This window comes from Actinomadura formosensis NBRC 14204 (genome assembly GCF_001552155.1).
GTDB classification, from domain to species: domain Bacteria; phylum Actinomycetota; class Actinomycetes; order Streptosporangiales; family Streptosporangiaceae; genus Spirillospora; species Spirillospora formosensis.
In genome coordinates this window covers 1-57,671 of record NZ_BCQQ01000018.1, presented here as the reverse complement: position 1 = coordinate 57,671, position 57,671 = coordinate 1, and the positions used below count along the sequence as shown (strand labels likewise).

Sequence of the window (57,671 nt, the reverse complement as noted above, 5' to 3'; positions counted from 1 at the left end):
ATACCGGGAGACATTCCTGCCCGATAAGGAAATGGAGCACTTCCTCCAGCGCCTTGCCGGATATGGAATGGTCGGCGGGAATCCGGATGGCCTGTGGGTAATTCTCCACGGTGGGCCGAACTCCGGAAAATCCACATTCTTGAACATGATTGGAGCGGCTCTCGGTGATTACGCCTCCGGGATGAATCTGTCCTCTCTGCGAGGGAAGTTCGATGCTGGCCCGCGCGAGGATGTCGCTGCAATCCTTCCCGCCCGATTCGCTCTCGCCTCCGAATTGTCGGAGGTCCGCGAACTCCACGCCGACCAGATCAAGATGTTCACCGGCTCCGACCCGATCAGCTTCGAGCGGAAGTTTGGTGCACAGGAAACTCTGCTGCCGCAATTCCTCCCGATGGTCGCGACAAATACGATGCCGCGCGTTCGTGGAGCGGACCAGGCCCTAGCGTCCCGGATCTGTGTCGTCCCTTTCTCGCATTCGGTTCCGCGAAAGACCCGGGTGGGCTCCGACATGGCGGAAGACCCGGACGCGCTAGCCGCTTTCCTGGCCTGGATGGTCGAAGGGTGGGATTGGTACTGCGCGTACGGGCTTGGCCGGGAGACTTGGCCTGAGAGCGTTCTAGCCGCTGGCGCGGAGTACGAGGCCACCATGACCGAAGTCGCAGCCTTTATCGCTGAGGCGTGCGAGGTCGGGCCGGACCTCTATGAGCTGGCGGCCGCCACAGGGCCGCTATTCCAGGCATACACAAAGTGGTGTGAGAACGGGAACTCCAGGGGGATGACGCACGGTGAGTTCAGCGGGGAGCTGACCAACCTCGGATACGAACGCGGGCAGAAGTGGGAGAACGGGAAGAACAACAAAATCCGGCGCGGCTTGGCGCTTCGGAAGGAGTGGCTGCGTCTCGCCTAACCGATTCCTATCCGGGATCTATCCGGCCGGAGGTTAGCAGTTTCCGCAGGTCAGACCTATTCCTAACCGCCTAACCACCTTCTTAGAGAGGTATAGATAGGAGGTTAGGAGTAGGTAGGCCGAAGTGCAATAGGGAGGACCGGCCTAGATACGTATATATAGCTTCGGGCGGGGGAGGCCGGTTAGGCGGTTAGGCCGCAGGTCAGGACGCCTATCCGGGCGGTTAGAAGCCCGGATAGGCGGAGGTTAGACCCGGCCTTTCCCCGCGCGGACCCGGTAGATAGCAGAGAGAAGGAGAAGCAAAGTGACCGACTACCCACGACAGAACCAGCCGACGCCAAAGGCCCGGCCAGTAACTCAGAGCGCGTACGACGACAACGAGGAGGACCGCAAGCCGACCGTTCGCGTACCAGTCCGCACGGGAAAGCCCGGTTCACTCGGCACCGAGCGAATGGAGGAGATCGAAGCCGAAGCGGAAGCGGCTCAGCATTGGGACGATCGGCTATGGAGCGGCGGTGACCGGTCCGCCTCCAGCCCATTCGGACCGCGTTAGGAACGCCACTCCAATACGCCGGAGAGTCGCAACGCTCCGACCAGGGCAGATGTGTCCGCCGGCACCGGTGTTTGACCACATCGGAGCGTTGCGGCTCTCAATGGGGTGTAGGGGCCTTCGCATCTGATCCGACACAGCAAAAGGACCGCTGGGATGAGCAGCATTGCGTCTCCCACAAGGCCGCACATCCAGAAACCCGCTACGGTCCGTTAGCAGGAAAGGAGGCTCATCCCTTATGAGCAACCGGAGCACTTCACAGCAATTGCGCCTCGCATCGGCGAACGGGGAGGCCATTGCCGATCAGCGCACGAACAACGAGCAGCGCCTAGGCGGGGTGGAACTCGACTGGGACTCGCTCTCGCTCGGTATCCCGGAGGACTCCCCTGCTGAGGTCGAATGGAATCGGCTAGCCGACATCTACGCCGAGCAGGCCGGACGCTTCTTCGAGAGTGACCGGGAGATATTGGAGGCGTGGTGCACCTGGGTCGGTATTCGCCAGGAGGCCACCGGCCTACTCCACGAAGAGGGCCTGATGGTCCGGGGCCGCTCGAAGCCCGACAAAGACAGGTCCGTCCGTAACCCATTGGTGATTACCGTCGCGCAGGCCACGAAGGAACTCCGCGCGCTCGCACATCACCTCGGATTCTCGCCGGAGGCCCGGAAGCGCGCGGGTGTTATCGAGAAGGCGACCGAAAGGACGGGCAATGAAGACCTCCTCAGCGGGTAAGACGCCGGATGAATTGCTGCCCTCCCCGGTAGCTGACCTGATCCGGGAAGCCGTCGCCCGACACGTTCCCGCGTGGGTTCTCGCCAACCCGAACGTGCGCATTATCGGGACCGGCCCGGACCGGTTCCGGGGTGCGTGGTATGGGATCACGCTGAGGCTTGACGAAGACGACGATTGCGTATTCGCGGACTACTGGCTTCCGGAGGAAGGCGAGACCGGTCAAGCCTCATTCTCCGTCTGGCGCAATGGCGTCGAATCGCAGCGGACTCTCGAATGGGTGGAGTGATGAACGTCTACCAGTACACCGATGCCGATATCAGCGAAGAGGCCGCAGCCGCCTTCGTCGCGAAGGTCGCCGGTCACCTCCCTCCCGATTACACCGCCCGTACGGCTATCAGGTGGCCTCTCACGGTGGGGAGCGCGGAAGGCCAGCCGGGTATCCCGGCTTACCTGCTCGATGGCTCTGCGGCGCTCTGGACGCTTCCGGCCGGAGACGATTCGGCGGAACGCACGGTCCAGTTGGACAACGGAGGGCTGGAGGTGACGAAGTACCGGAATGGCAATGAAGTAGACCGCGCCACTTTCGAGTAATCTCCGTAACAACCGTTCGTTGAAGTATTCCCGCCAGCGCACAGCGCGGCCCGTTTACACGTACGGATGTTTCTGCAAACGCATCCGAAGGGCTAGGGAGATGAACAAGTCTCTTCAGCGCCGCATCGCGGATTTCCAGCCGCGCGCGGAGAAGGCGCTGAAAATCATCGAGGCATGCGAGCTTCACCAGACGGAGCCGACTCCGGATCAGGCCCAATTCCTCAAGGGCGTTCGGGTGGAGGCGCTGCGCCTCAAGGACATCGCCGCGCAGGAGGAGAAGGACAACCAGCTTCGCGCCGGTCTGAAGGCGCTCGGCAATGAAATCGGCGGGATGTCGCCGGAAGGGAAGGAAGCGCCGATGAATTCGCCGCAGCAGAAGGAGCGGACCCTCCCCGGAAAGGTCCGGACCTCCGGCGGATCCGGCGAATGGGCGAAGGCCGTCAGCGAGTACAGCGACCGGCTGACGGGCGGGATGAAGTCGCTCATCGCGACCGGCAATATCCCCGTCACCGTCCCGCTGGCTCCGGAGCCCATTCGGGAAGGCGTCCCGGTCCTTTCCCTGCGCCAGCTCATCCCGATGGCTCCGGGGAACGCGCCGTACTGGAGCTACGTCCGGCAGACGACCCGGACCAACAATGCGTCCACGGTCGCGACGGGCAAGAGGAAGCCCACTTCGTTCTACACCGTCACGCGGGTGGAGAACCGGCTGCGGACCATCGCGCACCTTTCGGAGCCGATCCCGAATCAGCTCCTGGAGGATGCGGCCGCGCTCCAGAACTTCCTGGAGGCGGAAATGCGGCTGGGGATGGAACTGGAGCTGGAGGACCAGATCCTCAACGGGAACGGCTCCACGACCGGCGTGCTGGACGACTTCACCGGAATTCTCAACACCTCCGGGACGCAGACTCAGGCCTGGGACACCGCAGGCGACGAATTCACCACGACCCGAAAGGCCGTCACGAAGCTGGAGAACTCCTCCATCGCTCCGACCGGCTGGGTCATGAACCCCAATTCGTGGGAGCGCTTCGAGCTTCAGGTGGACGCCAATTCCCGGTACCTCCTCGGGAATGCGCCGGTCGACCGGGCCGCGCGTCGGCTCTGGGGCCTGCCGGTCGTTCTGTCGACCTCCATCGCCGACAACGCCGCCGTTCTAGCCGACTGGGGAACGGCGACCGCACTTCACGTCGGCTCCGAAGGAAAGCTGTCGTGGACGGAGGCGATGTACCGCGATGATCAGTTCGGCGCTGGCGTCCCGGGCTCCGACTTCGAAGGGAATATGACGACCTTCAGATTTGAGGGGCGATTCGGCCTGGACGTCCTCAACCCGTTCGCGGTTGTGGAGGTCGACCTCACGGAGCCTCCCGCGCCGTAACCAAAGACCTCCGCGTCAAAGTCACCAGCCCGAATGCTTTCCGCCCGGGAACTGGAATCTATGGCGGTAGCTCCCTTTAACAGCTGGGGGAGCGCACCAATCGATCTCACTCAGGGCCGCCAGCGCGGAAACAACAGAAGGCCCCGACCGGATCACACCGCCCGGTCGGGGCCTTCGTCGTCTCTCGTGTGTTCTAGGCTGTGCCGGGCGGTCGGGGGCATATACGCGATGTCCCCGGCCGTCTCCGGCCCGTACGAGCCAGCTCCGGGCCGCTTAGCGGAACCGCTGCCCCGTTCGGGAGGCGCTCGCCAGGGCTAGGGCTGATCGGTACTGGCCGGTTGAGAACGGGATCCCCGCGCGCCGCGTCCGCTCGATGAAGCAGCGGATGACGGCTTCCCGGTAGGTCGCCGCGTCGATCTCCGTTCCGTCATCGCGGCGAATGCAGCGGAAGTAGTCGCCGGTCCAGTAGGTCGCGTACTCCGGGATGGGTAGTTGGTGACTCACGTCACGTAGTCGTGTCATACAGCAAAACTTACGTTGCTGTGCTACCCCTGGCTACCCCTTGGGGTAGCTATGCGCCGTAGGGGGCAGCTTCCTACCGTGTCGATCATGCCCATTGACCGCGCCTCCCGGATCCCGCCCTCTCGCCAGATAGCGGACGCCATCCGGGCGCGCATCGAGTCCGGCGACATCCCGCCCGGACGCCGGATCCCGTCGCTTACGGAGCTGGAGGCGGAGTACGACGTGGCCCGGGATACGTTGCGGAAAGCCGTCCGCATTCTGAAGGACGCCGGATTGGTGGAGACCGTCCCCGGGATGGGCGTTTATGTCGTGGAGCCGGACTCCGGAGAGCCTGGAGCTGAGCCGGACGACACTCCGGGGCCCTAGCGTGGCCGGAGACCAGCGGAGGGCACACGGGGCAGACTCGGACACCCGTCCGACCCTCCGCGCTGGGGAGCGTCCACTACGGCCACGCCTAGACACAGCAGAGGCCCGACCGGTTGGCCGGGCCTCTGCTACGGGGTAGGGAACGGCTACGCCTGCCGCCGGAGCGGTACCACGTTGCCCTTTCGATTGGCGCTGCCGGCACGCAGATTCCCTAGCGCGTTGCGAACGGCGTCATTCGCCTTGTCGCGGTCGGGATGAACGTAAATCGCCATCGTCGTCTCCACGGACGCATGGCCCATCATTCGCGAGATCGTCTTAATGTCGACTCCGGCGTCATACAGCCACGAGCCGTACGAGTGGCGGAGGTCGTGGAACCGATAGCTGGAGTCCAGGCCCGCCGCTGCGAGGGCCTTCTTGAAGTACCGGCCGTACCACGCCTTGTGGCGGAGAAGCTTCGTGTAGTCGAAGCGGATGACGTCGAATTTGCCCGTGACGGGGTTCTTGCCCCTCCGACCCTTTGCGGTTCCGACGAATAGCGGGAGCTTCTTTCCCGGGTGCTGAACGTCGTCGCGCTCCCCGAACCATGCGGCTGCGGCCTTTTCGTGCTCCCGGATGTAGGCGCGAAGTTCTTCGAGGATGTACGGGTCTAGAGTGACCTCCCGCTTGGCCTTCCGCGACTTCGGTTCGTCGTAAGAGAGGATGCCATTGATGTCGGTGACCTCGCGTCGGACGCGGACGATGCCCGCCGCTAGGTCGATATCGCGGAGCTGGAGTCCGGCCACCTCACCGGCCCGGAGGCCCGTATACGCCGTGAACAGGGCGAGGAATCCGAAGGGGTGCGGAAGGGCTGCGGCGAGTCTCTCGACTTCTTCGGGCTCCAGTCGTCGCCCTTCGTCCTCATCGGTGAGGAGGGCCCACGGCTGGAATTTCGGGATCTCGACATCTGCGCACGGGTTGACCGCGACGCGCTTGAGTCGGAGCTGTTCCTTCATAACCTGCTTGAGCAGAATGAACGACTTTCGGATGGTGCCGCCGGACTTACCGGCCCTCTCCATATCGGAGACCCATTCCTGCACCGCTTCCTCGGTGATGGCGGAGACTGGCGCGCTACCGAATCGGTTGCGGAGGAGAAGGCGCTGCGGGTCGGGCTCCGGCCGCTTCGATTCGCCTAGGCCGAGCAGACCTTTGTAGTCGTTGTAGGTCCGCTCCTTGAGGTTCCGGCGACCGTTTAGCCATTGGCGCGCTGCGTCGTTGAAGACGACCGATCCGGCTTTGTCGTCCACGTACAACTGCTCGCGGCTGGAGTCCTCAAATTTGATCTGCCAGGCTTTTGCGTCCTTCTCCCGGATGAAGCCGCCCTTTGTGCGCTTCTTCCCGGTGAGAGGGTCGGTGTAAGAGACCTCCCACCGCCTCTTGCTTTTCGGGAGATTCTTCGTTTTGTAGCTGACCCGGATGTGACTCGCCATTTCCCTGCTCCTTTGCCCCTCCGCCGTATCGGGCGGAATCGGGACGTTACGCCATGTAGCAGGGCAGACACTAAGCGTTGCGGCCGGTTGGCGCTCCTCCGGCGCTCCCAACGGCGCGGTAGGCGGTGGAGAGCGACGGAGAGCCGTGGAGAGCTACGGGGACCGCAGAAGGTGCCGATGAGCAGGGCAAACAACAGTCCGGAGGTCGCCGGAGCTGGGCGGACGGCCGTCCGGCGCGCGGAGGGGTGAAATAACTCCTAAAGCGGGTGTCGCAGGTTCGAATCCTGCCGGGGGCGCCCCGTGGCCCGTGCGTGAGGGCGATCACGCACGGGTTTTTGATTGCTCAGGGGGTTCTCCCCACCTGCCGTGGGGCCGGGATGGCACCCGGCGTGGTGGTCAGCGGTGTTTGAGCGGGTGTTCCGCACGCAGGGCGCCGTCATCTGGGTGGCGTGGCCTTGCGGACTGCGATCTCGCCTCCCATCAGTCGGTTCTTCGGACTCCCCTCGGGACGGGTCCAGGTGGCTTGGTGGAGTTCGTTCTCCCTGACGGACTTGCTGGTTTCTGGCATTGAGTGTGTGTATGGGTTGTGTGAAGGGTGGGGGTGGCGGCGTAGGGAATCCGTCAAGATGGGATCGGTTGGGGGGCGGCGCATGTTGTCCTTCCAGGTGACGCCACCGGAGGGTGGGGTTTCGGCCTGGAAGGATGGGGAGCATGGCCAGAGGGCAGCTCCGCGTCTACCTCGGGGCCGCGCCCGGGGTGGGGAAGACCTTCGCGATGCTGGCGGAGGCGCGGCGGCGGCAGGAGCGCGGTACCGACGTGGTCGTCGGCTATGTGGAGACGCATGACCGGCCGCGCACTGCGGAGCTGCTGGAGGGGCTGGAGGTCGTCCCGCGCAGGAAGGTGACCTATCGCGGCGCGGAGTTCGGCGAGCTGGACGTGGCCGCGGTGATCGACCGTGCGCCCGCGGTCGTCCTGGTCGACGAGCTGGCGCACACCAATGTTCCCGGCACCGGGCACGCGAAGCGGTGGCAGGACGTCGAGGACATCCGGGACGCCGGGATCGACGTGATCTCGACCGTGAACATCCAGCATCTGGAGTCGGTCAACGACGTCGTCGAGCAGATCACCGGGGTGACGCAGCGGGAGACGCTGCCGGACGAGATGGTCCGCCGCGCCGACCAGGTGGAGCTGGTCGACATGGCGCCGGAGGCGCTGCGGCGGCGGATGGCGCACGGCAACATCTACCGGCCGGAGAAGGTGGACGCGGCGCTGTCCAACTACTTCCGGGTCGGCAACCTGACGGCGCTGCGGGAGCTGGCGCTGCTGTGGCTGGCCGGCAAGGTGGACGAGCAGCTCGACCGGTACCGGGCCGACCACGGCATCGGCGGGACGTGGGAGACGCGCGAGCGTGTCGTCGTCGCGCTGACCGGTGGCCCGGAGGGGGACACGCTGCTGCGCCGCGCCGCCCGCATCACCGCCCGCTCGAAGGGCGCGGACCTGCTCGCGGTGCATGTCGCGCGCGGTGACGGCCTGGCCGGGGCACGGCCCGGCGACCTGGCGCGGCAGCGGCACATCGTGGAGGGGCTGGGCGGCACCTACCACCAGGTCATCGGGGACGACGTGCCGCAGGCGCTGCTCGATTTCGCGCGGGGCGTGAACGCGACGCAGCTCGTCCTCGGGGTGTCGCGGCGGGGACGGTTCGCGCAGCTGCTGCGGCCGGGGATCGGGGTGACGACGACGGCGCGGTCCGGCTCGATCGACGTGCACATGGTCACGCACGAGCAGGCGCGGCACGGCGTCGGGCGGCCGGGCCGGGAGCAGGGGTTGTCGGTGAGCCGCCGGCTCGGCGGGCTGCTGCTGGCCGTGGCCGGGCTGCCGCTGTTGACGGCCGGGCTGCTGACGGCGCGCCCGGCGATCTCGCTGCCGTCCGACATCCTGTTCTTCCTGGCGGCGGTGGTCGCGATCGCGCTGGTCGGCGGGATGTGGCCGGCGCTGCTCTCGGCGGTCGCCGGGTTCCTGCTGCTCAACTGGTTCTTCACCCCGCCGGTGAACCGGCTGACCGTCTCCGATCAGGAGAACCTGCTGGCCCTGGCGGTGTTCGTGCTGGTCGCGATCGGGGTGAGCGTCGTGGTGGACCGCGCCGCGCGCCGGTCCCGGGAGGCGGCGCGGCTGGGGACCGAGGCGGAGGTCCTGTCCACGCTGGCGGGGGACGTCCTGCGCGGCGAGCACGCGCTCGGGGCCGTCCTCGGGCGGCTGCGGGAGACGTTCGCGCTCACGTCGGTCACGCTGCTGGAACGTCCCTCGGCGGACGGGGACTGGCGGATCGTCGCGACCGTCGGCGGCCGTCCGTGCGCCTCGCCCGGCGACGGCGACGCCGAGATCCCGGTCGGGGACGATCTGGCACTGGCGGTCCGCGGCCGTCCGATGCCGGCCGGGGACCGGCGCGTCCTGGAGGCGTTCGCCCTCCAGGCGGCGGGGGCGCTGCGGCAGCAGCGGCTGCGGGCGGAGGCGGAGAAGGCGCGTCCGCTGGAGGCCGCCGACCGGATGCGGACCGCCCTGCTGAACGCGGTCAGCCACGACCTGCGCACCCCGCTGGCCTCGGCGAAGGCCGCCGTCGACAGCCTCGGCGGCACCTCGGTCGCCTGGACCGACGAGGAGCGCGCCGAGCTGCTCGACACCGCCCGGCAGTCGCTGGACCGGCTTGACCGGCTGGTCGCGAACCTGCTGGACATGAGCCGGTTGCAGGCGGGCGTCCTCGGTATCGCCGCGCGCCCCCTGGCGCTGGACGAGGTGGTGCCGCGCGCCCTCGACGATCTGGGCGGCGGCGCGGTGACGGTGGAACTCGCCGCGGATCTGCCCGAGGTCTCCGCCGACCCGGCCCTGCTCGAACGCGTCCTGGTCAACCTCATCGCCAACGCGCTGCGGCACAGCCCGCCCGGCGAGCCCGTGCTGATCACCGCGGGCGCGATCCGCGACCGGGTGGAGCTGCGGATCGCCGACCGCGGGCCCGGCATACCGTCCGGCGAGCGCGAACAGGCGTTCCTGCCGTTCCAGCGGCTCGGCGACCGCGACAACCACACCGGCGTCGGGCTCGGGCTGGCGCTCGCACGCGGGCTCACGGAGGCGATGGGCGGTGAGCTGATCCCCGAGGACACCCCGGGCGGCGGCCTCACGATGATCGTCGCGCTGCCCGTCCACCGGAAGGAGACACCGTGACCCGGGTCCTCGTCGTCGACGACGAACCCCAGCTCCTGCGGGCGCTGCGGATCAACCTGCGGGCCCGTGAGTACGAGGTGGAGGTCGCCGCCGACGGCACCACCGCGCTGCGCCGGGCCGGCTCGTGGCATCCGGACCTGGTCGTCCTCGACCTCGGCCTGCCCGATCTGGAGGGCATCGAGGTGATCCACGGGCTGCGCGGCTGGACGCAGGTGCCGATCATCGTGCTGTCGGGACGGGCGGGCAGCGGCGACAAGGTCGAGGCGCTGGAGGCCGGCGCCGACGACTACGTCACCAAGCCGTTCGACATCGAGGAGCTGGTCGCGCGCATCCGCGCGGTGACCCGCCGGATCTCCTCCCCCGATTCCGTCACGCCCGTCCAGGTGGGCGGGCACACGATCGACCTGGCGGCGAAGACGGTGTCGGGCGGCGTGCATCTGACGCCCACCGAATGGCGGCTGCTGGACGTCCTGCTCCGCAATCCCGGCAAGCTCGTCGCCCAGCAGCAGCTCCTCACCACGGTGTGGGGCCCGGCGTACCGGAGCGAAACCCACTACCTGCGCCAGTACATGGCCCAACTGCGCCGCAAGCTGGAGCTCGACCCGTCCCATCCCCGGCACCTGCTGACGGAGCCGGGGATGGGCTACCGCTATCAGCCCTGACGGGCCGGGAACGCGCGGTCGAGGGCGAGGTTGAGCTTGAGGACGTTGACGGCCGGTTCGCCCATGAAGCCGAGGGCACGTCCGGTCGTGTTCTGCCGGACGAGGCGCGCGACCTGGGCGGGTGTGGTGCCGCGCGCCTGGGCGACGCGCTCGGTCTGGAGGCCGGCGTAGGCGGGTGAGATGTGCGGGTCCAGGCCGCTGCCGCTCGCGGTGACGGCGTCCGGCGGGACGGCGGGTTCCGCGGGTGCGTCGCCCCGGACGGGGACGATCAGCCCGGTCGCGTAGTTCTCGCCGAACCGGGCCAGTTCGACCTTGACCCCCTTGTAGGACGCGAGGAACGGCGCCTTCACCACGCCTTGCTCCTCGTTCAGGCTGACGACGCGGGTCGGGTGCGGGATCGTCCCGTCCGCCGCGCGGTGCCCGAAGACGGCCAGCACCGCGCCGGCACCGCCGGGGGTGCAGAACGGGCGCGCGCCGCTCACGCCGTTGAACTCGCCGATCGCCCTGCTGCGCGCACAGACCTGGGTGAGCAGGCTCTGGCTCGCGTTCGGGTCGGTCTTGCCGAGTTCGGGGTTGGGCAGGGTGTCGACGATGTCCTCGGGGCCGAGGTTGCTCGCGCCGGAGGCCGCCGGATCGTAGCCGCCGGTGGACGGGCGTCCCTGGAAGTACTGCTTGAGCGGTTCACCGTTCTTGCCGGTGAACGACTGGCCGATCAGCTCGCTGCCGACCGTCCGGCCATGGGAGGTGACGAGGGAGCCGTCGGCGTGGTGCTTGAGGCCGGGAAGCCGCCCGGCCCCGTAGACGGCCAGCGGGTAGGCGACGCCGAGCAGCACGGTCAGCACGAGCAGGGCGCGGAGCGCGGCCAGATGCCGCCGGAGCCAGGTTGGGTACCGCATGTCAGGACATCCCCGGAACGAAACGAATGAACAGGTCGATGAGCTTGATGCCGACGAACGGCGCGACGATGCCGCCCAGCCCGTAGACGTACAGGTTCCGCGAGAGCAGCTTGGACGCGCTGCTGGGGCGGTACTGGACACCGCGCAGGGCCAGCGGGATCAGCGCGATGATGATCAGCGCGTTGAACACGACGGCGGACAGGATCGCCGACTGCGGGCTGTGCAGCCGCATGATGTTGAGGGCGTCCAGGCCCGGATACAGGCCGGCGAACAGCGCCGGGATGATCGCGAAGTACTTGGCGATGTCGTTGGCGATCGAGAACGTGGTGAGGGCGCCGCGGGTGATGAGCAGCTGCTTGCCGATCTCCACGATCTCGATGAGCTTGGTGGGGTCGGAGTCCAGGTCGACCATGTTCCCGGCCTCCTTGGCGGCCGAGGTGCCGGTGTTCATGGCGACGCCGACGTCGGCCTGCGCGAGGGCGGGGGCGTCGTTGGTGCCGTCCCCGGTCATCGCGACGAGCCGGCCGCCCTCCTGCTCCCGCTTGATGAGCGCGAGCTTGTCCTCGGGCCTGGCCTCGGCGAGGAAGTCGTCCACCCCGGCCTCGTCCGCGATGGCCTTGGCGGTCAGCGGGTTGTCGCCGGTGATCATCACGGTGCGGATGCCCATCCGGCGCATCTCGTCGAACCGCTCCCGCATCCCGGCCTTCACCACGTCCTTGAGGTGGATGACGCCCAGCACCTTCGCCGTGTCGTCCGCGACCTCGCCGACGACCAGCGGTGTGCCGCCGCTCGCCGAGATGCCGTCCACGATCCGGCCCAGTTCGGCCGGCACGGTCCCGCCCCGCTCGCGCACCCAGTCGGCGACCGCGCCCGCGGCGCCCTTGCGCAGCACCCGGTCCGGCTTGCCGTCCCCGGAATCGTCCAGGTCCACGCCGCTCATCCGGGTCTGCGCGGTGAACGGCACCCAGGTGGCGTGGGACAGCTCGCCGGGCGTGCGTTCGCGCAGGCCGTGGCGCTCCTTGGCCAGCACCACGACCGAGCGGCCCTCGGGGGTCTGGTCGGCCAGGCTGGACAGCTGCGCCGCGTCGGCCAGCTCGTCCGCGCTCACGCCCGCGACCGGCAGGAACTCGGCGGCCTGCCGGTTGCCGAGGGTGATCGTGCCGGTCTTGTCCAGCAGCAGCGTGTTGACGTCGCCCGCCGCCTCGACGGCGCGGCCCGACATCGCCAGGACGTTGCGCTGGACGAGCCGGTCCATGCCCGCGATGCCGATCGCCGACAGCAGCGCCCCGATCGTGGTGGGGATCAGGCAGACCAGCAGCGACACCAGCACGATCCCGGTGACGCCGTGCGCGTCCAGGGCGAGGGTGTCGCCGACGCCGGGGTTGCCGCTTTTGGAGTAGATCGCCAGCGGCTGGAGCGTCGCGACGGCCAGCAGGAAGATGATCGTCAGCGCGGCGAGCAGGATGTTGAGCGCGATCTCGTTCGGGGTCTTCTGCCGGCTCGATCCCTCGACCAGCGCGATCATGCGGTCGATGAACGACTCGCCGGGTTTTTGGGTGATCTTGACGATGATGCGGTCGGACAGCACCTTCGTCCCGCCGGTCACCGCGGACCGGTCACCGCCGGACTCGCGGATCACCGGGGCGGACTCGCCGGTGATCGCCGACTCGTCCACGCTGGCGATGCCCTCGACCACGTCCCCGTCACCGGGGATGATCTCGCCGGCCTCGACGATGACAAGGTCGCCCTGCCGCAGCTGGGGGGCGCCGATCTCCTCCTCGCGGACGTCCCTGTCCCCCGGCCTCCAGCCGATCAGGCGGCGTGCCACGGCGTCGGTCTTGGCCCGGCGCAGCGCGTCCGCCTGTGCCTTGCCCCGGCCTTCGGCAACCGCCTCCGCCAGGTTGGCGAAGACGACGGTGAGCCAGAGCCACACCGCGATCAGCCAGCCGAACGCGCTCGGGTGCAGGCCGGCCAGGACCGTGGTCCACACGGCGCCGATCTCCACGATGAACATGACCGGGTTGCGCCACAGGGTGCGCGGATCGAGCTTGCGCGCCGCGTCCGGGAGGGACTTCGCCAGCTGCTTCGGATCGAGCAGGCCGCCCCGGACCTTGCCCTCTCCGCGGCGTCCGGGCGGCTGCGGCGCCGGACTCGGAGTCTGGAGGGTTCGCGTCGTCATGAGTGGATTCCTTCGGCCAACGGCCCCAGCGCCAGCGCGGGGAGGAACGTGAGGGCGACGAGGATGACGGTGACCCCGACGACCATCCCGACGAACTGGGGACGGTGCGTGGGCAGCGTGCCGCCCGACTCGGGGGCGTGTCCCTGCCGCGCCAGCGATCCCGCCAGCGCCAGCACGAAAATCATCGGTATGAAACGGCCGAGGGCCATGCACAGGCCGAGCGCCGTGTCGTAGAAGACGGTGTTGACGGTCAGCCCGGCGAACGCCGAGCCGTTGTTGTTGGACGCCGAGGTGAACGCGTACAGCACCTCCGACAGCCCGTGCGGCCCGTGGTTGAGCATCCCGGCCCGGCCGCTGTCGGTCGCCATCGCCACGCCCGTGCCCACCAGCACCAGGATCGGGGTGATGAGGAAGTACATCGCCGCGAACTTGATCTCGCGGGACCCGATCTTCTTGCCGAGGTACTCGGGGGTCCGGCCGACCATCAGCCCGGCGACGAACACGGTGATCACGGCCAGGATCAGCATCCCGTACAGGCCGGAGCCGACCCCGCCGGGCGCGACCTCGCCGAGCATCATGTTGACCAGCGTCATCATGCCGCCGAGGCTGGTGTAGGAGTCGTGGAAGGAGTCCACGGCGCCGGTGGAGGTCAGCGTGGTCGCCCCCGCGAACGTCGCCGAGTTCGCGACGCCGAACCGCGTCTCCGCGCCCTCCGTCGCGGCCCCGGCCGCGGTCGGGACGGTCCCGTGGTGCATGAGCTGGAAGACGTTGACCAGTGCGACGCTGACGACGGCGATCGTGCCCATCACCGCGAGGATCGCGTAGCCCTGCCGGTTCTGCCCGACCAGGCGGCCGAACGTCCGGCACAGCGAGAACGGGATCACCAGGATCAGGAAGATCTCCAGCCAGTTCGTCCATGCCACGGCGTTCTCGAACGGGTGCGCGGAGTTGGCGTTGTAGAAGCCGCCGCCGTTGGTGCCGAGCTCCTTGATCACCTCCTGGCTCGCCACCGGGCCGCCGGGGATCTTCTGCTGGACCCCGGCGAGCGTGTCGGCCACATGGCCGCCGCCGAAGTTCTGCACCAGCCCGCCGGCGATCAGCACGACCGCGCCGGCGAACGCGATGGGCAGCAGGATCCGCAGGCAGGTGCGCGTCAGGTCGACCCAGAAGTTGCCGAGGTTCCCGGTCCGCTTCCGCGCGAACCCGCGGATCAGCGCGACCGCGACGCACATGCCCGTGGCGGCGGACACGAAGTTCTGCACCGCGAGACCCGTCATCTGCACCAGGTGGCCCATCGTCGTCTCGCCGGAGTACGACTGCCAGTTGGTGTTGGTGACGAAGCTGACCGCGGTGTTCCACGCCTGGTCCGGCTTGACCGGGGCGAATCCGAGGCTGAGCAGCAGATGGTTCTGCAGCCGCTGCAGCCCGTACAGGAACAGGATGCCGAGCAGCGAGAAGGCCAGCACGCTGCGGGCGTACACGCCCCACGTCTGCTCCCCGTCCGGATCGGCGCCCACGAGCCGGTAGACGGCGCGTTCCGCCCGGCTGTGCTCCCGGCGGCTGTAAACGCGATACATGTAATCGCCCAGCGGCCGGTAGACCACCGCCAAGGCGATTATGAGGGACCCAATGAAAAGGACCCCCGCGAGAGTTGTATTCATTTAGAAACGCTCCGGGAACAACAGTGCCGCCACCAGGAACAGGACCAGCACCACCGCGAGCGCCAGCCCGACGGTGTTCTCGACGGTCACAGCTTCTCCACGCCCTTCACCAGCAGGCCGAGCAGGGCGAACACCGCCACCGTCAGCAGCACGAAGACCACGTCGGCCACGATCGGCTCCCTCATCGAATTCCCCGACACATACCCGGTCGGACGATTCTCACGATAAGGAGGATTTCCGGTGTGCTGCCGTTCGCTACGCGATATTGACACCGTCGCCGCCGATCCTGACGCGGCGCTGACGCGACCCCGTGCCTTTCTTGGGGAAGTCAGGTCCAGGCGAGGCGGTCGGTGAGAAGAACCCGCTGGGCGGGATTGCCGGTGAGCGCGAGAGCACGGCTGCCGGCCGTGCGGGCTTCGCGGTGGCGGCCGAGGTCGCGCAGGAATTCGGCCCGGGTGGCGTGGTACAGGTGGTGGCCGTCCAGGGATTCCGCGAGCGGGTCCAGTTCGTCCAGGGCGGCTTGGGGGCCCCGCACATAGCGGAGCGCGATGGCGCGGTGCAGGCGCACGACCGGTGTCCGCGTCATGCTCAGGAGCATGTCGTAGAGGACGAGGATCTGCGTCCAGTCGGTGTCGTCCCAGGTGGGGGCCTCCGCATGGCACGCGACGATGGCGGCCTGGAGCTGGTAGGGGCCGGGACGGCGCATCGCGGCGGCGCGTTCGATCAGCCGGACGGCCTCCCCGACGGCGTCGTGGTCCCACCGGCCGCGGTCCTGGTCGCGCAGGAGGACGAGACGGCCGTCGTCGAAGCGGGCGGCGGTGCGGGCCTGGTGAAGCCGGATGAGCGCGAGCAGGCCGAGGATCTCGGGCCGGCGCGGCATCAGCCAGGCGAGGCTCTCGGCGAGCCACCGGGCGTCGTCCACCAGGTCGCGGGCGTGGGGCCGGCCGCCGCCGCTCGTCAGGTATCCCTCGTTGAACAGCAGGTACACGACGGCCAGGACCTGGTTCAGCCGCTCGGGGAGTTCGGCGTCCGGCGGGATGCGGTACGGGATCCCCGCATCGGTGATCTTGCGTTTGGCGCGGGTGATGCGCTGCCCGACGGTCGCCTCCGGGACGAGGAACGCGGCGGCGATCTGCCCGGTCGTCAGCCCGCACACGGTGCGCAGCGTCAACGCGACCTGCGCCGGGACGGGCAGCGCCGGATGGCAGCAGGTGAAGATCAGCTTGAGCCGGTCGTCGGGCTCGCCGGGCACCGGCCACCGCAGCCGGGCGAGCTTGGCGCGGTGACCGGCCTCGCGGCGCAGCAGGTCGATGCCGCGGCGGCGGGCCGTGGTGAGCAGCCAGGCGTCCGGATGGTCCGGGATGCCGTCGGTGGGCCAGCGGCGCAGCGCGGTCTCCACGGCGTCCTGCATGACGTCCTCGGCGGCGGAGAAGTCACCGAGGGTCCGGATCAGGCAGGCCGTGAGCCGGCCCGCGTGCTCGCGCAGCACGCGGGTCAGCTCGGCGTGGACCCCGTCCATCAGGTGAGGGGGCGTATCTCGATGACGGGGCAGGCGGGCCAGGACCGGGCGATGGCCAGGGCCTCGTCCAGGTCGGACACCTCCAGTTCGGCGTAGCCGCTGACGACCTCCTTGCCCTCGACGAACGGGCCGTCGGTGAGCAGCGGCTCTGCACCGTCCAGGCGCATGGTGGTGGCCGTGTGCGCGGGCCGCAGATGCCCGTGATGGGTGATCTGCGCGGCATGCCGGGCGAACCATTCGGTGACCTGCTCGTAGGCGGCCTGGCGTTCGTCGTCGCTCATGGCGGCCAGTTCCTTCGCGTATTCGTCGGTCTCGACGAACATGAGCACGTACTTCACATGTCCCCCTCAGCCGGCGGCGGGCAGCGGAGCGTACAGGTCGATGCCGTTGCCGTCCGGGTCGAGGACGGTCGCGTACCGCATCCCCCAGAACGCGTCCCACGGCTTCTTGGCCCCGGTGTACCCGGCGTCGGCAGGTCGCAGCCCGCGTGGCCGGGGGAGGCGGCGTCCACGTCGAACTCCAGGCCGAGGCGGCGGTAGAAGGCGATGGCGGCGTCCATGTCGGACACCACGATGTCGATCGTGTTCATCGTCAGGTCCATGACGTGCTCCTTTCCACGTCCGGTGCGGACGTTCGGTCGCTGTCACCCCCTAGACGATCGGCGGGCGCTCCGATCCGACATCTCCGCGAAGATCATGGCTTGCGGCCCAGCCCGCAGGCGGCGTCCACCGCGGGCGGCCCGGACGGCGCGGCCTCGGGCCGCCAGCGGGACGTGGACACGACACCGGGTTCGAGCAGTTCCAGGCCGGTGAAGAACGCGGCGATCTGCTCGGGCGTCCGGACGGCGTAGGGGGTGGAGCCCCCCTCCACCGCACGCCTGACGGCCGCTTTACGCCCCTTTGCGTCGAGCACGCCGGTGCCGTCGTTGAGGGCCAGGAAGCTCCCGGGGGCCAGCGCGCCGACGAGCCGGCGGACGATGGCGTACGCCTCGTCGTCATCGACCACGTTGCCCATGATCCCGAACATGATCAGGCCGACGGGCCGGGTGAGGTCGAGCGTGCGGGCCGCCTCCGCCAGGAGCCGGTCCGGGTCGCGAACGTCGCATTCGACGTGGTCGGTCCTTCCTTCCGGCCGTCCCACCAGCAACGCCCGCGCGTGCGCCAGGACCAGCGGGTCGTTGTCGACGTACACCACACGCGATTCGGGCGCGACGCGCTGGGCGACCTCATGGACGCTGTCGCGGGTCGGCAGCCCGGTGCCGACGTCGAGGAACTGCCGTACGCCCTCCTCGGCCGCGAGGTGCCGCACCATGCGCCCAAGGGCCAGCCGGGAATGCCGGGCGACGTCCCGGACGCTGGGGAACACTTTGGCGACCTGGTCGCCGACCTGCTGGTCGATCGCGTAATGGTCCTTGCCGCCGATCCAGTAGTTCCACAGGCGGGCCGGATGAGGGCGGGACGTGTCGATCTTGGGCGACTCGTTGGCGGACATGGCGTTCATCGTTGCCCCGGGTATGCCGCCCGGCAAGGCAGGATGCGGATATGACGAAAAAGTGTCCGTGCGGTGTCGGCGCCCGGTACCGGGACTGCTGCGGCCGGTTGCATGAGGGCAGGGCGACGGCCGAAACGGCCACGGAGCTGATGCGGTCGCGGTTCAGCGCGTTCGCCGTCGGGGACGAGGCGTATCTGCTGCGGACGTGGCATCCGGCGACGCGTCCGGAGCGGATCGGTGTCGAGGACGGCACGCGCTGGACGCGGCTGGAGATCCTCCGCGAGGAGAACGGCGGGCCCGGCGACGACAAGGGCATCGTGGAATTTCGCGCCCACTATCGGGCGGAAGCGGAACCCGGTGAATTGCACGAGGTCAGCCGCTTCGTCCGGCATGACGGCGAGTGGGTCTACGTCCGGGGAAAGGTGCTCTGACATTCCGCTCCGCAGGCCACCGGATCCGATCGCGCGGGGAGGACCCGACCGCTCGTCCGGCGCGGAGCAGGCTCCCCGTCCGTGGACGACCTGGACCGGGAGGCACACCCCGTCTTCGCTCGCTTTTGCCCTGCACAGATCGTCCATCGCTAGACTGCGAGTTCGTAGCGGCCGCCCCACGACGATGGAGGTTCCAATGAGTCCCGGGGACGGCGGAGACCGCATAGCCACGCCGGAACAGATGAAGCAGCAGGGCAAAAACCTGCACAGGAATGTTGATCAATACTTGCAGCTGGCCTGGAACAACCTGCAAGGTGCGCGGGGCGTCACACAGGCGAATTTCACCGCCACCTCCTATGTCCTCTCCATGGCTTACACCGCCGCGCTCGACGTCGCGGAAGAGGACCTGGAGACCAAGAAGAAGGTGCTGAACAAATTCCGGGACCTGCTCGCCGTATCGGCCACCAACTGGGACTCCGCCGAGGTCAAGAGCACTCTCGCCCGTCCTTGAACCAGTAGTTCCGTGAGAAGTCAGGAGTGTCATGGCTGGCCCCACCCCGTCTGGAAGCCCGGTCGCCTTCGCCGCCGCGACCGCGTTGACGATGACCCAGGTCTCCGCGGCGCTCATCCCGCCGGCCTGGACGACGTCCATCGTCATGTATCTGAACCAGTGCGACCCGCAGGCGCTCCTCGACGCCGGTATGAAGTGGGCCGACAACTACGACCAGCTCGGGAACGCCCAAGGGGCGGCCGACAACACGAACCTGTCCAAGGACGAATGGCAGGGGCGTGACCGGGACGCCTACGACAAGCGCATCGACGAGTACAGATCCCAGCTCACCGGTTCCAAGCAGCTCGCGTTCGCGGTGGGCACCACGATGTCCATCGTGGCTGGGCTGCTCTTCCTCATCGTCGCTGCCATGGTCGTGATCGCGGTGCTGATCGCGCTGTACGCCCTGTACGTCGCCGCGGCGCTGGCGGGCCTGTTCACCTATCCCGCGGTCCTCGCATCGGCGTCGGCGTTCGCCATCGAATGCACCGAGTTCCTGGAGAGCGTTTCGGGACTCGTGGGCTCGATCGCGGCGGGCGGAGCCGCCGTCATCACGGGCGCGATGGCGCTGGACGTCGGCTGGCAGAAGGCGCACGGCAACGACGCCGCACTCGACGACTTCATGAACGGGCTGCGGGACGCAAGCGACAACATGATCTGGGGGACGATCTCCCGTCTGGAGCGCACCGCGACAGCCGCGCTGATGAAGGTCGGCGGTGGCAGCCCGCTCGGCAAGAACGACCCCGGTCTCCGGCTCCCGAATCCCATCGGCAACCCAGCGCGGACGGGCGGTGTCGCCGGCGGCAGCGGCACCTGGACGGGCGGTAACATCACCGACCACTTCGCCGGTGCGGCCGGAGACAAGAACAAGCGCGACAAGGGCTTGTTCGAGGATCCGCCCGCCGACCAGTGATAGGGGCCCGGGGACACCGCCGCGTCAGGTGGATGTTGGCTTCAGCCTGTCTCACGCTGCTCTCCCTGCCCACTGCGACGACCTACACGCACCTGTTCGGTGAGCAGGTGTCGATGCGGATCGACCGGTGTGAACACCAGACGCGATTTTACGAATGCCACGGTTCCTGGACGGACGTAGACGGGAAGCGGCATACCACCACCGTCTCCCACGTCGGCCCGAAGGACATCGGCCGGACCGTCGAGGCCAGGCTCGGTCCGTGGCCGATGAATGCGCACGCCGGAAGTCTCTGGGCGGACGCTCCGATCTTCTTGCCGGTGGCGCTCATGGCGATCGGCGTCCCGGGCTACCTCTTCCTCCGGTGGCGGTTCGGCCGTGAGGTGAAGGAGACGGCGCGACGGCTGCTGGACGCCCCCGATCACTTCCTCGTCCTGGAGGTGAACCACGCCGGGGCGGTACGTCCAGACGGGGAAGAGCATCTCCGCACCCGGTCGGGTGACCCGGAGCTACCGGTCCCCGCGTGGGCCGACCGCAGGCACTACGTGTCCGTCCGCCGCCCCGACGGGCAACTCGCGTTCATCGTGGAGCGGCTCACCGACGAGATCCAGATGCTCGATGCGGATGGACACGCCGAAACCGTCGTCCCGCACCTCGCGCTCCAGGCCGGCCGTCCCAGGATCGAACGGCCGGATGGGACGCTCCTGGGCGAGATGGCCCTGACCCGCGGTGAGACCAGTGACGTGTACTCCATCGTCCGCCCGGACGGCAGGGAGGTCGGCCGTTTCGCCAGGCTCCGCCGCCACACGTGGGCGCTGTGCCTGGCACCGGACTGCTCGCCCGTGCTCACCGATTCCGTCCTCGCCTACCTTTTCACCGAGGGTCGAGCCGCCTGACGCACGGCTTCATTTGCCCAGGTTCTTGCGGATCTGGTCCATGAGGGCGGTGGCTTCGCGGGAGACGCCGGAGAAGACATCGTTCATGTCCCGCAGTGCCTGATGCATCTGGGCCGGATCGACGGGGGTCGTGGCGGTCTCCGCGTCCTCCCCGTAGACCTCCCGTGCGATCTCCTGTTTACGCCGTTCCAGATCCGCGACGGCCTCCTGGGAAAGCCGCTGGATCGTCTCGGCGAGTTCCTCTGAGGCCATCCGCATGGTCCGCGGATCGATACGCACGTCGGTGAGTCCCCGCTCAGGGGAGAACGCCAGCCCGATCCGCCCATCCGCGGATTCCGCGTGGCCGACCAGTCCCGTCAGTCGTTCACTGAGTTCCGCGGACTGCTGCGCCACACGCCGCGCCCGCTCCGCATGCGCACCCAGGTCGATACCGAGCGTCCGTTCGATGTCGGGAAACTGGTTCATTGCCACATTCCTCTGGAGGGAAGTACTCGTCAATACGGCACAATATGCCGTTCTATGAACCGGTGGAGCACATTGCAGTCGGATCTTAAACCGTTTCCGGCGACCGGTTCCGGCCGACCTCGCCGACCGCGCCGATCCGATCGGTCGGACAAGAAAAGCAGCAACCTCCACATGCTGCCGGGTTGCCGCTGGTGGCCGGTGTGTTGATTGAGCGGCAGTTAAAGCTCAAGGTTCTTGAAGGCGGCCACCTGCTGTGTAATGGCCCGCTCGGTCGGCAGCCGCTCGACCGACGAGGCGCCGAAGAAGCCGACCACGCCCTCCGTCCGCGACAGCACGTAGGCGGCGTCGTCCGGCTCGGCGATGGGGCCGCCGTGGCACAGGACGAGAATGCCGGGACGGACGGCCAGTGCGGCGTCCCGCATGGCCTGCACCCGCTCGACCGCCTCGTCCAGTGTCAGGGCGGTGCCCGCGCCGATGCTGCCCTTGGTGGTGAGCCCGACGTGCGGGACGAGAACGTCCGCGCCCGCTTCGGCCATGGCCCGTGCCTGGTCCTCGTCGAACACGTAGGGGGCGGTGACGAGACCGCGCTCATGCGCGAGCCGCACCATCTGGACCTCCAGGTCGTACCCCATGCCGGTCTCTTCGATGTTCTGCCGGAACACGCCGTCGTAGAGGCCGACCGTGGGGAAGTTCTGGACGCCCGCGAATCCCATGGCCTTCAACTGGTCGAGGAAGACGGGCATCACCCGGAACGGGTCGGTCCCGCACACCCCGGCCAGGACGGGGGTGTCCTTGACGACCGGCAGCACCTCGGACGCCATCTCCACCACGATCTGGTTGGCGTCCCCGTAGGGCAGCAGCCCGGCCAGCGACCCTCGTCCCGCCATCCGGTACCGGCCCGAGTTGTAAATGATGATCAGATCGACGCCGCCGGCCTCCGCGCACTTGGCGGACAGCCCGGTGCCCGCCCCGGCACCGATGATCGGCTTGCCCTCCGCGACGGCGTTGCGCAGCCGGAACAGGACGGTCTCACGGTTCACTGCGATCCCCCCGAGATCATCTGGTGCAGCCGGTCGGCCATCGCGCGGCCGAACACCGGATCGTTGATGTTCACGTCGAGCCTCTCCGTCTCCACGGCGCCTTCCATGGCCGCGAAGCACGCCTCGTCCGCCGCCGGGTCGTGGAACGGCATCCCCGGCGCGTCCAGCGCCGACACGCCCCCGAGCGGGACGAACAGTGCGGTCGGCCCGGTCGCGGCCCCGAGCTTGCCGGCGATCCGCCGGCCCAGCTCGGCCATCTCCTCCCGCGTCGTGCGCATCAGGGTCACGGTCGGGTTGTGGATGTAGAGGTCGCGCCCTTCGAACCGCTCGGGGACGGTCTCGCGCGGCCCGAAGTTGACCATGTCCAGCGCCCCGGGCGCCACGACCTGCGGCACCCCGTGCCGCCCGGCCGCCGTGAGCCGCCCGGGCCCGGCCGAGAGCACACCCCCGACGAGATCGTCCGCCAGCTCCGTGGTGGTCAGATCCAGCACACCGGCGAGCAGCCCGCTCTCCACGAGCCCCTCAAGCGCCCGCCCTCCGGCCCCCGTCGCGTGGAAGACGAGCACCTCGTAGCCCAGTTCGTCCAGCCGCTGCCGCGCGGCGTCCACCGCCGGGGTGGTGACCCCGAACATGGACGCCCCGACCAGCGGCCGCTCGTCCGCCGCGGGCGCCGACCGCGCCTGCGCGTAAGCCTTCGCCATCCCGGCCGCGGCTGCCGCCGCGTTCCCGAGGATCAGCCGCGACACCCGGTTGACGCCCGCGATGTCGACCACGCTGTAGGTGAGCGTCACGTCCCTGGCGCCCACATAGGGTGCGACGTCCCCGGACGCCATCGTGGACACGATCAGCTTGGGCAGCCCGATCGGCAGGTCCCGCACGGCCCGCGCCGCGACGGACGACCCGCCGCTGCCGCCCACGGCGAGTACGGCGTCCACCCGCTCCAGCCCCGCGAGCACGGCCGCCGCGCCCTCTCCCATCGCGGTGACGGCGGCCCCCCGGTCCCCCGCGTCCCGCAACTCCTGAAGAGAAGTGCCCCCGGCCCGCGCGACCTCCTCGGCGGAGACATCGGCCTCGACCTCGGACGGCCCGACCCCCGCGTCCACGAGAACCACGTCGCACCCGAGCTCCCGCACGCGCTCACGAAGCCACGCGTACTCCTCCCCCTTGGTATCGAGCGTCCCCACCAGCACGACCGTCGCCATGGCGCCTCCCATCCCCGATACCGGTTCCCAGCCGATCACCCGGCAACCAGGGACGCGCCGATGGGAACATGGCCCCTTTGCCCCCGCCTCGAACCTGCGCGAGCTACGAGACGTTTCCCCTGCCCCTCGCTCCGTTCAGCACGGGGTGGTCCATTCGATGTTGGGGTACAGCCGGTACTTCAGCAGCCGATCCAGCCGATCCACCGCCACTTCGGCGTCACCGCACGGGGCCAGGAACCAGCCCCGCCGCAGCCCTGTCTCGAAATAGCCCCACGCCCCGCCCGGCGTCGCCCGCACGGTCACCACGGCGCCGATGTCGTCGGCCACCCCGCTGGCGTACACCCACAGCAGCGGCACCGGGTACCGGAACTCCTCCTTCTCGTACAGCCCCACACACCGCCAGCCCCTCGCTTTGAGTGCGGTCTTGAGCAGTTCCAGGTTCCACACCGCCGTGTCATGGCCTATGCACGTCCGCCAGTCCAGCACCACCCGCCAGCGGCCCAGGGCCGCCCGCACGACTCGCCCCGGCTTTCCTGCTCCGGCACCCGTGATCAATGCCACCGCCCGCCGCGTCCGACCCACCTCACACCTCCACACCCTTGCTGGACGCTTTTCGGATGTCACGCCTGGCCGTCCCCTTGCGCAGCTTGTCCGGGGCATTGAGCAGGCGACCTCACGTGTGAGCGCGTTCCGGGTCCGGGCCGCGCCGATGGCTCGGCCGACATCCCGTTGTCCCCCAGCGGCCCCAGGCTCACGGCTCGACGTCCCAGATGAACTCCGCCCATAGGATCTGGCCGGACTCGGTGACGTCATGGCCGATCTTGTCGGCCACTTGCTCGACGATGAAGAGGCCGCGTCCGTACTCGGCCACCGCGTCCGGGGACGTCTCGGGTCGCTTCCATTCACCGGCCCCGGCGTCCGTCACGGCGATGCGCGCCCATCCCGGCCGCAACGCCACGGCGACGGAGAACTCACCGCCCGCCCCGCCGCTCGGTGTGTGGCGCAGGGAGTTCGCGGCGAGTTCCGAGACGGCGAGTTCGGCATCGGAGGTTCGCGGGGAGCCATCGAGGAGTCCGCGCACGAATGCGCGAACCGCAGGCACCATGGACGGAAGACCCGGGTAGGTCTGGGACCATTCCATACAGGAGGGCACCCCCAAGCGATCAAGTCATGACGTTAAGTGACGGTCAAGCTGAGTACTCAGCTTGAGAGTTGTGTACGCAGCTTGTCAAGCTTGGATCGAGAAATCGCGCCCGCATCGCCACCGGAGTCACCGTGACCCAGCCCGCATACCTGCGTATTGCCGACGATCTGCGCAAACAGATCGTCGAAGGCCGCCTGGCCCCGGGCGACCGGGTTCCCTCACGCCACGAGCTCGCACGCGAGCATGGCGTGTCGGACCGCGTGGCCGTTGAGGCCGTCCGGCTGCTGGTGTCCGAGGGGTACGTCGAGTCCCGCTCGGGCAGCGGCACATATGTGCGTCAGCGCCCGGAGGTCAAGCGCCTCACCAGAAGCTGGTACCGCGCGCACGGGCGTGCGACCTCCCCGTTCCGCGCGGACATGGAGGCGCAGGGGTATTCGGGGACGTGGCAGTCGGCCTCGGAGACGAGTGCGGCAACGCCGGTGGTGGCCGAGCGGCTCGGCGTCGCCGAAGGCGATCCGGTCATGGTGACGCGGTATACCTTCCTCGCGGACGGCCGGCCCGTCATGCTCTCGACGTCATGGGAGCCGCTGGAGCTCACCCGCGGGACTCCGGTGATGCTGCCGGAGGAGGGGCCGTATGCGGGCGCCGGTGTGGTCGCGCGGATGCGGGCCATCGGGCAGGACGTGTCGCTGGCGACCGAGGTCGTGACGGCACGGGCCGTTCTCGCGGACGAGGCCGAGCGGCTGGACGAGCCGATGGGGGCCATCGTGATGGTGATCCGGCGCACCTACACCGGAGAACGGCCCGTCGAGACCGCCGACATCGTGGTGCCCGTGGATCGGTACGAGCTGGCGTACACGATCCCGGTCGGGTGATCAGGGGGTGGGGACGGGGGTTTCGGTTATCGCGCCGTCTTCCAGGGTCAGGACCCGGTCCGCTTCGGAGAGCAGGGCCGGGTCGTGCGTCGCCACCAGGACGGTCACGCCCTCGCTCGCCACGAATGCGCGGAGGAGGGGCATGATCGCGGCGGCCGTCTCGGAGTCCAGCTGGCCCGTCGGCTCGTCGGCCAGGAGCAGGCGGGGACGGTTGGCGAGGGCGCGGGCGATGGCCACGCGCTGGCGCTGGCCGCCGGACAGTTCGTAGGGGCGCTGGGCCGCGTGGTCGGCCAGGCCGACCAGGGCCAGGAGGATGCGGACCCGCTCGTCGCGTTCGGCCTGGGGCGTGCGGGCCAGGCGGAGCGGTACTTCCACGTTCTCCGCGGCCGACAGGACGGGGATCAGGCCGTGGGACTGGAAGACGTAGCCGATGTCGTCGCGGCGGAGGGCGAGGAGGTCGTCCTCGGAGAGGGCGCCCACGTCGCGGCCGTCGACGCGGACGGTGCCGCCGTCCGGGGTGTCCAGGCCGCCGATCAGGTTGAGCAGGGTGGTCTTGCCGGACCCGGAGCGGCCCTTGAGCGCGACGAGCTCACCGGGGGCGAGGGTGAAGGACACGCCGCGCAGCGCGGGGACCTCGATCTTGCCCGTCCGGTAGGTGCGGGCCAGGTCCTCCACGGCGACCATCGGGGCGGTCATTCGGTCTCCTTCTGGTCGGGCCAGACGCCGACGTGGTCGCTTTCCAGGTTGAGGCGGACACGGTCGCGCATGTCGAGGGCCTCGGTGAACCCCTTCGGGAGCTGGACGCGGCCCACGCGGTCGAGGAGGGCGTACTCCTCGGCGGTGCGGGTGCCGTCGGCCTCGGCGCGGCGGCGGACCTCGCTGCTGGTGCGGCCGTCGCGGATGCCGACGGTGCGGTCGACGCGCTCGGCCACCTGCGGGTCGTGGGTGACGACGACGGTGGTGGTGCCGAGTTCCTCGTTGACGCGGCGGAGCGCGGTGAAGACCTCGGCGGCGGTGGCGGTGTCGAGTTCGCCGGTGGGTTCGTCGGCGAGGATGACGTGCGGTTCGTTCGCGACGGCGACCGCGATCGCGACGCGCTGCTGCTGGCCGCCGGACAGTTCCTCGGGGCGGCGGGCCACGCAGTCGCCGACGCCGAGCAGGCCGAGGAGTTCGGCGGCGCGGATGGCGCGTTCGCGGCGGGACCGGCCGGCGAACCGCATCGGCAGTTCCACGTTCTGCGCGGCGGTCAGGTACGGGAGCAGGTTGCGGGACGTCTGCTGCCAGACGAACCCGACCTGCTCGCGCCGGAAGCGCAGGCGTTCCTTGGCCGTCATCGTGAGCAGGTCCGCCCCGGCGACGCGGGCGACGCCGGCGGTCGGGACGTCCAGGCCGGACAGGATGTTCAGCAGCGTCGACTTCCCGGAGCCGGACGCGCCGACGATCGCGATCAGCTCGCCGGGGTTGACGAGCAGGTCCAGGCCCTGGAGCGCGACGACCTCGATGCCGTCGGTCTTGTAGATGCGGACGAGGTTGTCGCAGACGATGTGCGCGCCCTCCCCGTAGACGGGCCCGCGTTCGGCGGCGCGGCGTTCCAGTTCGGCGAGGCTGGGCGTGTCGGTCATGAGTCCCCCGTTCTCAGGACGGTTCCGGGGTCGGTGTCGAAGACCCGGTCGACGGCGACGGCCGCCGCGGCGGCGAGCAGCAGCGCGCCGGCGAGGCCGAGCAGCGCCGGCAGGTCCGGGACGTGGGCGGTGACGGCGTAGCCGCCGGTGTAGGGGCGCAGGTCGACGACCGGGCCGGTGATCTCGGGGAGCAGGAGGCCGAGCACCCAGCCGGCGCCGACGGCGCAGAGCAGGACGGGCGCGATCTCCACCAGGGCGAGCGCGCGGCTCTGCCGCCGGCTCAGCCCGAGGGTGCGCAGGTGCGCGATGGTGCGGGCGCGGGCGCGGGCGCCGACGACCAGGACGAGCAGCACCGCGAGCAGCCCGAACGCGCCGCCGAGGACCGCGTCGTTCCGGAAGGTGTCGTGGACGACGGTCACCATGTCGTCGCTCGCCATGCCGCGCAGGACGTCCCGGCGCAGCTCGACGCGGCGGCCGCCGCCGGCGGCGGCGCTCAGCTTCCGGGCGTCCAGGTCGTGGCCGGTGACGAAGACCTGGGACGGGAAGCCCTTCTCCGCGGCGATCAGCTTGTAGGGGACGACCACGAACGCGGAGCCCGTCTCCTGTCCGGGGAAACGCTCGATCGTCCGGGTCGGTTTGACGCGGATCGGGGTGAGGCCGGGGCGGCTCAGCGTCACCTCGCCGTGCCCCATGGTCTCGGCGGCGAGCGGCGACATCAGGACCCCGGAGTCGGGGATGTCGGGCACGGACGGCGCGAGCTTCCGGTAGGCGTGGAGGTCCACGCCTACCAGGGTCATCGGCGCGGGGTCCGTCGCGGTGGACACGGTCTCGACGATCCGGGCCGGGAGCACGCCGGTCACGCCGGGTACGGCGCGGATCCGGCGGAGGGCGGCCTCGTCCACCGGCCCGGCGGCGAGCCGGGCGTCGCCGCCGACCGCGGCGTAGGACGCGCGGACCTGCCCGTCCCGCAGTCCGGTGTCCACGGTGGCGGTGAACCCGGCGATGGCGGCGGCGAGCAGCAGCACGGCCAGCGGCAGCGCCCCGACGATGTTCTGCCGGGCGGCGCGGGCGAGGCCGAGGAACGCGACGGCGCCGCGGCGGCGGCGCGTCACCGGGCCGGCGGCGCGCATCAGGTACGGGTAGACCCGCAGCACGAGGACGCCGACGGCCGCGCCGAGCAGCGCGGGGACGGCGGCGACCAGCGGGTCGGTTCCGGCGGCGTGGCCGCGCCGGCGCAGCAGCACGACGCCGATCACGGCGAGCGCGACGAGGAGGCCGTCCAGCACGAGCCGCCGCCGGGACGGCCGGGCGGAGCCGATGTCGTCGCGCTTCTGGACGCCGAGGCCGGCGTCCCGTTCCCGCCAGACCAGCGCGGTGGCCACGGTGACGACGGTGAGGGCCAGCGCGGCGATGGCGTACGCCGAGCCGGGCTGCGGCGGGCCCGCGTCCAGCAGCCGTCCCGCCGCGTACCCTAGCCCGGCGGACGGGACGACGGCCGCCGCCGTCAGCCCGAACACGGGGGCGGCGAGCTGGCGCAGCGACGCCCCGCGCGCCCGCATGGTGGCGAGGACGGGCCGGAGCCGTTCGCCGATCAGCCCGGCGGCGAGCAGCAGCACCCCGGCGGCGACGGCGGCGAGCCCGCCGAGCGCCAGGCCGAGGACGGTCCGGGCGGTGTGCAGCCGGGCCGTGTACCCCTTCAGCCGAGTGTCCAGCGCGGTCTCCACCTTGCAGGGGAACAGGCCGGGGCGGCCCTGCACCGCGGCCCGGAAGGGGTCCAGGTCGGCGGTGATCGCGGCGGCGTGCTCGGCGTCCACGTTGTCGGCGCGGATGGGGAACCGCCAGGTGAAGGTGAGCTGCCGCGCCGGGTCGCGGGTGAGCATCACGGATCCGCCGGCGCCCATCAGCGCCGTGCCCACATCGGTCAGGACCCCCTCCTTGCCGTTGCTCACCAGGGTCGGTACGGGCCGCAGCATGCTCCAGCGCGGCCCCCACTGCCAGTACCTGTCGGCGGTGTTCAACGGCTCGTACAGGCCGGTGATGCGGACCTGCACGGCCCTGGGCCGGGACCCCTCGGTGAGCGCGAGCCGAGTGCCGACCTTGTAGCCCATCGCGGTGGCATAGGTCTTGGAGACGATGATCGGGACGTCGCCGGAGAGCCGGCCGGGCTCGGCGTACGGTATGCCGCCGGCGACGAGGCGAATCCGTTTCAACGCGCCCGGGTCGTGGCTCAGCGACAGCTTCCGGGGGCGCGGGGCGTTCCCGAGGACGTCCATGCGGGCCGTGCCGACCGAGCCTTCGGGCTCCCCGGCCACGTCGCGCAGGGACGGCGGCAGCAGCGTCTGCCAGTCGACGGTGACCGTCTCCAGCGCCGCGCCGGACGAAATGGGCCGCGCCGCCTCCGGACCGGCCGCCGTGCCCACCACCCGCAGGTCGGTCCCCCTGACCGCGGCGGCCCCGGCGCGGTCGTAGCCGGCGGCTGTGCGGGCCGGGACGGCGACGGCGAACAGCGCGGACAGCAGTGTCAGCACGGCCAGCGCGACGAGCGGCGCCCAGTGCGCGCGGGCCAGCCGCAGGGCGGGACTGCTCATCGCTCCTCCCCCATGCGCAGCTCCCCGCCGAGGTCGCGGCGGCGCAGCGCCCCGATCACCGGTGGCAGCACGACCCCGAGCACCGCGGTCACCCCGGCGATCATGGCGAGCAGCACGGGCCACTGGACGACCGCCTCGGCGGGCGGGTAGGGCCGGGCGGCGCGCACACCGAGCACGATGTGCGGGACGGCGAGCCGCGCGACGATCAGGCCGAGCACCGTCCCGCCCAGCAGGCCGAGCGCGACCAGGTACGCCTGCTCGATCGCGAGCATCCCGGCGACCTGCCGGGGGTGGACGCCGATGACCCGCAGCACGGCGAACTCGCGCGACCGCTCCCCGGACGTCACCGCCGCGTTCACGACGAACGCGATGACGGCGAAGACCAGCGCGGTGCCGAAGCCGAGGACGAGCGCGCCCTGGAGTCCCGCGCCGAGCGGGGCGTTGCGGAGCCGGGTGCGCAGCGCGGCGCGGTCCGCGGCGACCTTGCCCCAGTCGGGGTGGGCGGCGAGGGCCCGCACCGCCGGGCCGGTGCGGTCGCCGCGCACCGAGGCCCACCATTCGCCGGGCGCGATGCCCGCCGGGTCCGCGCCGCTCACGGCGAGCCGCCGCTCGGTCAGCGTGGGCAGGTCGACGAGGGCGGCGGGCTGCCCGTCCGGCACGCTCGGCAGCGCCGGCGCGATCCCCGCCACCCGGATCGGCTGCTGGGCGCCGGGGGTGCCCAGGGTCACCGTGCCGCCGACACCGACCTTGATGCGCGCGGCCAGTGCGCTCGTGATGACGCCGGGGACGGACGGCTGGAGGTCGGTGTTGATCCCGTCGTGGGCGGGCGGGGTGGCCGTGGCGACCATCGCATGGACCGTGACATCGGCGACGGGCAGGTAGATGTCACCCCGCAGCCCGCCAAAGACCAGCTTGGACGAGGTGCGCGGGATGGACAGCCGCAGCAGTGCGCCCTTCGCCTCCTCGGCATGGGGGGTGATCTTCACCTCTGAGTCCTTGGTCTGGCCGAAGGCGTCCCAGCGGCCGCCGGCGGGCAGCGTCGCGTCCGCGCCGCCGTCGCCGCGCACCCGCAGGACGTCGAGGGCGAGCTGCCCGGAGACGGGGTTGGTGTCGTAGAGGTAGTGGACGCCCCGGACCGCCAGCGGGTAGGTGAGGACGCCGTCCGGCCCGGCGAGGGCGGCGGCGTCCAGGGTGAGGGTGTGCTCCTTGCCGTCGGCGGCGACGCCCGGCAGCATCGCCCGCCGGGCCACCCCGCGGCCGTCCACGATCGTCACCGCGAGGTGGAAGGACTTGCCGCCCTGCGACCTCCCCCCTTTGAGCTCTGGGGGGTACGGCCCGTCGTGGGTCAGCCGCACGTCGAAGCTCAGCCGGCCGGGCCTTCCCGGGAGGGCCAGCGCGGGCGCGGCGGGGCGGGCCTTCGCCAGCCCGTCCAGCCGCAGGTCGCGGTGCAGCCCGGGCTGGACGCGCAGGATCCCGCCGAGCGCCCGCGCGTCCACCCCGAGGAGGGTCGCCGGGCTGGTGCCGAGGTCGGCGTCCGAGCGCAGCACCCCGGTCGCGGAGGTGACGCCGGGCAGCGCGGCGAACCGCCCGCCGTGGCCGAGCGGCGTGGGGCCGCCGGTGGCGGCGGTGTCGGCCAGCCGCAGGTCGGCTCCGCTCTGGAAGTCGGCCTGGTCGGCCTGGGAGCGGTGCCAGGTCGCCATCGTCACGACCGACAGCACCCCGACGGCCATCGCCATGGCGAGCAGCAGGACGGGGCCCGCGTACCGGAGCCGCCGCCGCCCGACCTGCCGGGTGCCGAGGACGGGAACGAGCCCGAGCCCCCGGGTGGCGGCCCGTTCGGCGACCCGCGACACGACCGGCAGCAGCCGGAGCATGAGGACGCCGCCGGCGAGCAGCGCGAGGGCCGGGCTGGACACGATGAACGGGTCGACGCCGGCGGCGAGGTCCGCGCCGGTCGCGCCGTACCGGGTGAGCTGCCAGAGGGCGAGCCCGGCGACCAGCAGCAGCGCGAGGTCGGCGCCCGAGCCGAGCAGGCCGCCGCGCGGCGGGCGGCCGATCCCGGCCTGCACCTCCACGAACGTGCGGTTGGCGCCGCGCAGTGCCGGGAGCGTCAGGGCGGCGGCGCAGAGCAGCGCGGTGACCGCCGAGACGATCCACAGCGGCGCGAGCGGTCCGGGGTCGAGCCGCAGCCCGGACGCCCGGACGGCGGGGGCGTGGCTCGCGAGCCGCAGCAGCGGACCGGCGAGCAGGGGGCCGAGCACGGCGGCGGGCAGGGCGATCAGCAGTCCCTCGGCGAAGCCGAGGCCGGCGAGCTGCCGCATCCCGACGCCGCGGGTGCGCAGCAGCGCGACCTCGCCGCGCCGGTGGTCGGCGAGCAGCCGCGAGACGAGCAGCCACGCGCACCCGGCGAGCAGGATCAGCTGGATCACCGGGATGAGCATCGTGGAGCGGGCGACGAGCACCGCGTCGTGCAGGTGCCCGGTCAGCTCGGGCAGCCTCGTCACGACGGTGTACTGCGCCCCGCCGCCGCCCGCCTTCGCGAAGGTGGCCCGGGTGCCGGCGACCCGGTCGCGGAGGGGGCCGAGGTCGCCGGCGTCCAGCCGGCGCAGGTCGGGCAGGACCGTGAAGCGGGCGTCCACGCCGGTTCCGGTGAAGCGCTGCGCGAACACGCCGGGCGGCACCACGAACGGCCCGTACGTGGTGTAGTCGAGCCGGACGACGCCGGCCGTGACGAGCCGGTCGTCCTGCCAGAAGTACGCACCCGGGTCGGGGACCTCGAACACCCCGACGACGCGGACCCGCACGACCGATTTCTTGTCGACGCGCCCGTGCAGGGTGAGGACGTCGTCCACGTCCGCGTGGACGGCGCGAGCGGCCGGTTCGGGCAGGACCGCCTCGATCGGCTCGCCGCCTTCGCGGGGCCAGCGTCCCCTGACGAGCCGCGCGTGCCGCTCGATCCCGGTGAAGGTCTGGAACGCGGTCAGGTCGGGATGGGCGCTGTTCTCCTGGCCGGGCAGCGTGTAGGTGTCGCTGCGCACGCTCATCGAGACCGACAGCGGGACGTCCCCGTAGATCTCCTTGAGCGCCCCGCCGATCCGGTCCTGCACCTTGGTGAGGCCCCCGCCGGGGACGTGCGCGCCGATCACGGTCCCGGTCGTGTCGGCGGTCGCCTCCGCCAGGGTGCGCCGCAGGCCCTCGCGGGTCACCGACCCGGTGTAGCCGACGAGGGTGGTGAGCACGGTGGTCGCGAACAGCGCGGTCGCGCACGCGGCGAGGATCAGCATGCGATCGCCCGCCATGCGCCTGAGAACCAGCCCCCGGAGTCTCACAGTCGATCATGCTCACCCCGCTGTGGCCTATACCACAAGGGGCCGCGATGATTCCGTGATGTTCCGCAACGTTCCTGCAATAACCGGAAAATCATCCAGGCGGCGCCCAGACGGAGACCCCCTCCGGCGGGACGGACTCGGCGCGCCGGAGGATGTCGACCGGCTCCAGGACGGCCCCTGACGCGGCCGGATCCCCGGCACGCGCGGCGGCGCGGTCGATGTCCTCCCGCTCGGCGGGACCGGGCCGCAGCCCGGCCGACGCCCGGACGGCCGCCGCCGTCGCCAGCGCCGCCGCCGCGTCCCCGGAGCGTCCGGCCAGGCCGAGCGCCGCGGCCAGCCCCTCCAGCGAGAACGCCAGATCGCGCGGCGACTCCAGCCTGATCGCGACGGTCAGCGCGTCCCGCTGGTACCGGACGGCCCGCGCGGCGTCGCCGCGCGCCTCGGCCACATATCCGAGGCCCGTCTGGACCAGCGGCAGATACAGCGGCGGGAACTCCTCCGGCGACACCGCCGCCAGCATGCGGCGAAGCCGGTCCTCGGCGTCGTCGAGGCGTCCCTCGCGGCGCGCCACCAGCCCGAGCCCGAGATCGGCGAACGTCACAGCCTGCGCGAACCCCTGCTCCACCGCCACCCGGTGCGCCCGCCCGAACAGCCGCCGCGCGGACGCGTGGTCGCCGCGCAGGTGGGCGACCCAGCCGCGCCACGCCATCCGGACGGCGACGTCCGGCCACATGTGCAGTTCCTCGGCCATCCGCTGCCCGTCCCGCTGCAGCCGTTCCGCGCGTTCGTAGTCGCCGGTCAGCTCGGCCGCCGCGCCGAGCCATTCGATCGCCTGGAGCCGGCCCCAGCGGTCCCCGACCTCGCCGAACAGCGCGGCGGCGCGCTCCGCGTCACGTTCCAGCGCGGCGGGGTCGCCGTGCGCGTGGGCGTGCTTGGCGCGCAGGATCAGCGAGGCCGCCTCGCCCCACCGGTCGCCGGACGCCCGGAACTCGGCCAGCGCCTCGTCCAGCATGACCGCGTTCGCCCCGGCATCGTCCAGTTCGAACTGGGCGAACATCAGGAACCAGCGCGCCCAGGCGGCGAGGCGCGCGTCCGCCGCCTCGTCCACGAGCCGCAGGGCCTCGTCACGGCGGGGCGTCCAGTCTCCGGGGACGCCCTTCAGGACCGACAGCCCGGCCCGCCAGGTCAGCGCCCTCGCCCGGTCGCGGACCGGGCCGTCCACGCCGATCGCGGCGTCCAGCGACCGCAGCGCCTCGCTCAGCCGGCCGCGCAGGAACCAGTACCAGGCGAGCGCGTTGGCCAGCCGCAGCGCCGCGCCGCCCGGCAGGGCGTCGAGCGCGGCCCGCAGGTTCGCCGACTCCAGGTCGAGCCTGCGCAGCCAGTACGCCTGCTCGGGCCCGTAGAGGTGGCGTTCCGCGCGTTCGGCCAGGCCGGTGTAGTGGCGGCCGTGCGCGGCCCGCGTCCGCTCGGTCTCGCCCGCCTCCGCCAGCCGGTCGGCGGCGTAGGCGGCGACCGACTCCAGCAGCCGGTAGCGCGGCCCCTCGCCGGCGCGTTCGGTCATGACGACGAGCGAGCGGTCGACCAGCCGGACCAGGACGTCCAGGACCTCCGCCTCGGGGACGTCCGCGCCGGCGCACACCGCCTCGGCCGACTCGGCGGCGCAGCCGTCGGCGTGCACCGACAGCCGCCGCAGGACCGCCCGCTCCGGCTCGGTCAGCAGGTCCCAGCTCCAGTCGATCATCGCGGTCAGCGTCCGCTGCCGGGCCGGAGCGCCGCGATGCCCGGACGACAGCAGCCGGAACCGGTCGTCGAGCCGGTCGAGGAGGCCCTGGATCCCGAGCGCGCGCACCTTGGTCGCGGCCAGTTCCAGCGCGAGCGGCAGGCCGTCCAGCCGCCGGCACAGCTCCCCGACCGGGCCGGCCGTGCCCGCGTCCAGCCGGAAGCCGCGGGCCGCCGCCTGCGCCCGCGCCGCGAACAGCCGGACCGCGCTCGACTCCGCCGGATCGTCCCGCTCGCGCGGCACGTCCAGCGGCGGGACGGCCCACACCACCTCGCCGGGCAGCCCGAGCGGCTCCCGGCTCGTCGCGAGGACCCGCACCCCGGGGACCTTCCGCAGCAGCCGCTCCACCAGCCCGGCGGCCTGCTCGATCACGTGTTCGCAGTTGTCGAGGACGAGCAGCAGCCGGCGCGCGCCGAGCGCCGCCGCGAGCCGGTCGAGCGCCGCCTCCGGGGCCCCCGGCGCGTCCCGCAGGTCGAGGATCGCGGTCACGACGTCCGCCAGATCCGGGACGGTCGAGCGTTCGAAGCCGGCCAGCTCCGCCATCCACACGCCGTCGCCGAACGCGTCCACGAGCCCGGACGCGGTCTCGATCGCCAGCCGCGTCTTGCCCACCCCGCCCGGCCCGGTCAGCGTGACCAGCCGGTCGGTGCCGATGCGGGCGCGGATGTCGCGGACCGCGTCGTCCCGCCCGATCAGCTCGGTGGGCGGTACGGGCAGGTTCGACCGGCGGCGGGACGGCGGCGGGGCGGGCGCGTCCAGGGCGGGGTCCTGCCGCAGGATCGCGCGCTGCAGACCGGCCAGCTCGGAGCCGGGGTCGAGGCCCAGCTCGCCGGCGAGCAGCGCCCGGTACCGCTCGTAGCTCTCCAGCGCCTCGTTCTGGCGTCCCGCCCGGTACAGCGCCCGCATGTGCGCGGCGCGCAGGCGCTCCCGCAGCGGATGCTCCCGGGCCGCGTCGCCGAGTTCTCCCGCCAGCGCGCCGTGCTCGCCCAGGTCGAGCCGCACTTCGGCGTGCTCCTCCAGCGCGGTCAGCCGCAGCTCGGCCAGCCGCGCGATCGCCGCACGGGTGAACGGCTCGTCGGCGAAGTCCGCCAAGGCGGGGCCGCGCCACAGGCCCAGCGCCTCGGCCAGCAGTTCCGCGCGCTCCTTCGGCTCCTCCGCCCGGCGCGCCCGCTCCACCAGGATCTGGAACCGCCGCGCGTCCACCCGCTCGTCGCCGGCGCCCAGCAGATACCCGGCGGGACGCGACTCGACCAGCGCCCGCGCCCCCGGTTCGGCGTCCTCCAGGACCCGGCGCAGCTGCGACACCTTCGCCGACAGCGCCCCCATCGGGTTGCCGGGCAGTGCCCCGCCCTGCTCACCGCCCCACAGGTCGTCGATCAGCCGGTCCGCGGGCACGGGACGGCCCTCGTGCACCAGCAGGTCGGCCAGCAGCGCCCGGACCTTCAGGCCGGGTACGGGCACCAGCTCACCGTCGTCGGTCCAGACGGCGAGCGGACCGAGTACCCCGAATCGCACGCTCCGACCCTAACGCGGAGCGATGCGCGGAAGGCGACCGTAAGAATCCCGTAAACGGTGTCGCGCATGGTGGTTCCAGCAAGCGAGAAGGACAGCACGATCCGATCTCACGGAGGACATCATGCGCAAGATCATCAACTCGACGTACGTGTCGCTCGACGGCGTCATCGAGAACCCGCAGAACTGGACTTCGGCGTACTTCCAGGACGAGGCCGCCGGCTACGCGCGGGATCTGCTGTTCTCCTGCGACGCCCTGCTGATGGGGCGCAAGACGTTCGAGGGCTTCTCGCAGGCGTGGCCGGCGATGGAGGAGTCGACCGGTGACTTCGGCGTCCGGATGAACACCCTGCCCCACTACGTCGTGTCCGACTCCCTGAAGAAGCCGGCCTGGGGCGACTCGACGGCGATCCCCCGGTCCGAGGCCGTCGCCGAGCTCACCAAGCTCAAGGAGCAGGACGGCCAGGACATCCTGCAGTACGGCTTCGGCCCGGTGTCGCGCACGCTCGTGGAGCACGGCCTGCTGGACGAGCTGCGCCTCTGGATCCACCCCGTGATCGTCGGCCCCGGCGACCCCGAGGAGCTGCTCACCCGGAAGGGCTTCGCGGCATCGTTCGAGCTGGCCGACACCAAGGTCTTCACGACCGGCGTCATCATCGCGACCTACGTCCCGGCCGCCAAGTAGCTCAGCGGCCGGCGAGGACGGCCCGGAGGATCTCCGGCGTGCGGGACGGCGGTTCGGCCTGGACGCCGAGCTGGTTCAGGACGTCCCGGTAGCGGGCGATGTCGGACGCCCGGTCCGGGTAGAGGGCGCCGGTGAGCTGCTCCAGGTAGACGATGTCGGGCAGTTCGGGCTCGGCGAACCGGAGCAGCGTCACCGGGCCGCCCTCGGCCGCGTGCCCTCCGGCCGTGAACGGCAGGACCTGCACGGTGATGTTGGGCAGCGCCGCCATCTCGATCAGGTGCTCAAGCTGGGCGCGCATCGTGGCGGGGCCGCCGACGACGCGGCGCAGCACCGCCTCGTCCAGGACGGCCCACAGCTTCAGCGGCTCGCGGCGGTCGAACACGCGGCGGCGCGCCATGCGCAGTTCGACCCGCCGCTCGATCTCGGCCTGGGACGCCTCGGGGTGGCGGGCGGTGATGAGTGTGCGCGCGTAGTCGGGGGTCTGCAGCAGCTCCGGGACGTTCTGAATCTCATAGACACGGATCACGACGGCGCCCTGCTCCAGGCCGAGGTAGGGCTCGAACCAGCTGGGCACCACGTCGCCGTACACCTGCCACCAGCCGGGGGTGTTGGCGTGTTCGGCCAGCTCCAGAAGCTCCTCGCGGACATCGGGGTCGGTCACGCCGTAGAGGGTCAGGAGGTCGGCGATGTCGCGTTCCTTGAAGCCGACCCGGCCCAGCTCCATCCGGCTGATCTTGGAGTGCGAGCCGCGGATCTCATAGCCCGCGGCCTCGGTGGAGATCCGGGCGGCCTCGCGGAAGCGGCGCAGCTGCGCGCCGACCAGCATCCGCAGCACGGTCGGCCCGGCGGTCCGGTGGTCCTGCACGATGGGGATCGACTCGTCCGGATGTCGGCTCATGCTCCCGCGCACCCCCGGACCGATGCTAGATCTTCCACGGGATGCCTCCTCGGCGTGCAAGAAATCTTCCTACGGAGAAGAAAGTTACCCGCAGGTGGACCGCTTGCCCACCGGTCTGAACATCCTGATTTGTGGCGACTTGCGGTTTTTGAACCGGATGCCCGAGCGACACCACACTGACCTGGCACGATTCCGGTTCCGAAAAGAAAACCGAAAAAATCCGGGCGAGATGTCGATCCGTTCACCCCATGTTCGACGCGTCAGCGAAGACCGGGGATGACCCGGGCAAGGACACAAGGAGGAAACAGCATGCGGTTCATGATGATGACCACGGACAACGGCCCCGACGACGCGCCGCCGGACGAGAAGCTCCAGGCGGAGATGGGCAAGTTCATCGAGGAGATGGCCAGGGCCGGGGTGCTGCTCGCGACCGGCGGGCTGGAGCCGTACGGCACCCGCATCACCTCGTCCAGCGGCAAGATCACCGTCACCGACGGCCCGTTCGCCGAGGCCAAGGAGGGCGTCGTCGGCTTCGCCCTCATCGAGGTGCGCAGCCGGGAGGAGGCGATCGAGCTCTCCAAGCGGTTCTGGTCGATCGTCGGGGACGGCACGGGCGTCATCAAGCAGGTGTTCGGCCCGGAGGACCCCTTCCCGGGGCAGTGATCGGCCGCTGAGCTTGCGCGGCGGCCGGTGCGGGTGCTCTCATCGGCGGCGTGACGGCTTCGGACGAACCCCCCGCGCACGGATCATCCGCGTACGGGCCGGACGTGCGCGGATCCGCCGCGCACGCGAGCATCGACGCGGTGTGGCGGCTGGAGGCGGCGCGCATCATCGCCGGGCTCGCCCGGATGGTGCACGACATCGGGCTCGCCGAGGAACTCGCGCAGGACGCGCTGGTCGCCGCGCTCGAACAGTGGCCGGAGTCAGGCGTCCCGGACAACCCGGGCGCCTGGCTCATGGCCGTCGGCAAGCGCCGCGCGATCGACCGCATCCGCCGGGAGCGGCGGTTCGAGCACAAGCTGGCGGAGATGGGCCGCGACCTGGAGACGCGGCCGGCGGCGGAGTTCGACGTCCCGGACGACGAGCACATCGAGGACGACGTCCTGCGGCTGATCTTCACGGCCTGCCATCCCGTCCTGTCCGTGCAGGCGCGGGTCGCGCTGACGCTGCGGATGCTCGGCGGCCTCACCACCGAGGAGATCGCGCACGCGTTCCTCGTCTCCGAGCCGACCGTGGCGCAGCGGATCGTCCGGGCGAAGCGGACGCTGTCGGAGGCGGGCGTGCCGTTCGAGGTGCCCGAGGGGCCCGGCCGCGCGGCGCGGCTGTCGTCCGTCCTGGAGGTCGTCTACCTGATCTTCAACGAGGGGTACGCGGCCAGCGGCGGCGGCGACTGGGTGCGGGCGGACCTGTGCCAGGAGGCTCTGCGCCTCGGCCGCATCCTCGCCGAACTGGCGCCGGGTGAACCCGAGGTGCACGGGCTCGCCGCGCTCATGGAGATCCAGGCGTCCCGGACACGCGCGCGCACCGGGCCGTCCGGCGAACCCGTCCCGCTCATGGAGCAGGACCGCGGCCGCTGGGACCGGCTCCTCATCCGCAGGGGATTCGCGGCCCTGCTCCGCGCGAAGGCGATCGGCGAGCCACCCGGCCCGTACGTCCTGCAGGCCGCGATCGCCGCCTGCCACGCGCAGGCACCCACCGCCGAGGACACCGACTGGGCACAGATCGCGTCCCTCTACGCGGTCCTCGCGAGCGTCGCCCCGTCCCCCGTCGTGGAACTGAACCGCGCGGTCGCCGTCGGCATGGCGCACGGCCCGGACAAGGGCCTCGCACTCGCCGACGCGCTGGTGGACGAGCCGTCCCTGCGCGGCTACCACCTGCTGCCGAGCGTCCGCGGGGACCTCCTCGCCCGGCTCGGCCAGCTGGACGAGGCCCGGACGCAGTTCGAGCGCGCCGCGGAACTGACCCGCAACGCGCCCGAACGCAAGATCCTGCTGGAGCGGGCCGCCTCCTTGCGCCGCCCCGCTCAGTAGCCCTTCACCTGGTAGGAGTTGACGACCTTCGCGAACTCCTGGAGGTCGTACATCCCGACTTCGCCGTCACGTCCCTCCTCCACCTGCGCCCGGTTGGCCAGCGCGAGGTCCTGGTTGGCCTCGATGTACCCGCGCAGCTCCCGCTCGTAGTTCGCGAACGCGGCGCGGTGGTCGCCGCCCGCCGCCTTCAACTCCCCCGCGAGGACGTACGCGCCGACGATGGCCATGCTCGTGCCCTGCCCGGACATCGGCGACCCGCAGTATCCGGCGTCCCCGAGCAGGACGACCCGGCCCCTCGACCACGAGTCCATGCGGATCTGCGCCATCGAGTCGAAGTGGAAGTCCTTCGCGTCCCACATCGTGCGGATGAGCTCGGGCAGCACCCAGCCGCCGCCGGCCAGCGCGTCCGCCATGATCTTCTTCTGCGCGGCGATGTCGCGGTGGTCGTAGTCGATCGGCTTCTCGGACTCGAAGCCCAGGAAGACGCGGAGTTCGGTGTTGCCCCGGACGCTCATCACGCCGCCCCAGTTGCCGGCCGGTGTCCGGTGGCCGATCTGCCAGCGGTCCAGGCCGAGGAAGTTCGGGGCCGTCCACACCGCCAGGTAGGGGCCGAGGTGGGAGAGGAAGTCCCGCTCCGGACCGAACGCCAGCCGGCGGGTGTTGGAGTGAAGGCCGTCCGCGCCGACGACCAGGTCGAACGTCTGGATCGCCCCACTGTGGAAGATCACCCGGACGCCGTCGTCGTCCTGCTCCAGCCCGGCGATCGAGTCGCCGTACAGGTACTCGATGCCCTCGCCGGCCGCGTCCGCGAGGATCCGCGACAGGTCCTCGCGGAGGATCTCGATGTCGGGGCTGCTCAGGTCGCCGCCGGTGAACGTGTACTCCTCGGTGCGGTGAAGCTCGGCGCCGCCGGCGTCCACCATGGACATTCCGCGCATCTCCACGCGCTGTTCGCGGATCCGGTCCAGGACGCCCATCCGCTCGGCGACGTCCAGTGCCGGGCCGCGCACGTCGATCGCCTGGCCGCCGAGCCTCAACCCCGGCATCAGTTCCACGACCGTGACATCGAAGCCGTAGCGGTTCAGCCAGTACGCCAGTGCGGGGCCGCCGATGCTCGCGCCGGAGATGAGGACCCTGCTGTTCTTCATGGACGGGGTGTTCTTCATGGACGAGGTGTTCGTCATGGACGGCTCCCGAATCAGTGGCGGGACGTGTTCCCGCGTCGTCCGCAAAGCTGCCCGCATCCGCTGACAGGCCGCATACCGTCCGCTGACAGAGGCCGGTGGGTCGCTGTCAGCCCCGAACTGTGTTTGGGTGATGATGCAGGACGGAGCCCCGGAGAGGACCACCGAGTGATCTCTCGTTCAGACATCGAAGACGCGGCGCACCGGGTCGCCGGCCATGTCCGCCGCACTCCGCTCATCGAGGTCGATCCGGCCCCGGTCGCGCCCGCCGGGCGGATGTGGCTGAAGCTGGAACTGACCCAGCACACCGGGTCGTTCAAGGCACGCGGCGCGTTCAACCACATCCTCGCCGCGCGGGACGGGGACCGGCTCCCGGACGCGGGCGTCGTCGCGGCCTCGGGCGGCAACGCGGGCCTCGCCTTCGCCTACGCCGCGGCACAGGCGGGGGTGCCCGCCGAGGTGTTCGTCCCGGAGACGGCGCCCGCGGTGAAGGTCGCCCGGCTGCGCGCGCTCGGCGCCGCGGTCGTCCAGGTCGGAACGCGGTACGCCGAGGCGCAGGACGCCGCCACCAAGCGCGCCTCCGACACCGGCGCCCTGTTCTGCCACGCCTACGACCTGCCCGAGGTCTGCGCCGGGCAGGGCACGCTCGGCCTGGAGATCCTGGAGCAGACCGGCGGCGAGGTCGACACCGTCCTGCTCGCGGTCGGCGGCGGAGGGCTGATGGCCGGTGTCGCCGCCGCCCTCGAAGGCCGCGCCCGCGTGGTCGGCGTCGAGCCCGAGACCATCCCGACCCTCGAACGGGCCCTGCACGCGGGACGCCCGGTCGATGTGGAGGTGTCGGGGATCGCCGCCGACTCGCTCGGCGCGACGCGGCTCGGCGACATCGCGTTCTCGGTCGCGACCCGCACCGGTGTGCTGCCCGTCCTCGTCCCCGACCAGGCGATCATCGAGGCCCGCCGGCTCGTCTGGGACGAGTACCGCCTGGCCGTCGAACACGGCACCGCCGCCGCGGTCGCCGCCCTGCGCACCGGCGCCTACCGCCCGGCCCCGGGCGAACGGGTGATGGTCGTCCTGTGCGGCGCCAACACCGATCCGTCCGACCTGGTCACCCGGCCTTGAAGGGCTGAGGCGGCAGCGGCCGGGCACGGGCGGAGCCGGCGGCCCGGCCCGCCCGCGAACCGGGCCGGGCGGGTCAGCCGAGCAGATCGGCGAGGGTCTCGCGCCGGGAGGGATGGCGCAGCTTGTGCATGCCCTTGGACTCGATCTGCCGGATGCGCTCGCGCGTCACCCCGTAGACCTTGCCGACCTCTTCCAGCGTCTTCGGCTCGCCGCCGGACAGCCCGAACCGCATCGAGATGACGCCGGCCTCGCGTTCGGTGAGCGTCTCCAGGACGGCGTCGAGCCGGCCGCGCAGCATCGAGGACGCGACGACGTCGGCGGGGTCTCCGCCGTCGGGGTCCTCGATGACGTCGCCGAGTTCGCCGTCGCCGTCCTCGCCGAGCGGGGTGTGCAGCGACACCGGCTCCCGGGCCTGCCGCCGCAGCCACTCGACCTTCTCGGTGGTGACGTCCAGTTCGGCGGCCAGTTCCCGCGAGGTCGGCTCGCGGCCGAGGTCCTGCATCATCCGCCGCCGGACGCGCGTCATCCGGTTCAGCACCTCGACGACGTGCACCGGGATGCGGATCGTGCGGCTCTGGTCGGCCAGCGCACGGCTGATCGCCTGCTTGATCCACCAGACGGCGTAGGTGGAGAACTTCAGGCCCCGGCGGTACTCGAACTTCTCCACGGCGCGGATCAGCCCAAGATTGCCCTCTTGGACGAGGTCGTTCAGCGGTAGGCCGTGGCCCATGTAGCGCTTGGCGAGCGATACGACGAGCCGGAGGTTGGCCTCGACCATGTGCTCCTTCGCGCGCGCACCGTCGGTGGCGATCCACTCCAGGTCCTCTTTGTCCTGGAAGCTGAGGTCGTCGCCGAGGGTTTCGAGGCGTTGGCGGGCGAACAGGCCGGCCTCGATGCGCTTGGCCAGGTCGACCTCCTGCTCGGCGGTGAGCAGCGCGGTGCGCCCGATGCGGGACAGGTAGTCCTTCATCGGGTCGACGAGGTTCACGGTGGCGCGGCGGGACGCGCTCGGCGCGTGGCTGGCGTTCAGGGCGGTGTCCTTTGCTCGTCCGGCCTGGAGGGAACGGGTCACCCGATCTCGGTACCCGCCTGCCCCGCGACATAAACTTAGGCCGGACCTATATATGTAGCAAGGATATTTTTAGGTCGAACTATGAGAGTATGCCCGCATGGGACTGCGGGAGATGAAGAAGCAGCAGACGAGGCAGAACATCTCGAACCAGGCGACGCGCCTCTTCCTGCGGCACGGCTTCGACCGGGTGACGATCGCCGACGTCGCGGCGGCGGCGCAGGTCGCGAAGATGACCGTGACCAACTACTTCCCCCGCAAGGAGGACCTGGCACTCGATCTGCACGAGGAGTTCGTCGGCCGGCCGGCCCGCACGGTCGCCACGCGTGCGCCCGGCGAGTCGGTGCTGGCCGCGCTGCGCCGCGCGTTCCTGCAGGCCGTCGACCGGCACGATCCCGTGATCGGGTTCGGCGGCCCCGGCTTCGCCCGCATGATCACCGAGAGCCCGGCGCTGGCCGCCCGGCTCCGCGAGTTCCACGAGGAACGCGAGGACGCTCTCGCCGCCGTCCTCGCCGAGGAGACCGGCGCCGCCCCGGGCGATCCGCTCCCCCGCCTGGTGGCCGCCCAGCTCGGCGCCGTCCACCGCGTCCTCTTCCAGGAAACCCTGCGCCGCACCCTGAACGACGAAACACCCGAAGAGGTGGCCGCCGCCCTCACCAAGTCGGCGGCCACCGCCTTCGAGCTGCTGGCACCGTCCCTGAGCACCTACGCCGTCCGCTCCTGAACCGGCGCCACCGCGGGGAGGGGTCAGCCGGGCCGGATCACCAGGAGCAGGTCGCCCGCCTGGACGGGGGTCGCCTCGGGGACGGCCAGGCGGGCCACCGCGCCGGCCACGGGGGCCGTGATGGCGGCCTCCATCTTCATGGCCTCGATGGTGGCCACCACGTCACCGGCGGCGACCTCGTCGCCCTTGGCGACGCGGAGGGTCACCGAGCCGTCGAAGGGCGCGGCGACGTGGCCGGGCTCGGCGGGATCGGCGCGTTCGACCGGCGGCACGTCCGCCACAACGGACTTGTCGCGGACGGCCAGGGTGCGCAGCTGGCCGTTCACCGTGCAGATGACCTGCCGGACGCCCGCCTCGTCGATGTCGCCGACCGCCTCCAGCCCTGCCAGGACGCGGACACCGGGTTCGAGGTCGAACGCGACCTCGTGGCCCGTGCGCAAGCCGTAGAGGAAGGGGCCCGTGGGCAGGACGGAGAGGTCGCCATAGGCGGCACGGGATTCGCGATAGTCCTTGGCGGGCCCGGGGAAGAGCAGGCGGTCCAACGTGTCGCGAACCTCGGAGCCGGCAAGGGCCTTCTCTTCGGCGCCGTCCAGTTTGGCTCTGGCGGGGGTGTACTGGCGTCCGGCAAGGGCCTTGGTGCGGAAAGGCTCGGGCCAGCCACCGGGCGGGTCGCCCAGCTCGCCGTTGAGGAACCCGATGACGCTGTCGGGAATGTCGTAGCGGTCGGGGTTCTCGGCGAAGTCGCCGGGGTCGGCGCCGGCGGCGACGAGATGCAGGGCCAGGTCCCCGACGACCTTGCTGGACGGGGTGACCTTCACGAGCCGCCCAAGGATCGCGTCAGCCGCCGCGTACAGGCGCTCGACCTCCTCGAAGCGGTCGCCGAGGCCGAGCGCGACGGCCTGCTGCCGCAGGTTGGACAGTTGCCCACCCGGGATCTCGTGCTGGTAGACGCGTCCGGTCGGCGCCGGAAGGCCCATCTCGAACGGCGCGTAGAGCTTGCGGACGGCCTCCCAGTACGGCTCCATGACGGTGAGCGCGTCCAAGTCGATGCCGGTGGCGTGGTCGGTGAAGTCGGTCGCGGCCACGATCGCCTGGAGGGGCGGCTGACTGGTGGTGCCCGAAAGGGGCGCGGCGGCCCCGTCCACGGCGTCCACCCCGGCTTCGATGGCGGCGAGGTAGGTGCCGATCTGGCCGCCCGCCGTGTCGTGGGTGTGGAGGTGGACGGGCAGGTCGAAACGCTCGCGCAGGGCCGTGACCAGGGTGCGCGCGGCAGGAGCGCGCAGCAGGCCGGCCATGTCCTTGATGCACAGGACGTGGACCCCGGCCTCGACCAGTTCCTCCGCGAGCCGCAGGTAGTAGTCGAGCGTGTAGAGCCGTTCGTCCGGGGACGACAGGTCGCCCGTGTAGCAGAGGGTCCCCTCGACGAGCGCGTGGGTCTGGAGCGCGGCGTCGATGGCCGGACGCATGCGTTCCACATCGTTCAGAGCGTCGAACACACGGAAGATGTCGACACCCGTACTGGCCGCCTCCTTCACGAAGGCGCGCGCCACCGAGTCGGGGTACGGCGTGTATCCGACGGTGTTGCGCCCGCGCAGAAGCATCTGGATGCACAGGTTCGGGGCGGCTTCACGGATCGCGGCCAGCCTGTCCCAGGGCGACTCGCCCAGGAAGCGGAGCGCGACGTCGTAGGTGGCCCCGCCCCATGCCTCGATGGAGAGAAGCTGCGGGGTCATGCGGGCCAGGTAAGGCGCGGCTGCAAGCAGGTCGTAGGTACGTACTCGCGTGGCCAGGAGCGACTGGTGCGCGTCCCGGAACGTCGTATCGGTGACGGCCAAGGCGCTCTGGTTCCGGAGCTGCTCGGCGAACGCGCGCGCGCCGAGCGCCAGGAGCCGGTCACGCGACCCCTCCGGGAACGGGCCGTCCAGATCGAGCAGCGGCAGCTTCGTCGCCGGATCCAGATCGGTCGGCGCCTCACCGTGCGGCTTGTTGATGGTGACGTCCGCCAGGTACCGGACGAGCCGCGTCGCGCGGTCGCCGCTCGACCGGGCCGTCAGCAGGTCGGGATGGTCGGCGATGTAGGACGTCGTGACGCCGCCCGCGCGGAAGTCCGGCTCGTCCAGCAACGCCCGCAGGAACGGGATGTTGGAGGCGACGCCGCGGATGCGGAACTCGGCGACGGCCCGGCGCGCCCGCCGCACCGCCTCCTCGAACGTCCGGCCCCGGCAGGTCAGCTTCACCAGCAGCGAGTCGAAGTGCGGGGAGACGATCGCACCGCCGTACGCGGTGCCGGTGTCGAGCCGCACCCCGGCGCCGCCCGGCGACCGGTACGCCGAGATCTTGCCGGTGTCGGGACGGAACCCGTTCGCGGGGTCCTCGGTCGTGATACGGCACTGCACGGCGAAGCCGCTGACGGTCACCTCCTCTTGCGCGATGCCAAGGTCGGCCAGCGTCTCACCACCCGCGATGCGCAGTTGGCTCTGCACCAGGTCGACGCCTGTGACCTCTTCGGTCACGGTGTGCTCGACCTGGATGCGCGGGTTCATCTCGATGAACACGTGCTCGCCGCGGTCGTCCACGAGGAACTCCACGGTGCCGGCGTTCTCGTAGCCGATCTCGCGGGCGAACTTCACGGCGTCCTCGCACAGCCGCTCCGCCACCTCCGGCGCCAGGCGAGGCGCGGGAGCGATCTCGACGACCTTCTGATGGCGGCGCTGCACCGAGCAGTCACGCTCCCGCAGGTGAACGATTTGCCCGGAACCGTCCGCGAGGACCTGCACCTCAATGTGGCGGGGACGGTCCACAGCCTGCTCTAGGAAGACCGTGGGGTCACCGAACGCGCTCTCCGCCTCACGGCGTGCGGTGTCCACCGCGGCCGTCAGTTCTTCGCGGTGGTCAACGCGGCGCAACCCCCGCCCGCCACCGCCCGCCGCGGCCTTCACGAACAGCGGGAAACCGACCTCGTCGGCCGCCTCCAGCTCCCGTCCGGGCTCCGGCGTCGCCGAACGCAGCACCGGCAGGCCGGCACGGCGCGCCGCCGCGACCGCCTCGATCTTGTTGCCGGCCAGACTCAGCACGCGGGACGGCGGGCCGACGAACGTGATCCCGTTGCGCTCGCACGCCGCCGCGAGTTCCGGGCTCTCCGACAGGAACCCGTAGCCGGGGTAGACGGCGTCGGCGCCGACCCGCAACGCGGTCTCCACGATCCCGTCCACGTCCAGGTAGGCGCGGACGGGATGGCCGTGCTCGCCGATTTCGTACGCCTCGTCCGCCTTCTGCCGGTGCAGGGACAGCCGGTCCTCGTGCGCGTAGACGGCGACGCTGGCGATGCCGAGTTCGTAGGCCGCGCGGAAGGCGCGCACGGCGATCTCGCCCCGGTTGGCGACGAGCAGCTTTCTGATCAACGTTTTTCTCCCAGGAGACGGCTCGGGTGCGGCCGCCCGCACCCGCCGGCCTCCCGGGCTCCACGCTGAGCCGCTCGTGGCGTGACCAACCCGGCGGGCGAACCGGATCTCCGGATACCTACCCGGCCCGGCGGCCCGGCGGCCCGGACGAGACCTGGGAACAAAGCGCCAGATGGCACCTAGAGCGAAAAACGCACGTTTGTTCCTGCGCTGAGCGGTTCCAGGGGCCCACAACCGGATCCGGACGTGAACAAAAGGGCCGATCACTCGGAATAGTGAGAAGGGATCTTGCAGTTGCAACTACCGTGCGAACTCCGGCGTACGGGGTAGCACCATGTCCACCACCTGGAGGTGAACAGTGCCGAGCAGCATCCCCAGCACCCGTTCCAACCGTGAACGCAAACATGTGAAGACCACGTCCTTGCGCGCCCTCGCGGTGGCGGCGCAACTCGAACGCAACCACGCCCTGGAGGGTCCGCCGGGCAAAGTGGACGGCCGGGTGGAGTCTCGTCCGGAGCGACGGACGCCCGACCCGGCCTGACGCATCGTTCCCTCGGCATCCCGGCCAGGGGGATGCCAAGCCCCCGTGCAGGCGCACGGGGGCTTGGCATTCTCCGTGGGTCTAACCCTCTGCCCTGTCGAAGATGCTGTGGACGGCGGCGCGCGCGCGTTCCGTCCCCACACTCTCGACCATCGCGGTGAGGTGTTCCGCACCGAGCACGGCCAGAAGCGCATGGGCCACGGCCTCGCCGTCTGGGGCGGCCTCACCCATCTGGTCGAGGAGGATCGTCAGATGCCGATGCCAGAACCCGTAGGCGCCAATGCGGTACCTCGCCCCTGGCGAGGCGGTCTCCGACATGCGTACGAGCGACAGATGGTCCAGGACATAGTCCAGGTAGGTGTCGGCGAAGGCGTGCAAACGCTCAGACGGCGAGGCCCCTGTGTCGCCCTCTCCCGGCCCCAGTGGAGATGGCCCGGAGAGGATCGCGTCCTGCAAGGCACGTTCGCGTTCGTTCAGAAGGGCCACGGCCAAGCCCGCCTTGTCCCCGAACCGGCGGAAGAGGGTTCCCTTGCCGACGCCGGCCGCGGCGGCGATCGCGTCCATCGAGACCGATTCGACCCCGTGCCGGGCGAAGAGTTCGGCGGCGGCGTCCAGCACCTTCGCGCGGTTGCGCGCGGCATCGGCGCGTTCCTTGGGTGGCGGCGTCCGCATCAGTTCAAGATCGACGCGCCGCCCACCCGCGGTTTTCCCGTCCATCAACGTCTCCAGACCAAGCTAATCGGACCATGGTCCCATCAATTCCCGGGTGCCGGAGACCCCGGTACCCGCAGGCGCTAGATCAACTACTTCGCGGAGCGCCTACCATCATGTGCCCATAGTCTTGCGGATGAGCGGGAAGCGACGGGGAGCGAGTGGTGTGACGGACAGGACGATGCCGGACGCCCTTCCACTGCGGTCGGGGGACCCGAAAGAGCTGGGCGGATACGAGATCCTGGGCCGCCTCGGGGAGGGCGGCCAGGGCGCGGTCTTCCTGGGCAGGCCCGCGGACGCGGCCGGCACGGTCCGCCCCGGCGACCATGTCGCGATCAAGCTGCTGCACGGCGGCCTCGCCGGTGACGCGTCCGCCCGCGCGCGCTTCGTCCGTGAACTGGAGGTCGCCAAGCGCGTCGCAAGATTCTGCACCGCGCAGGTGCTCGACGCAGACGTCGCCGGGGATCAGCCCTACATCGTCAGCGAGTACGTGCCGGGCCTGTCCCTGCACCATGTCGTGCGGACGGAAGGCCCCCGCACGGGCGGTGCGCTCGAACGCCTCGCCATCAGCACCCTGACCGCTCTCACCGCGATCCATCAGGCCGGCATCGTCCACCGCGACTTCAAGCCCCACAACGTGATGATGGGACCGGACGGGCCACGCGTCATCGACTTCGGCGTGGCGCGCGCGCTGGGCGCGGCCGGTGAGACGCAGAACGTCGGCACCCCTGCCTACATGGCGCCCGAGCACTTCACCGGCGGCGAGGTCGGACCCGCTGCCGACATGTTCGCCTGGGGCACGACCCTGTCGTTCGCCGCCACGGGGCATCCCGCGTTCGGCAATGACGAGATGGCCACGGTCATGCACCGCATCCTGACCGGCGAGCCTGATCTCGGCGACCTGCCGAGCCCGTTGCGGGAGCTGGTCCTGGCGTGCCTGGCCAAGGAACCCGCGCAGCGTCCGACCGCGCGCGAGGCGCAGGAACGCCTGGTCGGCGCCGCCAGCGGCGCACCGCCGGCCGCATCGCCCATTCCGCCGCCGCCCGCCTTCCCCGGGCTCCCCGCGGACGGCCCCGCGCCGCAGGGTTCGACGGACCCGCATGCCTCTCCTTCCGTGATGGCGGGCGCCGTCCTGCCTCCGGAGCACGCCACGGACCCGTCCGGCGTCCGAAGCCGGACGGCGCCGCAGCCGCCGCCCCTCACCCCCTTCCAGACACCCGACGCGCCCCCTCCCGGCCCGGGTCAGGGCTCAGGCGGCGGGAAGCGCGGACGCCTCCTCGTGCCGATCGTCGCCGCGGCCGCGGTCGCGGCGGTCGTCATCGGAGGGGGTGCGGTCTGGGCCGCGACCGGAGACAGGCACGACGAGGGCAGGGAACGGCGGGGCGCGGCGGCCGACCAGAACCAGGGCGCGCAGGAGCCCGCCGGGGCCGCGAACGCCGCCGGCGGCGCCGCACAGAACCCGGCCAAGAAGCCGGGGCAGCCCCAGACCAACAAGAGCGAAGACCCCACGTCCCCTAACTCGTCCACCAAGCCAACTCGGCCGAACGAGTCGAAGCCCACGAACGGCACAGGCGGAGGAGGCGGCGGCTCCACACCCGTCCAGGAGCCGCCCAACAAGTACACAGCGCAGCAGGTGTGCAACAGTGGCGGCCACGGGAGCGGCTACTACGTGCAGCGTTCGTTGAGCGTCTCTGGCGGCGTCGCCTACCTGCTCTACAGCAACGGCTCCACCTACAACTGCGCTGTGACCATCAAGACGCAGAACGTCGGCAAGAAGTCTCCGGTGTCGGTGTGGATCCAGAAGCAGGGCGGCGGCCCCATCGCCGACAGCGGGTCCTTCGCCTGGTATGCGGGGGCCGTGTACGTGAAGGCGCCGGGGGCGTGCGTCCGGTTCGGCGGGAACGGCCGCAGCGCGCCCTACGGCAACTGCGGCTGAATCCGAGCGAACCGAATCCGAGCGAAAAGGCCACCCCCACGCCTGGGGTGGCCTCTGCGTGTCCGCGGCCGGGTCGACGTTCGGTGCTCCGGAGCCGACCCGCCGCTGTTCGGCTGACTGGCGGTTTTCCCGAGGTGGTTCAGCTACGGGAGACGATGAGATGGTCGAAGTCGCCGTCCTTGGCTCCAAGGATCAGCGCCTCTATCTCGGGGCGGGTGTAGATGAGGGCGGGACCGTCGGGATGGCGGGAGTTTCGCATCGCCACCCGCCCGCCGGGCAGTTCGGCGATTTCCACACAGTTCCCCTGGGAGTTGCTTCGCCGGGACTTCAGCCACTGTGCCCCGAGGAGCTCGGCGGCGGGCATCCCGTTGTCGTAATCGGTTTGGAGCATCATGTCTCTCTGAGAAGATCACCGAGAAGCTCGACGGTGCGTTCCGGGGTCGCACTGTCGACGCACAGGCGTTCCATCGCCTGCAGATAGGTGTCGACGTCGTCGCGCTTGTCCAGGTACATCGCGCCGGTGAGGTTCTCGACGTAAACCACGTCCGGCAGGTCCTGCTCGGGAAAGCGCAGGATGGTGAAGGCCCCTCCCTCGGCGGCGTGGCCCCCGAACCTGAACGGCATGATCTGGATGGTGACGTTGGGCAGCTTGGACATCTCGATGAGGTGCTCGAACTGGCCCCGCATCACCTCCGGGCCGCCGATGGGACGTCTCAGCGCCCCCTCGTCCACCACGGCCCACAGGCGCGGCGCGTCCGGGCCCGTGAGACGTTCCTGTCGTTGCAGGCGCAGGTCCACGCGCTGGTCGATCTCGTGTTCGGCGGCTCCGGCGTTGCCCAGGCGGATCACCGCACGCGCATACCCCTCCGACTGCAGCAGTCCCGGGACGAACTGCAGTTCATATGTGCGGATCAGCGCCGCCGACTCCTCCAGGCCCACGTAGGTCTGGAACCAGCCGGGCAGCACGTCGTTGTACCGGTGCCACCAACCGGGGGTGTTGGCCTCCCGCGCAAGCTGTAGCAGCGCCTCGCGTTCCACCTTGTCACTGACGCCGTACAGCGTGAGCAGGTCGTCCACATCGCGTTCTTTGAAGCTGACCCGGCCGAGTTCGAGGCGGCTGATCTTCGACTCCGACGCACGGATGACGTAGCCGGCCTCCTGACGGGTCACGCCCTTCTGCTCGCGCAGACGGCGCAGCTGCGACCCGAGCAGGATTCGACGTACCGTCGACCCGCTTCCCGGCGTCTCTGGAGTCACGCCCAACCTCCCGGCTATTCGGCGGACAGCGAACCTAGTGTGCCACTGGGCTGAGTGTCCTGCGGTTACCTCCGATCGCCCGTGTGCGCTCCGCGTCACCCCGCACCCGACACCCGGATGCACGTGCATTGGGCCTTGCATTCGCACGCTACGATGCGTAGGATAACGCACGAGACTTCCGAGCCACGGCTGCACAACGAGATCACTCTGCGGGGTCCGGTGGAATGACGTCACGCCAGGCGCACGACGACACGCGATGGGAGCTCGGCCCTGTCGCGGGGCCGGCAGGCTCACTGGATCACACTGGGCGATCGACGCCCGTTCCCGAGGCCATCCCCGTTCCCGAGTCCACGGACCTGCCCCCGCGGCTGGACATCGCCGTCACGGCGCTGACCGAATTGCGCGGGTCCACGGTGTCCTTCACGGTCGCACCCGATCCGGAATCGGTCACCGAGGCCCGGCACTTCGCCCTCGCCCGGCTCGCCGAATGGCATCTCACCGAACTCGCCGACGACGTCGGCCTCGTCGTCTCCGAGCTCGTCACGAACGCGCTACGGCACAGCGGAGGGGGGAACCCATGCGGGCGGCCGGGCGTCGACGTGCACCGCGAGGGCGTGTACAGCGACCCGGCCGACCCGCTGGGCTCCGCTCCGTCCGCGATAAGGCTGCGCATAGCCCACGAGGCTCCCTGGCTCCTCTGCGGCATCATGGACGCCAGCCGGGCGGCACCGCGCCGTAAGGAACCCGACTTCATCGCAGAGACGGGGCGCGGGCTCCACCTCGTCGAGTCGTTCAGCGTCCGGTGGGGCTGGAGGGCTCTGGGCCGCGGCAAGATGGTGTGGGCATTGTTCCGTTCCCCTTAGAGGGGACGTACTTGACCGACGGGCGTAACGGCGCGCGACAGGGGTAGCTATTCATTTCCCCCGCGGGCACCCGACCGGGCCCGACGAGACGAGCGGACGAGAGGAGCACCCCGTGGACTTCGCCGTCGAGCACCGCGTCGAAAACGGCCTCACAGTCGTCAAGATCAGCGGCGAGATCGACGTCTTCACCAGCCCCCGGCTGCGGGAAGCCCTGCTCGACATCATCGACAGCGGCGGCTTGCACCTTGTCATCGACCTGAGCGAGGTGACGTTCCTGGACTCCACCGGCCTCGGTGTCCTGGTCGGCATCTTCCACCGGCTCCGCGCACGCGACGGCTCGATGTCGTTCATGGGCGTCAACGACCGGGTGCGCCGGGTCTTCCACGTCACCCAGCTCACCAAGATCTTTGTCCTGCACCGGTCACTGGAGGACGCCATCGCGGCGCACGAGTCCGCCACCCGCTGACCCACCTTCGCTCCCTTTCGTCCCTGCTTGTACCACTTCGTTGGGCGGGTTATCCACAGGTTCGCGCGGACACGCCCCCCGCCGGACATACCCGGTACGGTGAGACCGAGATCAAGCCCGCCGCCCAAGCCCGCCGCCGGGGCACGTCCCACCGACGCGCGGTGCCGGCCGCAACTCCGAAACGGACGGGAGCGCTCCGTGGCAGAACAGCCGCTGCATGAGCACACGCTCGGCAATGGCCTGCGCGTGGTGGTCTGCGAAGACCACGTCGTACCACTGGCCGCCGTGAACATCTGGTACGGGGTGGGCTCACGGCACGAGCGGCCCGGCCGGACCGGGCTCGCCCACCTCTTCGAGCACCTGATGTTCCAGGGCTCGGCGAACGTCGCCGAAGGCGAGCACGCCGCGCTGCTGGAGAGCGCGGGCGCCACGTTCAACGCCAGCACGTCGTTCGAGCGCACGAACTACTACGAGACGGTGCCGGTCAGCCACCTGGAGCTGGCGCTCTGGCTGGAGGCCGACCGGATGGGCACGCTGCCCGCCGCGCTCACCCAGACCAACCTCGACAACCAGCGCGACGTGGTGAAGAACGAACGCCGCCAGCGCTACGACAACCAGCCCTACGGGACGGCGTTCGAGCGGCTGTGCGCGCTGACGTTCCCCGAGGGCCACCCCTACGCGCACACGCCGATCGGCTCCATGGAAGACCTGGACGCCACCACCCTCGCCGACTGCACCGACTTCTTCGCCACCTGGTACGCGCCGGGGAACGCGGTGCTGTCCGTCGTGGGCGACGTCGACCCGGCCAAGACCATCGAGGCCGTGGAACGTTACTTCGGCGGCCTCCCCGCGGGCCCGGAGCAGCCCGCCGCGCGTCCCGGCGAGCTGGGGCCGCTGGCGGGCGTCCGCGAGGAGACCCTGCACGAGGACGTCCCGTCCCCCGCCTACTTCGCGATGTTCACGCTGCCCACCGATGGTGGCGACGACGTCGAGGCGGCCGAGCTCGCGGTCGAGATCCTCGGCGGCGGCTCCGGCTCCCGCCTCTACGACCGGATGGTGCGGCGCGACCAGATCGCCACCGAGGTGTGGGCCGGGGTGACCCGGCTCGCCTCCGGCCCGTCCCTGGCGATCGTGGACGCCATCGGGCCCGAGCCCGACAAGATCGCCGCCGTGCTGGACGAGGAGCTCGAACGGCTCGCCACCGAGGGGCCGGACGCCGACGAGACCGCCCGCGCCACCGCGCAGGCCGAACGCGGCTTCCTGGAGCAGACCGAGACGGTGACCGGCCTGGCCAACGCGCTGTCGCAGAACGCCACCCAGTTCGACGACCCGGCCCGGGTCTTCACCGCCCCCGGACGCGCCGCCGCCGTCACCGGGGAGGAGATCAAGCGGATGGCGGGCCGCTGGCTCGCCCCGGGCGCCCGCACCGCCCTGACCTACGGAGGCACCTCGTGAGCAGCGGCCTGGCACTGCAGCCCCGTCCCGTCCCCGGTCCCGTCCCGGCCTGGGCGTTCCCGGCCGGCGTCGAGGGCCGCGTCCCGGCCGGCCCGGCGACGCTCCGCTGCGACCTGCCCGGCCGCCGCCTCGCCGCGGTCCGGCTCGTCCTGCACGCGGGCGCGGGCCGCGAACCGGCCGGGCTCGACGGCGTCGCGACGCTCGCGGCGCACGCCCTGATGGAGGGCACCGAGCCGGGCGGCGGCACCGCGCTGACCGCCGCGTTCGAACGGCTCGGCGCCAGCTTCTACGCGCACGCCGACCTGACCGCGCTGCGGGTCGCGCTGGACGTGCCGACCTCCCGCCTCGGCGCCGCCCTGGAGCTGTTCTCCACGGTCGTGCGGCATCCCGCGATGGACGACGCGGACGTGCGGCGGCTCGTCCGCGAACGCCTGGAGGAGATCGCCCAGGAGGACGCCGATCCGGGCACGCGCGCCATGCGGGAACTGCGCGCGGTGATGTTCCCCTCCGCGGCCCGCGCGTCGCGCCCGACGGGCGGCGGCCGCTCCTCGGTCGGCGCGCTGCAGGGGGCGGACATCCGCGGCTTCTACGGCTCGGTGGTGCCCGCCGAGGGCACCGTGGTCGTCGCCGGTGACCTTTCCGGGACCGGCGCCGACACGGCGCTCGCCTCCGCCCTGGAGGGCTGGGCGAACACCGGTGAGCACCTGCCGACCGCCGACCGGACCATGCCCGAGTCGCAGGCGCGCATCGTCGTCGTCGACCGTCCCGGGTCCGTCCAGACCTACCTCAGCTTCGGGCACGGCGTCCCCGACCGTTCGCACCACGACTGGCCCTCCCTCACAGTCGCGGCCCACGTGCTGGGCGGCGGCCTCACATCCCGCCTGAACGCGGTGCTGCGCGAGGAGAAGGGCTACACCTACGGCATGCGGGCGGGCCTGCTCCGGATGCGGCACTGCGGCCTCTTCATCGCCCAGGGCGCCGTCCACACCGAGGTCACCGCCGACGCCGTCGCCGACGCGCTGACCGAACTGCGCGGCGTCGTGTCCCGCGGCATCGACCCGGAGGAGCACGGCTCGTCCGTCCGCGCGCTGGCCGACCGGGCGCCCGCCGAGTACGAGACGGCCCGGTCCGTGGCCGCCGAACTGGCCGACGCGTCCGCGAACGGGCTGGGCGCGGGCTACCCGAGCGCCTACCTGGCCGCCGTCCGCGCCTCCACCCCGGAGGGCGTGGCCCGCGCCTACCGCAAGCACGTCGACCCGGAGGCCCTGACCGTCATAGCCGTGGGCGACGCGTCCCAGATCCGCGAACCCCTGGAGAAGCTCGGCTACGCCCCCGTCACGGTGACCGCCAAGGAGGAGTGACCATCCCGGCCGGCGGGCGGTTCACCGACCATGGGGGAACGGCCCGCCGCCGGCGGCGGGAGGGAGATTCGAGGTTCCGCTTCAGGGGTGAACCGATGGCATGGTGAAGTAGATCTAACTTGCGTGGCCCCGGGCGCGCGGGCTGGAGTGCGGCGAGGAGGACGTCCTCGCGGTCTGGAGAAGGGAACGGCCGGTGTCCTACGGGCAGATGGCGGGCGGCGGTCCGTCCGTCGACACGATCCTCGCGGAGCCGAACTGCAAGCCCGGCGGGGTCGTGGCGGGCAAGGTGCACCTGCGCGGCGGCTCCGGTCCCGTGGAGATCCGGCATGTGACGCTGGCGCTCATGCCCCGCATGCGGAACGGCCACGGCGGCGAGACCGCGGGCCCCGAGGTGTACCGGGGCGCCCTCACCCGCGGCTTCCGGCTGGAGGCCGCGCAGCAGCGCGACCTCGCGTTCTCGATCCCGCTGCCGTACGAGCTGCCGTTCACCACCGTCCTCGGGCATGAACTGCCGGGCTTCACGATCGGGATGTGCACCGAGGTCGACGCCGCCGGGCAGCCCGACCCCGGCGACATCGACCCGATCTCGGTGGAGCCGCTGGAGTCCCAGCAGTGGGCCCTGGCCGCGATCGCCCGGCTCGGCTTCCAGATCACGAACGTGACGTTCGAGTCGTCGAAACTGCGGGGCGTCGCCCAGCGGCTGCCGTTCCACCAGGAGATCCACCTCAACCCGCCGCCCGCCTACCAGGGACGGATCGACAAGGTCGGGCTGAGCTTCGTCGCCAGCCCGCGCAGCATGGCCTTCGTGCTGCGCGCCGAGGACCGCGACACCCCGCGGGACGAGTCGTTCGGCGTGTTCCAGGTCGCGCACGCCGAGGCCGCCGAGACGGACTGGAACGCCAAGATCGGCGAGTGGCTGGAGGCCGCCGCCGCGCTCCCGCGCTCGTCCCGGCCGGGCGGTCCCCCGCCCGGGCAGGCGCCCCTCCCGCCACCCGGCGACCCCGCGCCCTTCCCTCCCCCGCCGCCGTCGCCGGGAGAACCGGCCGCCGCGTCCTACGGCGGCCCCGGCGCGTACGGCCGGCCGGGCAACGCCCAGTTCCCGCCGCCCGCACCCGCCCCCGGCGAGGCACCCGCCGCCATGCACGCCCCCGGCCATATGGCCCCGCCCGGTCCAGGCCCCGGCTACCCGCCGGGCCCCGGTCAGGGCCAGGGCCCCGCCTTCCCTCCGCCGCCCCCGGGCACCCCGCCGATGAACGCGCCCATGCCCGGTCACGCCGCCCACCCCCCAATGCCGGGCAGCCCGCCACCCCCACCAGGCCACACGCCGCAGGGCAACCCGCCACCCCCGTTCCCAGGCGGCGCGCCCGCACCCGGCCATCTCCCCCACGGCGCCCCTCCTCCGCCCGCGCCGCCGGGACCCGGTGGGATGCCCGCACCGGGGCAGGTCCCGCCCGGCGTCGCGCCGCCTCCGGCGCCGCCCGGGCCGTACGGGCCGGGGC

Annotated in this window: 52 protein-coding genes (1 of these 52 running past the window's edge); 25 read left to right on the top strand and 27 right to left on the bottom strand. The window is 71.0% G+C overall.

Translation table 11 applies throughout. The features are described 5' to 3' along the window. The 5 genes from AF1_RS07095 to AF1_RS07075 form a co-directional block, all read left to right on the top strand. Nucleotides 1-907, top strand: partial view of a DNA primase family protein gene (locus tag AF1_RS07095; protein ID WP_067794202.1) — the 3' portion only. It extends 581 nt beyond the left edge of the window; only the last 907 of its 1,488 coding nucleotides appear in the window; its start codon lies off the left edge, out of view; the stop codon is at nt 905-907. Between the two features lie 788 nt (nt 908-1,695). Then, a complete protein-coding gene (locus AF1_RS07090; protein WP_067794201.1) occupies nt 1,696-2,187 on the top strand; it encodes a phage terminase small subunit P27 family in 492 nt (163 codons plus the stop codon). Beyond that, nucleotides 2,165-2,473: a hypothetical protein gene (locus AF1_RS07085; protein ID WP_131732674.1), complete on the top strand. Its 309-nt coding sequence runs from the start codon at nt 2,165-2,167 to the stop codon at nt 2,471-2,473. Before AF1_RS07090 ends, AF1_RS07085 begins: the two co-directional genes overlap by 23 nt. Next, nucleotides 2,473-2,778, top strand: coding sequence for a hypothetical protein (locus AF1_RS07080; RefSeq protein ID WP_067794199.1), 306 nt, complete (start codon nt 2,473-2,475; stop codon nt 2,776-2,778). The genes AF1_RS07085 and AF1_RS07080 overlap by 1 nt, the downstream gene beginning before the upstream one ends. Before the next feature lie 19 nt (nt 2,779-2,797). After that, entirely contained in the window at nt 2,798-4,150 is a 1,353-nt protein-coding gene (locus AF1_RS07075) for a phage major capsid protein (protein WP_131732675.1), read from the top strand. Nucleotides 4,151-4,423: 273 nt separating this feature from the next. Here AF1_RS07075 and AF1_RS07070 read toward each other — a convergent pair whose 3' ends face one another. After that, nucleotides 4,424-4,672 (bottom strand): hypothetical protein, encoded by a 249-nt coding sequence (locus tag AF1_RS07070; protein WP_157419143.1) that lies wholly within the window; start codon nt 4,670-4,672, stop codon nt 4,424-4,426. A gap of 87 nt (nt 4,673-4,759) precedes the next feature. On the opposite strand from AF1_RS07070, the gene AF1_RS07065 reads away from it, so the two are divergent. Next, a complete protein-coding gene (locus AF1_RS07065) occupies nt 4,760-5,038 on the top strand; it encodes a GntR family transcriptional regulator (protein ID WP_067794223.1) in 279 nt (92 codons plus the stop codon). A 146-nt stretch (nt 5,039-5,184) separates the two neighbouring features. On the opposite strand, the gene AF1_RS07060 is transcribed toward AF1_RS07065, so the two are convergent. Next, nucleotides 5,185-6,504, bottom strand: coding sequence for a tyrosine-type recombinase/integrase (locus AF1_RS07060; RefSeq protein ID WP_067794196.1), 1,320 nt, complete (start codon nt 6,502-6,504; stop codon nt 5,185-5,187). Nucleotides 6,505-7,215: 711 nt separating this feature from the next. Here AF1_RS07060 and AF1_RS07055 point away from each other — a divergent pair. Then, the gene (locus AF1_RS07055; protein WP_067794195.1) at nt 7,216-9,720 is read left to right on the top strand and encodes a sensor histidine kinase; all 2,505 of its coding nucleotides are present in this window, start codon (nt 7,216-7,218) and stop codon (nt 9,718-9,720) included. Next, entirely contained in the window at nt 9,717-10,382 is a 666-nt protein-coding gene (locus AF1_RS07050) for a response regulator (protein WP_067794194.1), read from the top strand. The genes AF1_RS07055 and AF1_RS07050 overlap by 4 nt, the downstream gene beginning before the upstream one ends. Here AF1_RS07050 and AF1_RS07045 read toward each other — a convergent pair. From AF1_RS07045 to AF1_RS07015, 8 genes are all read right to left on the bottom strand, one after another. Continuing rightward, nucleotides 10,373-11,278, bottom strand: a complete 906-nt coding sequence (locus AF1_RS07045) for a potassium-transporting ATPase subunit C (protein WP_067794193.1) — start codon at nt 11,276-11,278, stop codon at nt 10,373-10,375. The genes AF1_RS07050 and AF1_RS07045 overlap by 10 nt on opposite strands. A gap of 1 nt (nt 11,279) precedes the next feature. Next, nucleotides 11,280-13,457, bottom strand: coding sequence for a potassium-transporting ATPase subunit KdpB (gene kdpB, locus AF1_RS07040; RefSeq protein ID WP_067794192.1), 2,178 nt, complete (start codon nt 13,455-13,457; stop codon nt 11,280-11,282). Further along, entirely contained in the window at nt 13,454-15,118 is a 1,665-nt protein-coding gene (gene kdpA, locus AF1_RS07035; RefSeq protein ID WP_067794191.1) for a potassium-transporting ATPase subunit KdpA, read from the bottom strand. Before kdpA ends, kdpB begins: the two co-directional genes overlap by 4 nt. Beyond that, entirely contained in the window at nt 15,119-15,208 is a 90-nt protein-coding gene (gene kdpF / locus AF1_RS36180) for a K(+)-transporting ATPase subunit F (RefSeq protein ID WP_084262525.1), read from the bottom strand. A 238-nt stretch (nt 15,209-15,446) separates the two neighbouring features. Beyond that, entirely contained in the window at nt 15,447-16,637 is a 1,191-nt protein-coding gene (locus AF1_RS07030) for an RNA polymerase sigma factor (RefSeq protein WP_067794190.1), read from the bottom strand. Further along, entirely contained in the window at nt 16,637-16,975 is a 339-nt protein-coding gene (locus AF1_RS07025; RefSeq protein ID WP_067794189.1) for a YciI family protein, read from the bottom strand. Before AF1_RS07025 ends, AF1_RS07030 begins: the two co-directional genes overlap by 1 nt. Continuing rightward, nucleotides 16,972-17,238 (bottom strand): VOC family protein, encoded by a 267-nt coding sequence (locus tag AF1_RS07020; protein ID WP_067794188.1) that lies wholly within the window; start codon nt 17,236-17,238, stop codon nt 16,972-16,974. Before AF1_RS07020 ends, AF1_RS07025 begins: the two co-directional genes overlap by 4 nt. Before the next feature lie 92 nt (nt 17,239-17,330). After that, complete coding sequence (locus tag AF1_RS07015; protein ID WP_067794187.1) at nt 17,331-18,128, bottom strand: SAM-dependent methyltransferase; 798 nt, start codon at nt 18,126-18,128, stop codon at nt 17,331-17,333. A 50-nt stretch (nt 18,129-18,178) separates the two neighbouring features. Here AF1_RS07015 and AF1_RS07010 point away from each other — a divergent pair, with 50 nt between their 5' ends. The 4 genes from AF1_RS07010 (at nt 18,179) to AF1_RS06995 (ending at nt 20,915) form a co-directional block, all read left to right on the top strand. After that, nucleotides 18,179-18,559, top strand: coding sequence for a YchJ family protein (locus AF1_RS07010; RefSeq protein WP_067794186.1), 381 nt, complete (start codon nt 18,179-18,181; stop codon nt 18,557-18,559). A 196-nt stretch (nt 18,560-18,755) separates the two neighbouring features. Continuing rightward, the gene (locus tag AF1_RS07005) at nt 18,756-19,070 is read left to right on the top strand and encodes a hypothetical protein (RefSeq protein WP_131732677.1); all 315 of its coding nucleotides are present in this window, start codon (nt 18,756-18,758) and stop codon (nt 19,068-19,070) included. A 31-nt stretch (nt 19,071-19,101) separates the two neighbouring features. Next, entirely contained in the window at nt 19,102-20,022 is a 921-nt protein-coding gene (locus AF1_RS07000; protein ID WP_067794184.1) for a hypothetical protein, read from the top strand. A gap of 32 nt (nt 20,023-20,054) precedes the next feature. Further along, nucleotides 20,055-20,915, top strand: coding sequence for a hypothetical protein (locus tag AF1_RS06995; RefSeq protein ID WP_067794183.1), 861 nt, complete (start codon nt 20,055-20,057; stop codon nt 20,913-20,915). 9 nt (nt 20,916-20,924) lie between these two features. On the opposite strand, the gene AF1_RS06990 is transcribed toward AF1_RS06995, so the two are convergent. The 5 genes from AF1_RS06990 to AF1_RS06970 form a co-directional block, all read right to left on the bottom strand. Then, on the bottom strand, nt 20,925-21,380 hold the full coding sequence (locus AF1_RS06990; RefSeq protein ID WP_067794182.1) for a YbaB/EbfC family nucleoid-associated protein: 456 nt from the start codon (nt 21,378-21,380) through the stop codon (nt 20,925-20,927). Nucleotides 21,381-21,598: 218 nt separating this feature from the next. Further along, nucleotides 21,599-22,420 (bottom strand): phosphoenolpyruvate hydrolase family protein, encoded by an 822-nt coding sequence (locus AF1_RS06985; protein ID WP_084262524.1) that lies wholly within the window; start codon nt 22,418-22,420, stop codon nt 21,599-21,601. After that, on the bottom strand, nt 22,417-23,622 hold the full coding sequence (locus AF1_RS06980) for a Tm-1-like ATP-binding domain-containing protein (RefSeq protein WP_067794181.1): 1,206 nt from the start codon (nt 23,620-23,622) through the stop codon (nt 22,417-22,419). The genes AF1_RS06985 and AF1_RS06980 overlap by 4 nt, the downstream gene beginning before the upstream one ends. Before the next feature lie 135 nt (nt 23,623-23,757). Continuing rightward, entirely contained in the window at nt 23,758-24,138 is a 381-nt protein-coding gene (locus AF1_RS06975; protein WP_067794180.1) for a hypothetical protein, read from the bottom strand. A gap of 235 nt (nt 24,139-24,373) precedes the next feature. After that, nucleotides 24,374-24,703 carry an ATP-binding protein gene (locus AF1_RS06970; RefSeq protein WP_067794179.1) on the bottom strand — a complete coding sequence of 110 codons (330 nt, stop codon included), beginning with the start codon at nt 24,701-24,703 and terminating at the stop codon, nt 24,374-24,376. Nucleotides 24,704-24,897: 194 nt separating this feature from the next. Between AF1_RS06970 and AF1_RS06965 the strand changes: the two genes are divergently transcribed. Next, nucleotides 24,898-25,641, top strand: coding sequence for a GntR family transcriptional regulator (locus AF1_RS06965; RefSeq protein WP_084262522.1), 744 nt, complete (start codon nt 24,898-24,900; stop codon nt 25,639-25,641). Here the strand turns inward: AF1_RS06965 and AF1_RS06960 are convergent, their stop codons facing one another. The 5 genes from AF1_RS06960 to AF1_RS06940 all read right to left on the bottom strand — a co-directional run bounded on the left by AF1_RS06960 (nt 25,642) and on the right by AF1_RS06940 (nt 36,475). Continuing rightward, nucleotides 25,642-26,337, bottom strand: coding sequence for an ABC transporter ATP-binding protein (locus tag AF1_RS06960; protein ID WP_067794178.1), 696 nt, complete (start codon nt 26,335-26,337; stop codon nt 25,642-25,644). Then, entirely contained in the window at nt 26,334-27,263 is a 930-nt protein-coding gene (locus AF1_RS06955; RefSeq protein WP_067794177.1) for an ABC transporter ATP-binding protein, read from the bottom strand. Before AF1_RS06955 ends, AF1_RS06960 begins: the two co-directional genes overlap by 4 nt. Further along, nucleotides 27,260-29,851 (bottom strand): FtsX-like permease family protein, encoded by a 2,592-nt coding sequence (locus AF1_RS06950; protein WP_067794176.1) that lies wholly within the window; start codon nt 29,849-29,851, stop codon nt 27,260-27,262. The genes AF1_RS06955 and AF1_RS06950 overlap by 4 nt, the downstream gene beginning before the upstream one ends. Beyond that, nucleotides 29,848-33,150 (bottom strand): FtsX-like permease family protein, encoded by a 3,303-nt coding sequence (locus AF1_RS06945; protein ID WP_067794175.1) that lies wholly within the window; start codon nt 33,148-33,150, stop codon nt 29,848-29,850. The genes AF1_RS06950 and AF1_RS06945 overlap by 4 nt, the downstream gene beginning before the upstream one ends. A 121-nt stretch (nt 33,151-33,271) precedes the next feature. Next, a complete protein-coding gene (locus tag AF1_RS06940) occupies nt 33,272-36,475 on the bottom strand; it encodes a BTAD domain-containing putative transcriptional regulator (RefSeq protein WP_067794174.1) in 3,204 nt (1,067 codons plus the stop codon). A 121-nt stretch (nt 36,476-36,596) separates the two neighbouring features. Between AF1_RS06940 and AF1_RS06935 the strand changes: the two genes are divergently transcribed. Continuing rightward, nucleotides 36,597-37,157, top strand: a complete 561-nt coding sequence (locus AF1_RS06935; RefSeq protein WP_067794173.1) for a dihydrofolate reductase family protein — start codon at nt 36,597-36,599, stop codon at nt 37,155-37,157. A gap of 1 nt (nt 37,158) precedes the next feature. Here AF1_RS06935 and AF1_RS06930 read toward each other — a convergent pair whose 3' ends face one another. Further along, entirely contained in the window at nt 37,159-38,055 is an 897-nt protein-coding gene (locus tag AF1_RS06930) for a helix-turn-helix domain-containing protein (protein ID WP_067794220.1), read from the bottom strand. Nucleotides 38,056-38,364: 309 nt separating this feature from the next. On the opposite strand from AF1_RS06930, the gene AF1_RS06925 reads away from it, so the two are divergent. Both AF1_RS06925 and AF1_RS06920 read left to right on the top strand, forming a co-directional pair. Beyond that, complete coding sequence (locus AF1_RS06925; protein ID WP_067794172.1) at nt 38,365-38,718, top strand: YciI family protein; 354 nt, start codon at nt 38,365-38,367, stop codon at nt 38,716-38,718. A 50-nt stretch (nt 38,719-38,768) separates the two neighbouring features. Continuing rightward, nucleotides 38,769-40,085, top strand: coding sequence for an RNA polymerase sigma factor (locus AF1_RS06920; protein WP_407642220.1), 1,317 nt, complete (start codon nt 38,769-38,771; stop codon nt 40,083-40,085). Here the strand turns inward: AF1_RS06920 and AF1_RS06915 are convergent. Next, entirely contained in the window at nt 40,079-41,269 is a 1,191-nt protein-coding gene (locus AF1_RS06915; RefSeq protein WP_242608844.1) for an FAD-dependent monooxygenase, read from the bottom strand. The genes AF1_RS06920 and AF1_RS06915 overlap by 7 nt on opposite strands. A 168-nt stretch (nt 41,270-41,437) precedes the next feature. Here AF1_RS06915 and AF1_RS06910 point away from each other — a divergent pair, with 168 nt between their 5' ends. Then, nucleotides 41,438-42,388 carry a threonine/serine dehydratase gene (locus AF1_RS06910; RefSeq protein WP_067794169.1) on the top strand — a complete coding sequence of 317 codons (951 nt, stop codon included), beginning with the start codon at nt 41,438-41,440 and terminating at the stop codon, nt 42,386-42,388. Nucleotides 42,389-42,461: 73 nt separating this feature from the next. Here the strand turns inward: AF1_RS06910 and AF1_RS06905 are convergent, their stop codons facing one another. Beyond that, a complete protein-coding gene (locus AF1_RS06905; protein ID WP_067794168.1) occupies nt 42,462-43,460 on the bottom strand; it encodes an RNA polymerase sigma factor in 999 nt (332 codons plus the stop codon). 97 nt (nt 43,461-43,557) lie between these two features. Between AF1_RS06905 and AF1_RS06900 the strand changes: the two genes are divergently transcribed. Further along, nucleotides 43,558-44,181: a TetR/AcrR family transcriptional regulator gene (locus AF1_RS06900; RefSeq protein ID WP_067794167.1), complete on the top strand. Its 624-nt coding sequence runs from the start codon at nt 43,558-43,560 to the stop codon at nt 44,179-44,181. Nucleotides 44,182-44,204: 23 nt separating this feature from the next. Here AF1_RS06900 and AF1_RS06895 read toward each other — a convergent pair whose 3' ends face one another. Next, nucleotides 44,205-47,582: a pyruvate carboxylase gene (locus AF1_RS06895; RefSeq protein ID WP_067794166.1), complete on the bottom strand. Its 3,378-nt coding sequence runs from the start codon at nt 47,580-47,582 to the stop codon at nt 44,205-44,207. Between the two features lie 358 nt (nt 47,583-47,940). Between AF1_RS06895 and AF1_RS34155 the strand changes: the two genes are divergently transcribed. Further along, on the top strand, nt 47,941-48,123 hold the full coding sequence (locus AF1_RS34155) for a hypothetical protein (protein WP_131732678.1): 183 nt from the start codon (nt 47,941-47,943) through the stop codon (nt 48,121-48,123). An 81-nt stretch (nt 48,124-48,204) separates the two neighbouring features. On the opposite strand, the gene AF1_RS06890 is transcribed toward AF1_RS34155, so the two are convergent. Then, on the bottom strand, nt 48,205-48,840 hold the full coding sequence (locus AF1_RS06890) for a TetR/AcrR family transcriptional regulator (RefSeq protein ID WP_067794165.1): 636 nt from the start codon (nt 48,838-48,840) through the stop codon (nt 48,205-48,207). 160 nt (nt 48,841-49,000) lie between these two features. Between AF1_RS06890 and AF1_RS06885 the strand changes: the two genes are divergently transcribed. Continuing rightward, nucleotides 49,001-50,770, top strand: a complete 1,770-nt coding sequence (locus AF1_RS06885; protein ID WP_165488388.1) for a serine/threonine protein kinase — start codon at nt 49,001-49,003, stop codon at nt 50,768-50,770. Between the two features lie 139 nt (nt 50,771-50,909). On the opposite strand, the gene AF1_RS06880 is transcribed toward AF1_RS06885, so the two are convergent. Together AF1_RS06880 and AF1_RS06875 are read right to left on the bottom strand one after the other, a co-directional pair. Further along, entirely contained in the window at nt 50,910-51,161 is a 252-nt protein-coding gene (locus AF1_RS06880) for a DUF397 domain-containing protein (RefSeq protein ID WP_067794219.1), read from the bottom strand. Beyond that, nucleotides 51,161-51,982: a helix-turn-helix domain-containing protein gene (locus tag AF1_RS06875; protein WP_084262527.1), complete on the bottom strand. Its 822-nt coding sequence runs from the start codon at nt 51,980-51,982 to the stop codon at nt 51,161-51,163. The genes AF1_RS06880 and AF1_RS06875 overlap by 1 nt, the downstream gene beginning before the upstream one ends. Before the next feature lie 269 nt (nt 51,983-52,251). Between AF1_RS06875 and AF1_RS06870 the strand changes: the two genes are divergently transcribed. The 5 genes from AF1_RS06870 to AF1_RS06850 all read left to right on the top strand — a co-directional run. After that, nucleotides 52,252-52,890 (top strand): ATP-binding protein, encoded by a 639-nt coding sequence (locus tag AF1_RS06870; RefSeq protein ID WP_084262520.1) that lies wholly within the window; start codon nt 52,252-52,254, stop codon nt 52,888-52,890. A gap of 112 nt (nt 52,891-53,002) precedes the next feature. Further along, a complete protein-coding gene (locus tag AF1_RS06865) occupies nt 53,003-53,356 on the top strand; it encodes an STAS domain-containing protein (protein ID WP_067794162.1) in 354 nt (117 codons plus the stop codon). Between the two features lie 198 nt (nt 53,357-53,554). Continuing rightward, nucleotides 53,555-54,811 carry a M16 family metallopeptidase gene (locus tag AF1_RS06860; RefSeq protein WP_067794161.1) on the top strand — a complete coding sequence of 419 codons (1,257 nt, stop codon included), beginning with the start codon at nt 53,555-53,557 and terminating at the stop codon, nt 54,809-54,811. Further along, the gene (locus tag AF1_RS06855; protein WP_067794160.1) at nt 54,808-56,172 is read left to right on the top strand and encodes a M16 family metallopeptidase; all 1,365 of its coding nucleotides are present in this window, start codon (nt 54,808-54,810) and stop codon (nt 56,170-56,172) included. The genes AF1_RS06860 and AF1_RS06855 overlap by 4 nt, the downstream gene beginning before the upstream one ends. Nucleotides 56,173-56,365: 193 nt before the next feature. Further along, on the top strand, nt 56,366-57,671 hold a 1,306-nt coding region (locus AF1_RS06850; RefSeq protein WP_067794159.1), incomplete at its 3' end, for a sporulation protein.

Bases quoted from the DNA above. Each gene is read 5' to 3' on its own strand.
- AF1_RS07090 (WP_067794201.1), top strand. From the start codon at position 1,696: ATGAGCAACCGGAGCACTTCACAGCAATTGCGCCTCGCATCGGCGAAC.
- AF1_RS07085 (WP_131732674.1), top strand. From the start codon at position 2,165: ATGAAGACCTCCTCAGCGGGTAAGACGCCGGATGAATTGCTGCCCTCC.
- AF1_RS07080 (WP_067794199.1), top strand. From the start codon at position 2,473: ATGAACGTCTACCAGTACACCGATGCCGATATCAGCGAAGAGGCCGCA.
- AF1_RS07070 (WP_157419143.1), bottom strand. From the start codon at position 4,672: ATGACACGACTACGTGACGTGAGTCACCAACTACCCATCCCGGAGTAC.
- AF1_RS07065 (WP_067794223.1), top strand. From the start codon at position 4,760: ATGCCCATTGACCGCGCCTCCCGGATCCCGCCCTCTCGCCAGATAGCG.
- AF1_RS07060 (WP_067794196.1), bottom strand. From the start codon at position 6,504: ATGGCGAGTCACATCCGGGTCAGCTACAAAACGAAGAATCTCCCGAAA.
- AF1_RS07055 (WP_067794195.1), top strand. From the start codon at position 7,216: ATGGCCAGAGGGCAGCTCCGCGTCTACCTCGGGGCCGCGCCCGGGGTG.
- AF1_RS07045 (WP_067794193.1), bottom strand. From the start codon at position 11,278: ATGCGGTACCCAACCTGGCTCCGGCGGCATCTGGCCGCGCTCCGCGCC.
- kdpB (WP_067794192.1), bottom strand. From the start codon at position 13,457: ATGACGACGCGAACCCTCCAGACTCCGAGTCCGGCGCCGCAGCCGCCC.
- kdpA (WP_067794191.1), bottom strand. From the start codon at position 15,118: ATGAATACAACTCTCGCGGGGGTCCTTTTCATTGGGTCCCTCATAATC.
- AF1_RS07030 (WP_067794190.1), bottom strand. From the start codon at position 16,637: ATGGACGGGGTCCACGCCGAGCTGACCCGCGTGCTGCGCGAGCACGCG.
- AF1_RS07020 (WP_067794188.1), bottom strand. From the start codon at position 17,238: ATGGACCTGACGATGAACACGATCGACATCGTGGTGTCCGACATGGAC.
- AF1_RS07015 (WP_067794187.1), bottom strand. From the start codon at position 18,128: ATGTCCGCCAACGAGTCGCCCAAGATCGACACGTCCCGCCCTCATCCG.
- AF1_RS07010 (WP_067794186.1), top strand. From the start codon at position 18,179: ATGACGAAAAAGTGTCCGTGCGGTGTCGGCGCCCGGTACCGGGACTGC.
- AF1_RS07005 (WP_131732677.1), top strand. From the start codon at position 18,756: ATGAGTCCCGGGGACGGCGGAGACCGCATAGCCACGCCGGAACAGATG.
- AF1_RS07000 (WP_067794184.1), top strand. From the start codon at position 19,102: ATGGCTGGCCCCACCCCGTCTGGAAGCCCGGTCGCCTTCGCCGCCGCG.
- AF1_RS06995 (WP_067794183.1), top strand. From the start codon at position 20,055: ATGTTGGCTTCAGCCTGTCTCACGCTGCTCTCCCTGCCCACTGCGACG.
- AF1_RS06990 (WP_067794182.1), bottom strand. From the start codon at position 21,380: ATGAACCAGTTTCCCGACATCGAACGGACGCTCGGTATCGACCTGGGT.
- AF1_RS06980 (WP_067794181.1), bottom strand. From the start codon at position 23,622: ATGGCGACGGTCGTGCTGGTGGGGACGCTCGATACCAAGGGGGAGGAG.
- AF1_RS06960 (WP_067794178.1), bottom strand. From the start codon at position 26,337: ATGACCGCCCCGATGGTCGCCGTGGAGGACCTGGCCCGCACCTACCGG.
- AF1_RS06955 (WP_067794177.1), bottom strand. From the start codon at position 27,263: ATGACCGACACGCCCAGCCTCGCCGAACTGGAACGCCGCGCCGCCGAA.
- AF1_RS06950 (WP_067794176.1), bottom strand. From the start codon at position 29,851: ATGAGCAGTCCCGCCCTGCGGCTGGCCCGCGCGCACTGGGCGCCGCTC.
- AF1_RS06945 (WP_067794175.1), bottom strand. From the start codon at position 33,150: ATGGCGGGCGATCGCATGCTGATCCTCGCCGCGTGCGCGACCGCGCTG.
- AF1_RS06935 (WP_067794173.1), top strand. From the start codon at position 36,597: ATGCGCAAGATCATCAACTCGACGTACGTGTCGCTCGACGGCGTCATC.
- AF1_RS06930 (WP_067794220.1), bottom strand. From the start codon at position 38,055: ATGAGCCGACATCCGGACGAGTCGATCCCCATCGTGCAGGACCACCGG.
- AF1_RS06925 (WP_067794172.1), top strand. From the start codon at position 38,365: ATGCGGTTCATGATGATGACCACGGACAACGGCCCCGACGACGCGCCG.
- AF1_RS06915 (WP_242608844.1), bottom strand. From the start codon at position 41,269: ATGACGAACACCTCGTCCATGAAGAACACCCCGTCCATGAAGAACAGC.
- AF1_RS06900 (WP_067794167.1), top strand. From the start codon at position 43,558: ATGGGACTGCGGGAGATGAAGAAGCAGCAGACGAGGCAGAACATCTCG.
- AF1_RS06890 (WP_067794165.1), bottom strand. From the start codon at position 48,840: ATGGACGGGAAAACCGCGGGTGGGCGGCGCGTCGATCTTGAACTGATG.
- AF1_RS06880 (WP_067794219.1), bottom strand. From the start codon at position 51,161: ATGCTCCAAACCGATTACGACAACGGGATGCCCGCCGCCGAGCTCCTC.
- AF1_RS06870 (WP_084262520.1), top strand. From the start codon at position 52,252: ATGACGTCACGCCAGGCGCACGACGACACGCGATGGGAGCTCGGCCCT.